At 59.6% G+C, this 56,190-nt stretch carries 52 protein-coding genes and 2 pseudogenes (2 of these 54 only partly in view); 41 read left to right on the top strand and 13 right to left on the bottom strand.

Annotated elements, in window-relative coordinates:
* Positions 1–608: the 3' end of an amino-acid N-acetyltransferase gene (gene argA, locus HGP31_RS29870; RefSeq protein ID WP_020797287.1), read on the top strand. The gene continues 691 nt to the left of window position 1, outside the view; 608 of the gene's 1,299 nt are visible here — the last part of the coding sequence; its start codon lies beyond the left edge, outside the window; the stop codon is at positions 606–608.
* Between the two features lie 148 nt (positions 609–756).
* Here argA and tauA read toward each other — a convergent pair whose 3' ends face one another.
* Positions 757–1,746 carry a taurine ABC transporter substrate-binding protein gene (gene tauA, locus HGP31_RS29865; RefSeq protein WP_168759099.1) on the bottom strand — a complete coding sequence of 330 codons (990 nt, stop codon included), beginning with the start codon at positions 1,744–1,746 and terminating at the stop codon, positions 757–759.
* A 363-nt stretch (positions 1,747–2,109) separates the two neighbouring features.
* Here tauA and HGP31_RS29860 point away from each other — a divergent pair, with 363 nt between their 5' ends.
* The 9 genes from HGP31_RS29860 to HGP31_RS29820 all read left to right on the top strand — a co-directional run bounded on the left by HGP31_RS29860 (position 2,110) and on the right by HGP31_RS29820 (position 11,148).
* A complete protein-coding gene (locus HGP31_RS29860; RefSeq protein ID WP_168759098.1) occupies positions 2,110–3,453 on the top strand; it encodes an OprD family outer membrane porin in 1,344 nt (447 codons plus the stop codon).
* 400 nt (positions 3,454–3,853) lie between these two features.
* Positions 3,854–5,194, top strand: a complete 1,341-nt coding sequence (locus tag HGP31_RS29855) for an OprD family porin (protein WP_168759097.1) — start codon at positions 3,854–3,856, stop codon at positions 5,192–5,194.
* A gap of 320 nt (positions 5,195–5,514) precedes the next feature.
* Complete coding sequence (locus HGP31_RS29850) at positions 5,515–6,153, top strand: peroxiredoxin (RefSeq protein WP_020797291.1); 639 nt, start codon at positions 5,515–5,517, stop codon at positions 6,151–6,153.
* Between the two features lie 312 nt (positions 6,154–6,465).
* Positions 6,466–7,059: an NADPH-dependent FMN reductase gene (gene ssuE, locus HGP31_RS29845; RefSeq protein ID WP_008064947.1), complete on the top strand. Its 594-nt coding sequence runs from the start codon at positions 6,466–6,468 to the stop codon at positions 7,057–7,059.
* A gap of 106 nt (positions 7,060–7,165) precedes the next feature.
* The gene (locus HGP31_RS29840; RefSeq protein ID WP_020797292.1) at positions 7,166–8,131 is read left to right on the top strand and encodes a sulfonate ABC transporter substrate-binding protein; all 966 of its coding nucleotides are present in this window, start codon (positions 7,166–7,168) and stop codon (positions 8,129–8,131) included.
* A 25-nt stretch (positions 8,132–8,156) separates the two neighbouring features.
* Positions 8,157–9,305 (top strand): FMNH2-dependent alkanesulfonate monooxygenase, encoded by a 1,149-nt coding sequence (ssuD, locus tag HGP31_RS29835; RefSeq protein ID WP_083349883.1) that lies wholly within the window; start codon positions 8,157–8,159, stop codon positions 9,303–9,305.
* A gap of 8 nt (positions 9,306–9,313) precedes the next feature.
* Positions 9,314–10,096 carry an aliphatic sulfonate ABC transporter permease SsuC gene (gene ssuC, locus HGP31_RS29830; protein WP_083349882.1) on the top strand — a complete coding sequence of 261 codons (783 nt, stop codon included), beginning with the start codon at positions 9,314–9,316 and terminating at the stop codon, positions 10,094–10,096.
* Positions 10,093–10,899 carry an aliphatic sulfonates ABC transporter ATP-binding protein gene (gene ssuB, locus HGP31_RS29825; protein ID WP_083349881.1) on the top strand — a complete coding sequence of 269 codons (807 nt, stop codon included), beginning with the start codon at positions 10,093–10,095 and terminating at the stop codon, positions 10,897–10,899. The genes ssuC and ssuB overlap by 4 nt, the downstream gene beginning before the upstream one ends.
* Before the next feature lie 33 nt (positions 10,900–10,932).
* Entirely contained in the window at positions 10,933–11,148 is a 216-nt protein-coding gene (locus HGP31_RS29820) for a TOBE domain-containing protein (protein WP_007967989.1), read from the top strand.
* Between the two features lie 118 nt (positions 11,149–11,266).
* On the opposite strand, the gene HGP31_RS29815 is transcribed toward HGP31_RS29820, so the two are convergent.
* Positions 11,267–11,902 carry a TetR/AcrR family transcriptional regulator gene (locus HGP31_RS29815; RefSeq protein WP_020797296.1) on the bottom strand — a complete coding sequence of 212 codons (636 nt, stop codon included), beginning with the start codon at positions 11,900–11,902 and terminating at the stop codon, positions 11,267–11,269.
* A gap of 223 nt (positions 11,903–12,125) precedes the next feature.
* A complete protein-coding gene (locus HGP31_RS29810; RefSeq protein WP_015097275.1) occupies positions 12,126–13,502 on the bottom strand; it encodes a glutamine synthetase family protein in 1,377 nt (458 codons plus the stop codon).
* Between the two features lie 278 nt (positions 13,503–13,780).
* On the opposite strand from HGP31_RS29810, the gene HGP31_RS29805 reads away from it, so the two are divergent.
* From HGP31_RS29805 to HGP31_RS29770, 8 genes are all read left to right on the top strand, one after another.
* Positions 13,781–14,140 carry a gamma-glutamyl-gamma-aminobutyrate hydrolase family protein gene (locus HGP31_RS29805; protein ID WP_020797297.1) on the top strand — a complete coding sequence of 120 codons (360 nt, stop codon included), beginning with the start codon at positions 13,781–13,783 and terminating at the stop codon, positions 14,138–14,140.
* A gap of 37 nt (positions 14,141–14,177) precedes the next feature.
* A complete protein-coding gene (locus tag HGP31_RS29800; protein ID WP_008064954.1) occupies positions 14,178–15,536 on the top strand; it encodes a glutamine synthetase family protein in 1,359 nt (452 codons plus the stop codon).
* 59 nt (positions 15,537–15,595) lie between these two features.
* Positions 15,596–16,960 carry an aspartate aminotransferase family protein gene (locus HGP31_RS29795; RefSeq protein ID WP_168759096.1) on the top strand — a complete coding sequence of 455 codons (1,365 nt, stop codon included), beginning with the start codon at positions 15,596–15,598 and terminating at the stop codon, positions 16,958–16,960.
* A 169-nt stretch (positions 16,961–17,129) separates the two neighbouring features.
* Positions 17,130–18,242, top strand: a complete 1,113-nt coding sequence (locus HGP31_RS29790) for a polyamine ABC transporter substrate-binding protein (RefSeq protein ID WP_020797300.1) — start codon at positions 17,130–17,132, stop codon at positions 18,240–18,242.
* A 188-nt stretch (positions 18,243–18,430) separates the two neighbouring features.
* On the top strand, positions 18,431–19,528 hold the full coding sequence (locus HGP31_RS29785; RefSeq protein ID WP_033041955.1) for a polyamine ABC transporter substrate-binding protein: 1,098 nt from the start codon (positions 18,431–18,433) through the stop codon (positions 19,526–19,528).
* A 72-nt stretch (positions 19,529–19,600) separates the two neighbouring features.
* Positions 19,601–20,743, top strand: coding sequence for an ABC transporter ATP-binding protein (locus HGP31_RS29780; protein ID WP_020797302.1), 1,143 nt, complete (start codon positions 19,601–19,603; stop codon positions 20,741–20,743).
* Positions 20,744–20,778: 35 nt separating this feature from the next.
* Complete coding sequence (locus HGP31_RS29775) at positions 20,779–21,660, top strand: ABC transporter permease subunit (RefSeq protein ID WP_231989931.1); 882 nt, start codon at positions 20,779–20,781, stop codon at positions 21,658–21,660.
* On the top strand, positions 21,657–22,544 hold the full coding sequence (locus HGP31_RS29770; RefSeq protein WP_020797304.1) for an ABC transporter permease subunit: 888 nt from the start codon (positions 21,657–21,659) through the stop codon (positions 22,542–22,544). Before HGP31_RS29775 ends, HGP31_RS29770 begins: the two co-directional genes overlap by 4 nt.
* Positions 22,545–22,685: 141 nt before the next feature.
* On the opposite strand, the pseudogene HGP31_RS29765 reads toward HGP31_RS29770, so the two are convergent.
* Positions 22,686–22,987: pseudogene (locus tag HGP31_RS29765) on the bottom strand (phosphohydrolase); the annotation flags it as partial.
* On the opposite strand from HGP31_RS29765, the pseudogene HGP31_RS29760 reads away from it, so the two are divergent.
* Both HGP31_RS29760 and HGP31_RS29755 read left to right on the top strand, forming a co-directional pair.
* Positions 22,984–23,136 (top strand): annotated as a pseudogene (locus tag HGP31_RS29760) (helix-turn-helix domain-containing protein); the annotation flags it as partial. The pseudogenes HGP31_RS29765 and HGP31_RS29760 overlap by 4 nt on opposite strands.
* Before the next feature lie 253 nt (positions 23,137–23,389).
* Entirely contained in the window at positions 23,390–24,337 is a 948-nt protein-coding gene (locus tag HGP31_RS29755) for an IS110 family RNA-guided transposase (protein WP_168757207.1), read from the top strand.
* Between the two features lie 99 nt (positions 24,338–24,436).
* On the opposite strand, the gene HGP31_RS29750 is transcribed toward HGP31_RS29755, so the two are convergent.
* Both HGP31_RS29750 and HGP31_RS29745 read right to left on the bottom strand, forming a co-directional pair.
* Positions 24,437–26,848: a penicillin acylase family protein gene (locus tag HGP31_RS29750; RefSeq protein ID WP_168759095.1), complete on the bottom strand. Its 2,412-nt coding sequence runs from the start codon at positions 26,846–26,848 to the stop codon at positions 24,437–24,439.
* Positions 26,849–26,957: 109 nt separating this feature from the next.
* Positions 26,958–27,539 (bottom strand): DUF6436 domain-containing protein, encoded by a 582-nt coding sequence (locus HGP31_RS29745; RefSeq protein ID WP_033041952.1) that lies wholly within the window; start codon positions 27,537–27,539, stop codon positions 26,958–26,960.
* A 95-nt stretch (positions 27,540–27,634) separates the two neighbouring features.
* Between HGP31_RS29745 and bipL the strand changes: the two genes are divergently transcribed.
* Complete coding sequence (gene bipL / locus HGP31_RS29740; RefSeq protein ID WP_168759094.1) at positions 27,635–28,582, top strand: phospholipase BipL; 948 nt, start codon at positions 27,635–27,637, stop codon at positions 28,580–28,582.
* Between the two features lie 119 nt (positions 28,583–28,701).
* On the opposite strand, the gene HGP31_RS29735 is transcribed toward bipL, so the two are convergent.
* Complete coding sequence (locus HGP31_RS29735; protein ID WP_033041950.1) at positions 28,702–29,454, bottom strand: DUF2059 domain-containing protein; 753 nt, start codon at positions 29,452–29,454, stop codon at positions 28,702–28,704.
* Between the two features lie 108 nt (positions 29,455–29,562).
* Between HGP31_RS29735 and HGP31_RS29730 the strand changes: the two genes are divergently transcribed.
* Positions 29,563–30,195: a 2OG-Fe(II) oxygenase gene (locus HGP31_RS29730; protein ID WP_020797311.1), complete on the top strand. Its 633-nt coding sequence runs from the start codon at positions 29,563–29,565 to the stop codon at positions 30,193–30,195.
* A gap of 2 nt (positions 30,196–30,197) precedes the next feature.
* The gene (locus HGP31_RS29725) at positions 30,198–30,683 is read left to right on the top strand and encodes a 2-thiouracil desulfurase family protein (protein WP_020797312.1); all 486 of its coding nucleotides are present in this window, start codon (positions 30,198–30,200) and stop codon (positions 30,681–30,683) included.
* Between the two features lie 36 nt (positions 30,684–30,719).
* Here HGP31_RS29725 and HGP31_RS29720 read toward each other — a convergent pair whose 3' ends face one another.
* The gene (locus tag HGP31_RS29720) at positions 30,720–31,304 is read right to left on the bottom strand and encodes a transporter substrate-binding domain-containing protein (RefSeq protein WP_151143699.1); all 585 of its coding nucleotides are present in this window, start codon (positions 31,302–31,304) and stop codon (positions 30,720–30,722) included.
* Positions 31,305–31,440: 136 nt separating this feature from the next.
* On the opposite strand from HGP31_RS29720, the gene HGP31_RS29715 reads away from it, so the two are divergent.
* Positions 31,441–31,866 (top strand): DUF4399 domain-containing protein, encoded by a 426-nt coding sequence (locus HGP31_RS29715; protein WP_020797314.1) that lies wholly within the window; start codon positions 31,441–31,443, stop codon positions 31,864–31,866.
* Positions 31,867–31,917: 51 nt separating this feature from the next.
* Here HGP31_RS29715 and serA read toward each other — a convergent pair whose 3' ends face one another.
* Positions 31,918–33,147, bottom strand: coding sequence for a phosphoglycerate dehydrogenase (gene serA, locus HGP31_RS29710; protein WP_020797315.1), 1,230 nt, complete (start codon positions 33,145–33,147; stop codon positions 31,918–31,920).
* A 206-nt stretch (positions 33,148–33,353) separates the two neighbouring features.
* Between serA and HGP31_RS29705 the strand changes: the two genes are divergently transcribed.
* From HGP31_RS29705 to HGP31_RS29690, 4 genes are all read left to right on the top strand, one after another.
* Positions 33,354–34,748, top strand: coding sequence for an FAD-binding oxidoreductase (locus tag HGP31_RS29705; protein ID WP_033041948.1), 1,395 nt, complete (start codon positions 33,354–33,356; stop codon positions 34,746–34,748).
* Positions 34,749–34,778: 30 nt separating this feature from the next.
* Entirely contained in the window at positions 34,779–35,444 is a 666-nt protein-coding gene (locus HGP31_RS29700) for a fumarylacetoacetate hydrolase family protein (RefSeq protein ID WP_020797317.1), read from the top strand.
* A gap of 255 nt (positions 35,445–35,699) precedes the next feature.
* Positions 35,700–36,626 carry an SdiA-regulated domain-containing protein gene (locus HGP31_RS29695; RefSeq protein WP_168759093.1) on the top strand — a complete coding sequence of 309 codons (927 nt, stop codon included), beginning with the start codon at positions 35,700–35,702 and terminating at the stop codon, positions 36,624–36,626.
* Between the two features lie 118 nt (positions 36,627–36,744).
* Complete coding sequence (locus tag HGP31_RS29690; RefSeq protein WP_020797319.1) at positions 36,745–37,662, top strand: SdiA-regulated domain-containing protein; 918 nt, start codon at positions 36,745–36,747, stop codon at positions 37,660–37,662.
* A 121-nt stretch (positions 37,663–37,783) separates the two neighbouring features.
* Here HGP31_RS29690 and rpiA read toward each other — a convergent pair whose 3' ends face one another.
* Entirely contained in the window at positions 37,784–38,458 is a 675-nt protein-coding gene (rpiA, locus tag HGP31_RS29685) for a ribose-5-phosphate isomerase RpiA (protein ID WP_020797320.1), read from the bottom strand.
* 269 nt (positions 38,459–38,727) lie between these two features.
* Here rpiA and ilvA point away from each other — a divergent pair, with 269 nt between their 5' ends.
* Positions 38,728–40,242: a threonine ammonia-lyase, biosynthetic gene (gene ilvA / locus HGP31_RS29680; RefSeq protein WP_020797322.1), complete on the top strand. Its 1,515-nt coding sequence runs from the start codon at positions 38,728–38,730 to the stop codon at positions 40,240–40,242.
* Between the two features lie 40 nt (positions 40,243–40,282).
* Positions 40,283–40,708, top strand: coding sequence for a DUF2269 domain-containing protein (locus HGP31_RS29675; protein ID WP_020797323.1), 426 nt, complete (start codon positions 40,283–40,285; stop codon positions 40,706–40,708).
* Between the two features lie 104 nt (positions 40,709–40,812).
* Here the strand turns inward: HGP31_RS29675 and HGP31_RS29670 are convergent, their stop codons facing one another.
* The gene (locus tag HGP31_RS29670; RefSeq protein ID WP_020797324.1) at positions 40,813–41,469 is read right to left on the bottom strand and encodes a histidinol-phosphatase; all 657 of its coding nucleotides are present in this window, start codon (positions 41,467–41,469) and stop codon (positions 40,813–40,815) included.
* A gap of 143 nt (positions 41,470–41,612) precedes the next feature.
* Between HGP31_RS29670 and HGP31_RS29665 the strand changes: the two genes are divergently transcribed.
* On the top strand, positions 41,613–42,092 hold the full coding sequence (locus HGP31_RS29665) for an RNA pyrophosphohydrolase (RefSeq protein WP_007897732.1): 480 nt from the start codon (positions 41,613–41,615) through the stop codon (positions 42,090–42,092).
* Between the two features lie 22 nt (positions 42,093–42,114).
* A complete protein-coding gene (gene ptsP / locus HGP31_RS29660; RefSeq protein ID WP_020797325.1) occupies positions 42,115–44,394 on the top strand; it encodes a phosphoenolpyruvate--protein phosphotransferase in 2,280 nt (759 codons plus the stop codon).
* A 104-nt stretch (positions 44,395–44,498) separates the two neighbouring features.
* Here ptsP and HGP31_RS29655 read toward each other — a convergent pair whose 3' ends face one another.
* Positions 44,499–45,245 (bottom strand): NRDE family protein, encoded by a 747-nt coding sequence (locus tag HGP31_RS29655; RefSeq protein WP_168759092.1) that lies wholly within the window; start codon positions 45,243–45,245, stop codon positions 44,499–44,501.
* A gap of 131 nt (positions 45,246–45,376) precedes the next feature.
* On the opposite strand from HGP31_RS29655, the gene HGP31_RS29650 reads away from it, so the two are divergent.
* The 3 genes from HGP31_RS29650 (at position 45,377) to HGP31_RS29640 (ending at position 48,077) form a co-directional block, all read left to right on the top strand.
* Positions 45,377–46,159 (top strand): sulfite exporter TauE/SafE family protein, encoded by a 783-nt coding sequence (locus HGP31_RS29650; protein ID WP_020797327.1) that lies wholly within the window; start codon positions 45,377–45,379, stop codon positions 46,157–46,159.
* A 90-nt stretch (positions 46,160–46,249) separates the two neighbouring features.
* The gene (gene lgt, locus HGP31_RS29645) at positions 46,250–47,056 is read left to right on the top strand and encodes a prolipoprotein diacylglyceryl transferase (RefSeq protein ID WP_033041945.1); all 807 of its coding nucleotides are present in this window, start codon (positions 46,250–46,252) and stop codon (positions 47,054–47,056) included.
* Between the two features lie 49 nt (positions 47,057–47,105).
* Positions 47,106–48,077, top strand: coding sequence for a thymidylate synthase (locus HGP31_RS29640; protein ID WP_020797329.1), 972 nt, complete (start codon positions 47,106–47,108; stop codon positions 48,075–48,077).
* 124 nt (positions 48,078–48,201) lie between these two features.
* Here the strand turns inward: HGP31_RS29640 and cadR are convergent, their stop codons facing one another.
* Complete coding sequence (gene cadR / locus HGP31_RS29635; RefSeq protein WP_020797330.1) at positions 48,202–48,651, bottom strand: Cd(II)/Pb(II)-responsive transcriptional regulator; 450 nt, start codon at positions 48,649–48,651, stop codon at positions 48,202–48,204.
* An 85-nt stretch (positions 48,652–48,736) separates the two neighbouring features.
* On the opposite strand from cadR, the gene HGP31_RS29630 reads away from it, so the two are divergent.
* The 6 genes from HGP31_RS29630 to HGP31_RS29605 all read left to right on the top strand — a co-directional run.
* Positions 48,737–50,998: a heavy metal translocating P-type ATPase gene (locus tag HGP31_RS29630; protein WP_168759091.1), complete on the top strand. Its 2,262-nt coding sequence runs from the start codon at positions 48,737–48,739 to the stop codon at positions 50,996–50,998.
* Between the two features lie 16 nt (positions 50,999–51,014).
* Entirely contained in the window at positions 51,015–51,878 is an 864-nt protein-coding gene (locus HGP31_RS29625; protein ID WP_168759090.1) for a LysR family transcriptional regulator, read from the top strand.
* A gap of 207 nt (positions 51,879–52,085) precedes the next feature.
* A complete protein-coding gene (locus HGP31_RS29620; RefSeq protein ID WP_020797333.1) occupies positions 52,086–53,162 on the top strand; it encodes a putative 2-aminoethylphosphonate ABC transporter ATP-binding protein in 1,077 nt (358 codons plus the stop codon).
* On the top strand, positions 53,162–54,886 hold the full coding sequence (locus HGP31_RS29615) for a putative 2-aminoethylphosphonate ABC transporter permease subunit (protein ID WP_168759089.1): 1,725 nt from the start codon (positions 53,162–53,164) through the stop codon (positions 54,884–54,886). Before HGP31_RS29620 ends, HGP31_RS29615 begins: the two co-directional genes overlap by 1 nt.
* Positions 54,887–54,919: 33 nt before the next feature.
* Positions 54,920–55,945, top strand: a complete 1,026-nt coding sequence (locus HGP31_RS29610; protein ID WP_020797335.1) for a putative 2-aminoethylphosphonate ABC transporter substrate-binding protein — start codon at positions 54,920–54,922, stop codon at positions 55,943–55,945.
* 162 nt (positions 55,946–56,107) lie between these two features.
* A protein-coding gene (locus HGP31_RS29605) for a phosphonate degradation HD-domain oxygenase (RefSeq protein WP_020797336.1) crosses the window boundary here: on the top strand, positions 56,108–56,190 show its beginning. Its footprint extends 481 nt past the window's final position; only the first 83 of its 564 coding nucleotides appear in the window; it begins with the start codon at positions 56,108–56,110; its stop codon lies off the right edge, out of view.

Below are 56,190 nucleotides of genomic sequence, written 5' to 3'. Positions count from 1 at the left end.
GTCTGGGCAGCAATTACCAGGCCGAGCTGCTGGATGCCGCCGCTGAAGCCTGCCGTGGCGGCGTGGCCCGCAGCCATATCGTCAGCTATGCCGAAGACGGTGCGCTGCTGACCGAGCTGTTTACCCGTGACGGTGGCGGTACGCTGGTGGCCCAGGAGCAATTCGAGGTGGTGCGCGAAGCGGCCATCGAAGACGTCGGCGGCTTGCTGGACTTGATCAGCCCGCTGGAAGAGCAGGGCATCCTGGTACGCCGCTCCCGCGAAGTACTCGAGCGTGAGATCGAGCAGTTCAGCGTGGTCGAGCGTGAGGGCATGATCATCGCCTGCGCGGCGCTGTATCAGATCGCCGATTCCGATGCCGGAGAGTTGGCGTGCCTGGCGGTGAACCCGGAGTACCGTCATGGCGGTCGCGGTGATGAGCTTCTCGAGCGCATTGAAACCCGTGCACGGGCCCAGGGGTTGAAAACCTTGTTCGTCCTCACCACGCGCACGGCTCACTGGTTCCGCGAGCGTGGCTTCGTGCCGAGCAGCGTCGATCGTCTGCCGTCGGCACGGGCGTCGCTGTACAACTACCAGCGTAACTCGAAGATCTTCGAAAAAGCCTTGTGATTGTGCGGTCACGGTCGACCGGATCGTTCCCAAGCTCTGCGTGGGAACGCCTCAACGGACGCTCCGCGTTTGGCTTCTGAGTGGGGACGCGGAGCGTCCCGGGCTGCATTCCCACGCGGAGCGTGGGAACGATCAAGTGCAGGGGGGGTTATTGCTGCACGAATTTTGCGCTGACATACGGTGAGTAATCCGGCAGCACCGTTTCAACCTTCCCCTGTTCCTTCAAGAATTTCGCCGTCTCGCCAATCGCTTGCGCCGTTCCGCCGGCCAGCAGGGCGCTGGTCTGTTGTGCCTTGGCATCCGGGAACGCGGACCCGGCCAGCAATTCCGGTACATCGGCTGCATTGGCTCCGGTCAATTTGGCGATTTTCTGCACCGGTACCGAATCCTCGGTCCAGCTGTCCTTATGCGCCGCATAGTCGGCAAATGAGTCGAGGGTGACCTTGGCGAACCGGGCGATGACCTCTGGGTGCTTCTCGGCGTAATCCTTGCGCGCTACCCAGACTTCGAAGGTCGGTGCACCCCATTGGCCGACTTGTGCGGCATCGGTCAAGGTCTTGCCGGTCTTGCGGATTTCCCCCAGGGCTGGCGACCACACAAATGCGCCATCAATGTCTCCACGCTTCCAGGCGGCGGCGATTTCTGCCGGTTGCAGGTTCACCACTTTGACTTTCGACGCGTCCAGGCCCCAGTGCTTAAGCGCGCCCAACAGGCTGTAGTGGGATGTGGAAACGAACGGCGTGGCGATGGTCTTGCCGATCAGATCTTGCGGTTTTGCGATACCACTGCCATTGCGCACCACCAAGGCTTCGGCGGCATTGATCTGTGCGGAAACGAGGAACGCGACGATCGGCAGATTGCGCGAGGCCGCGGCGGCCAGTGGGCTGGAGCCGAGGTTGCCGATTTGCACGTCGCCGGAAGCAATGGCGGTGACCACTTCCGGGCCACTGTTGAAGCGCCGCCAGTCGATTTTCTCGCCAATGGTTTTTTCATAAAGGCCATCGGCCTGGGGGACTTTGCTTGGATCAATGCCGGTCTGGTAGCCAACCGTGAGGTTTGCCGCATGGGTGGAAAAAGAAAATACGAGCGATACACAAACTGTAACAAATGGCTTGGATAGTGCGCGTCTGATCGACATGGCATTGGCCTTTATGAAAGGTTTTGTTTCGGAATTGCTTACAAACCTAATCGATCTAAAAAACGCCTAATAAATACCATTTAGGAATTAGCTTATGAGCCGGAGGCTCTAGCCTGAGGAAAGGCAAAAAATGAGCGAAATTCCTAAACGGTATGAGAAAAGAAACCATCCATTCTTTTCAGGTTTATGACGAAAGCATGACCGGCAAGGACCAAAAAATCGGGGATTAGACTATGGTCGTAGACACATGTAGTTACGATTGACTTGTGGGTCACGCTCTGGCGCTAATCGCGCATCTTAGATTCCAGGCATATGACCCGGAACCAGGACCAATAAGAATTAGAGACGAGAGGAGTTTAAACAATGAACAAGTCGACCTTGACCCTGGCCGTGGCCGTAGGGGTTCTGGCGCAGCAGGCAGGCGCCGTCGGTTTCATCGATGACAGCAAGGCTTCCGTTAGTTCGCGCACCTATTATTTCGACTCGGATAAGCGTGAAGGTGCCAGTACGCCTGCCAACCGGCAGCGTGAAGCGGCGGAAGGCCTGAAGTTCGATTACCAGTCGGGCTTCACCCAAGGCACCGTTGGCTTCGGTATCGACGCCCAGGCACTGGTCGGCATCCATCTGGACGGCGGCAAGGGCCATCACCCGGACAACAACTCCTTCTCCCCTAGCGATTCCGATGGTTCGGCAGAGAGTTCGTGGAGCCGTTTGGCGGGCAACGTCAAGGCACGCGTCTCGAAGACCGAGGCCCACTACGGTGGTGCCTTGCAGCCCAACATGCCTATCCTGATCGCGAACGACAGTCGCGTACTGCCACAAACCTTTGAGGGTGGCACCATCACCTCGAAGGAAATCGACAACGTGACCTTCAACGTCGGTCAACTCGAGCACGCGACGGGTCGCGCCTCCTCGAACAGCACTGGCCTGTCTGTGGCTGGCGCTACCCAGGACAGCAACCAGTTCCGTTACGCCGGTGCTGACTGGAAGGTCACCAAGGACCTGTTGCTGCAGTACTACTACGCGAACCTGGAAGACTTCTACAAGCAGAACTTCCTCGGCCTGGTGCACGTTTACCCGATCGCGCCTAACCAGTCGTTCAAGACTGACATTCGCTACTTCGACAGCAGCTCCGATGGCAAGAACGGCAGCGGCCAGGCGGGCTACCGGTTCAACAACAACAACGGCTTCGCCAAGACGCCGGGCGAGGTCGATAACAAGACCTGGAGCGCCACGTTCACCTATACCCTGGGTGGCAGTGCATTCCTGCTCGGGCATCAGCGTGTCAACGATGACGGCGGCTTTGTTTTCCTGAACCAGGCCAACGTTGTCGATGGTAACGGACGCAACGAAGGTGCTGGCGGCGCCAGCTTCTACTCGTTTACCGATGCCACCGTCGGCAGCTTTATCCGTGCCGGTGAAAACACCACCTACGGTCAGTACTCTTATGACTTCGCTTCGCTGGGTGTTCCAGGTTTGAAAGCGTCGGCTGCTTACCTGTACGGCCAGGACATCAAGGCCACCAACGGCGTGGGCAAGGACCTGAACGAGCGCGAGACCGACCTGCGTGTGGATTACGTGATTCAAACCGGTCCGCTTAAAGGCTTCGGTACGACGCTGCGTCACGGTATGTATCGTGGTAACACCAGTACCCTTGATGAAGACCAGACCCGTGTGATCTTCAACTACACCTACGCCTTCAAGTAAGCCGTAGCAGAAAGCCTCGTCGGCGGACGAGGCTTTTTTTTTGTCTCCAGTTTTATATTCCATAAACAATGCATATGATTATTTTTTATTCTTTTTAGATTTTTACTCAAGCGCTTAAAGTTAGGCCATCCGATACGCACCGTAAGCTTCGGATCGAGTTCCAAATTCCCGGACACCCAAAAATTCAAGGCATCGGCTTGTCGTCGATACCTCGGGCTGTACTGTCGGGGTATATTCCTAAATGCGATTAAAATATATTTTTCAATTCTTTTTAGGATTATGAAGGGGTATTCTGCGCGGCCCAAAAAAGACCGATCCAGACGGTCTGGCGCTAATGGCGCCGGCGGATCCAGGGCATTCGACCCAGGACCAAGAATTAGAAAACGATAGGAGCGAAACAATGAACAAGTCCAACCTGGCCGTGGCAGTGGCCGTAGGGGTTTTGGCGCAGCAAGCAAGCGCCGCCGGTTTCATCGAAGACAGCAAGGCAACGTTGGGGCTGCGCAACTTCTACATCAACACCGATTACCGTGATGGTACCGGTCCGAACAAAAACGAAGAGTGGGGCCAAGGCTTCGACCTGCGTTTCACTTCCGGTTATACCCAAGGCACCGTTGGTTTTGGTGTTGATGCGATCGGCCTTCTGGGCGTGCGCCTGGATTCGGGCGGCGGTACAAACGGCGCCACTGCGACGTCCTATGGCGGTACGGTGTTCCCAAGCAAGTCCAACGGCGAAGCGGTTGATAACTTCTCCAGCCTGGGCCTGACTGCCAAGGCCAAGGTTTCCCAGACTGAATTGAAACTGGGCACCCTGCAGCCAAAACTGCCGGTTATCGTGACCAACGATGGTCGCCTGCTTCCACAAACCTGGCAGGGTGGCCAACTCAGCTCGGGCGATATCAAGGACCTGACCTTGATCGGTGGCCAGATCGAGCAGGTAAAAGGTCGTAACTCGAGCAACAACGAACAGTTGTCGATCTCGGGCGCCAACAGCCGTGCCTCAACAGGTCGAGACAGCAATAAGTTCATCTACGCCGGTGGTGACTACAAGCTCACCAAGGACCTGACAGCCCAGTACTACTACGGCAACCTCGAAGAGTTCTACAAGCAACACTTCCTGGGCCTGGTGCACAACTGGGCAATCGGCCCCGGTGTGTTGAAGTCGGACTTGCGCTACTTCAACAGTTCCGATGACGGTGCCAACGGTCACGATCCGCTGTACTTCACCACTGGCAACTACAACGCTCCAAACGGTAAAGGCAAGGTCGACAACAACCTGTACAGCGGCCTGTTCCTGTACTCCGTTGCCGGTCACACCTTTGGTGGTGGTTACCAGGTCAGCAACGGCAGCAGCGATTTCCCGTGGCTGAACCAGGGCGACGGATCGTCGGCCTACATCATCACCGACTCGCAAATCCAGAAATTCGCCCGTGCCGGCGAACGCACCTGGCAGGCACGCTACTCGTATGACTTCGCCAAAGTCGGCGTGCCTGGCCTGACGGCGGGCGTGGTGTACCTGCATGGCGACGATATCGATACCGTCAACTCTGCCGGTCGCGAAGCGGCCAGCGGCGCTTCCGAGTGGGAACGCGACCTGACCGTGGGTTACGTCGTTCAGTCCGGTGCGTTGAAAAACCTCGGCGTGATGTGGAAAAACGCCACCTGGCGTACCGATCTGCCGAACACTCGCTCCCAGGACGAGAATCGCCTGATCGTCAGCTACTCGATCCCGCTGTTGTAATAGCGTGTGGGAGCGAGCCTGCTCGCTCCTACAGGGTAACCGACGCAAAAAAAAGCCCCGCCCGGCATCACGCCGGGCGGGGCTTTTGCGTTTTCTAGGCGGGCTCACCCCCGTAAACCGGCCTCGTATTTCCCCTCTTTTACAGCAACTCAAGGCCTTCTCGAACCTTGTGGCCGATGTTGGGGGCGATGGGTTCGGGCGTCCAGTGAAGAGATGTTTAATATTCCGTTGTGATCTAAATAAATCGATATTTATTCTTTTTAATGAATAAAAAATGCAGGCACAGTTGAACTCAACCAGCACTCACCAGGAGCAGCACCATGAGTATCAGACTGGGCGATATTGCCCCGGATTTCGAACAGGATTCCAGCGCCGGTACCATCCGGTTTCACCAGTGGCTGGGCGATAGTTGGGGTGTGCTGTTTTCCCACCCGGCCGACTTCACGCCGGTGTGCACCACCGAGCTGGGCTTTACGGCGAAGTTGAAAGACGAATTCGCCAAGCGTGGGGTCAAGGCCATCGCGCTGTCCGTCGACCCGGTGGAATCGCACCACAGGTGGATCGAAGACATCAACGAAACCCAGGGCACCGTGGTCAACTTCCCGATTCTCGACGACGCCGACCGCAAGGTTTCGGACCTGTACGACTTGATCCATCCGAACGCCAACGACACCTTGACGGTGCGCTCGCTGTTCGTGATCGACCCGAACAAAAAGGTACGGTTGACCATCACCTACCCGGCGAGCACCGGTCGCAACTTCCATGAAATCCTGCGGGTGATCGACTCGCTGCAACTGACCGACAACTTCAAGGTGGCCACCCCGGCCAACTGGCAGGACGGTGATGAGGTGGTGATCGTGCCATCGCTCAAGGATGAAGATGAAATCAGGCAGCGCTTTCCCAAAGGCTATCGAGCCATTAAGCCGTACTTGCGCCTGACACCGCAGCCGAATCGCTGAAGTCTGCGCGTTCCCACGCGCAGCAAAGGAACGCCTCAACGGACGCTCTGCGTTCGGCTTTCGAGGGGACGCGGAGCGTCCCGGGCTGCATTCCCACGCAGAGCGTGGGAACGATCAAGAACACAAAGCAGGGGGTTTTCAGGCCGTTTCGACGGCCTTTTTTTTGTCAGGAAGAAACTGAAGTTATATCGCTAAAACGAATAACCAAATGAATAAATATGATTTATAGATATATAAATCACCTGTTAAGGTCACTCTATCCAAGCGAGATCGCAAACCGCGAATCGCAACGCCGCTCAAGGAATCGTCTGAATGTTGGTCGTCTCACTCGGTGGCAGCCCCAGCCAGCGCTCCCGTTCCGGGGTGTTGCTGGAGCGCTCCCAGCGTTGGTTGCAAGGGCAGGGTGTGGAAGTGGTGAGCTATCAGGTGCGGGACTTCCCGGCCGAAGACTTGCTGCATGCACGCTTCGACAGTCCGAAGGTGATCAACCTGCTTCAACAGATTGAAAACGCCGATGGCCTGCTGATTGCCACGCCGGTCTACAAGGCTTCTTTCTCAGGTGCGTTGAAAACCGTGCTGGATCTGCTGCCCGAGCGCGCCCTGGCGCATAAAGTGGTGCTGCCCATGGCAACCGGGGGCAGCATTGCCCACATGCTGGCGGTGGATTACGCACTCAAGCCGGTATTGTCGGCATTGAAGGCCCAGGAGCTGCTCCAGGGGATTTTCGCCGTCGACAGCCAGATCGCTTACGGCGAAGGCAGTGCGCAGGCACAGTTGGCGCCGGAGCTGGAGCAAAGATTGAACGAGTCGCTGGAGTTGTTTTTCAGCGCCATGGCGCGACGGCCCAAGCCGCTCGACCCGCAGCTATTGAATGATCGTTTGTTGAGTGCTCGCTGGAGCATCTGAGCTCCACTGAACATAAGCCCCATTCCAAATTGATGTACTGGCCTTACTCGCCCGCTAACGGGCAAGCAGGTGCAGCCAAAAACCCAACTGCAAAAAGGAGAGCGCCATGCGCCCTGTCATTTTGCGTCGTGGTCTGGTCGCTCTGTTTGCTGCGGCTGTCACCTTCGGCGCCATTACTCAAGCTCAGGCCGAGACGCTTCGTATCGGTTACCAGAAATATGGCACCCTGGTGCTGCTCAAAGCCAAGGGGACTCTGGAAAAACGCCTTGCCGCCCAAGGCGTGGACGTGCAATGGACTGAATTCCCCGGTGGTCCGCAACTGCTCGAAGGCCTGAACGTCGGCTCCATCGACTTCGGCGTTACTGGCGAAACCCCGCCAGTGTTCGCCCAGGCCGCGGGCGCGGATCTGCTTTACGTCGCCTACGAACCGCCAGCGCCGCACAGTGAAGCGATCCTGGTGCCGAAGGACTCGCCGATCAAATCGGTGAAGGACCTCAAGGGCAAGAAAGTCGTCCTGAACAAAGGCTCCAATGTGCATTACTTGCTGGTCCGCGCCCTGGAAGACGCCGGCCTCAAGTACAGCGATATCCAGACCGTATTCCTGCCGCCGGCTGATGCCCGCGCCGCGTTCGAGCGTGGCAGCGTCGATGCCTGGGTCATCTGGGACCCGTACCAGGCCGCCGCCGAACAGCAGCTGCAGGCCCATACCCTGCGCGATGGCCAAGGCATCGTCGATAACCACCAGTTCTACCTCGCCACCAAGCCCTATGCGCAGAAAAACCCTGAGGTGATCAAGACCCTCGTGGAAGAAGTGCGCGCAGTCGGTGAATGGTCCAAGGCCAATCCGGACGATGTGACCCAACAGGTTTCGCCACTGCTTGGCCTGCCAGCGGACATCACCCTGACGTCCGTGAAACGCCAGGGCTACGGCGCGCTGTTCCTGACCCCGGAAGTGGTCGCCGCCCAACAGAAAATCGCCGACAGCTTCTACCAGCTCAAGCTGATTCCCAAGCCTTTGAGCATCAAAGACGTGATCTGGACGCCGCCGGCAGCCGTTGCCAAAGCACAGTAATCGATTCCTTAAGGAGACCACTCCAATGAGCCTCAACATCTTCTGGTTCCTGCCTACCCACGGCGACGGCCATTACCTTGGCACCGCCGAAGGCGCTCGCGCCGTCGACCACGGTTACCTGCAACAAGTCGCGCAAGCGGCGGATCGCCTGGGTTTCGGCGGCGTGCTGATTCCCACCGGTCGTTCCTGCGAAGACTCGTGGCTGGTGGCCGCGTCGCTGATTCCAGTGACCCAGCGTTTGAAATTCCTCGTCGCGCTGCGCCCCGGGATCATTTCCCCGACGGTGGCGGCGCGTCAGGCGGCGACCCTGGATCGTTTGTCCGGTGGGCGTGCGCTGTTCAACCTGGTGACAGGCGGTGATCCGGAAGAGTTGGCCGGCGACGGTCTGTTCCTGACCCACGAAGAGCGCTATCAGGCCTCGGTGGAGTTCACCCGCATCTGGCGTCGGGTGCTGGAAGGCGAAACCGTCGATTACGACGGTCAGCACATCAGCGTGAAGGGCGCCAAGCTGCTCTATCCTCCGATCCAGCAACCGCGTCCGCCGCTGTACTTCGGCGGTTCGTCGGAAGCGGCCCAGGATTTGGCGGCAGAGCAGGTCGAAATGGTCCTGACCTGGGGCGAGCCGCCGGCCGCCGTTGCCGAAAAAATCGCCCAGGTGCGCGCCAAGGCCGCCAAGCTCGGGCGCACTGTGCGCTTCGGTATTCGCCTGCATGTGATCGTGCGCGAAACCAATGCCCAGGCGTGGCAAGCGGCGGACCGACTGATCTCGCACCTGGACGACGACACCATCGCACGTGCCCAGGCTTCGCTGGCGCGTTTCGACTCGGTTGGCCAGCAACGTATGGCGGCTCTGCACGGCGGCAGTCGCGATAACCTGGAAGTCAGTCCCAACCTGTGGGCCGGTGTCGGCCTGGTGCGCGGCGGTGCCGGCACGGCGCTGGTGGGTGATGGTCCAACCGTGGCTGCCCGTGTAAAGGAGTACGCGGACCTGGGTATCGATACCTTTATCTTTTCCGGTTATCCACACCTGGAAGAGTCGTATCGCGTTGCCGAACTGCTGTTCCCGCACTTGGATATCGAGCGTCCCGAGTTGCCGAAAAGCGCCGGTTACGTCAGCCCGTTTGGCGAGATGGTTGCTAACGACATTCTCCCTAAAGCTGCGTCCCAGAGCTGAGGCGCACCATGAAGAAAGTCATTCACAGCCTTGCGCCATGGGCATTACCGGTCTTGCTGTTAGCGGTGTGGCAGTTGTCGGTGTCGGCGGGCTGGTTGTCGACGCGGATTCTGCCGGCGCCCATTGCCGTGATCGAAGCCGGGGTGAGCCTGGTTCGCAGTGGTGAAATCTGGACGCACCTGGCTATCAGCGGTTGGCGCGCGGCGCTGGGTTTTGCCATTGGTGGCGGCATCGGCCTGACCCTGGGCTTTATCACCGGCCTGTCGAAATGGGGCGAGCGCCTGCTCGACAGCTCGGTGCAGATGATCCGCAACGTGCCGCACCTGGCGCTGATTCCCTTGGTGATCCTGTGGTTCGGCATCGACGAATCGGCGAAGATTTTCCTGGTGGCCTTGGGCACCTTGTTCCCGATCTACCTCAACACGTATCACGGCATCCGCAACGTCGACCCGGCGTTGGTGGAAATGTCGCGCAGCTACGGTCTGTCGGGTTTCAGCCTGTTTCGCCAAGTGATTCTGCCGGGGGCCTTGCCTTCGATCCTGGTCGGTGTGCGCTTTGCCCTGGGCTTCATGTGGCTGACGCTGATCGTCGCCGAAACCATCTCCGCCAGCTCCGGCATTGGCTACCTGGCGATGAACGCCCGGGAGTTCCTGCAGACCGACGTGGTGGTGCTGGCGATTCTGCTATACGCGGTGCTCGGCAAACTGGCCGACCTCGCGGCCCGTGGACTTGAACGCGTATGGCTGCGCTGGCATCCGGCCTATCAGGTCGTCAAGGGAGGTGCCGCATGACTGCTCAACAACCTCCACGCCTGTTGCGCGGAATCCCGCTGGCGGTGCGCAAGCTGCAAAAAACCTTCGGCTCGCGGCAGGTGCTGCGTGAGATCGACCTGCACGTTCCGGCCGGTCAGTTCGTAGCAGTGGTCGGCCGTAGCGGCTGTGGCAAAAGTACCCTGCTGCGCTTGCTTGCTGGCCTCGACAAACCTACGGCTGGTGAATTGCTCGCCGGCACCGCTCCGCTGAGCGAGGCGCGGGAAGACACCCGGCTGATGTTCCAGGAAGCGCGTCTGCTGCCGTGGAAAAAGATCATCGACAACGTTGGCCTCGGCCTCAAGGGCAACTGGCGTCCGCAAGCGCTGAAAGCCCTGGAAGCGGTCGGCCTGGCGGATCGCGCCAACGAGTGGCCGGCGGCGTTGTCCGGAGGGCAGAAGCAACGTGTGGCGCTGGCTCGCGCACTGATCCATCAACCGCGCCTGCTGTTGCTCGACGAGCCGTTGGGTGCGCTGGATGCGCTGACCCGAATTGAAATGCAGCAGCTGATCGAGCGGCTCTGGCAACAACACGGCTTTACGGTGTTGCTGGTCACCCACGACGTCAGCGAAGCGGTGGCGATCGCCGATCGGGTGATCCTGATCGAAGACGGTGAGGTCGGCCTCGACCTGCACGTGGAACTGCCGCGCCCTCGGGTCCGCGGCTCCCATCGGCTGGCGGCGCTGGAAACCGAAGTGCTCAACCGCGTGCTGTCACTGCCGGGGCAACCACCGGAGCCGGAACCTGTTTCACCCTTGCCTACGCAGTTGCGTTGGGCTCAATAACTCAAGCCTCAATCAACGACAGGAATCAACATCATGACTATCAAGGCCATCAACGTTCGCAACCAGTTCAAAGGCTCCATCAAGGAAATCGTACTCGGTGACGTGCTGTCGGAAATCGATGTGCAGACCGCTTCCGGCATCGTCACGTCGGTGATCACCACGCGTTCGGTGAAAGAGCTGGAACTGGCGGTGGGCAGCGAAGTGATCGCGTTCGTGAAATCCACCGAGGTGTCGATCGCCAAATTGTGAGTCGTACGTGTGATCGTTCCCACGCTCTGCGTGGGAATGCCTCAACGGACGCTCCGCGTTCGGCCTTTGGGGACGCAGAGCGTCCCGGGCTGCATTCCCACGCAGAGCGTGGGAACGATCAGCGTGCGGAGCGCTTGGGCAGGTACGGCGGCAAGTACAGCCCCAGATACGCATCGAACACCCGCATCCCTTCCTCAGCCATGCGCGGCGTGATCTGCCCGTGTTGCTGCACCGAGCGCGCATAAACCCGGTCCCCGAGCTCCATGGCCAAGGCAAACACATCGACATCGTCCGGCAACCTTGGCAGCTCGAAATGGTGATCGAACAACTTGTGCATCAGGTCGCCCAACTCAATGTCGTGCTGGCGGTCGGCCTGGGTGACTTCGGTCAGGCCGTGCTGGGCCAGAATCAATTGGCGGGCCGCGGCGTCTTCGCTGTAGATCTCAAGCATCCGTTGCTCGACCAGTCGCGACAGGTCACGCCAACCACTTAAAGCGTCATGGTCGATAGGTGCCTGCAGGCAGGCGCGGAAGGCCGCGTGGACGTCGGCCGTCAGCGCCTCCAGCAGGGACGGGACGCTGGCGAAGAAGTGGTAGACGGAGGAGGGCGGGATTTGTGCGCGTTCGGCGACACTGTAGATCGACAGACTGGCCACGCCCTCGGCGGCCAGCAGCGTGCGGGCGGCATCGAGTATCGAATCGATCCGGGCCTGGCTGCGTGCACGGGGTTTGCGAACGGTGGCGGTGCGCGTCATTGGAGTCTCCTGCGGGGCAGGGGGCATTGTACGAGCAGGGTTTGATGTTGTCTGCCTGGACGCCTTCGCGAGCAAGTCGCTCCCACAAGGATTGCCTGTGTTCACGAAAATGATGTTCACTGAAATTTACTGTGGGAGCGAGCCTGCTCGCGAACCGCCGCAGGGCCATAAAAAAACGCCGCTGGCTGTGAGGCCGGCGGCGCTTCTTGTTCACTGCAACCACTTACACGGTATGCAGGTACCAGTTGTACTCGAGGTCGGAGATGGAGTGTTCGAACTCCTCCAGCTCGCTCTCTTTACAGGCCACGAAGATATCGATGTATTTCGGATCGATGTACTTGGCCATGACTTCGCTGTCGTCCAGCTCGCGCAACGCATCACGCAAGTTGTTTGGCAGGCTCTGCTCGTTCTGCTCGTAGCTGTTGCCTTCCACCGGGGCACCTGGCTCGATCTTGTTGACCAGGCCGTGGTGCACGCCTGCCAGGACCGAAGCCATCAGCAGGTACGGGTTGGCATCGGCACCGGCCACGCGGTGTTCGATACGTACGGCATCGGCGGAGCCGGTCGGTACGCGAATCGCTACGGTGCGGTTGTCCAGGCCCCAGCACGGCGAGTTCGGCACATAGAACTGCGCGCCGAAACGACGGTAGGAGTTGACGTTCGGGCAGAGGAAAGCCATCTGCGCCGGTAGGGTCTCGAGCACACCGCCGATCGCGTGACGCAGCGCGGCGTTCTGCTCGGGATCCTCACTGGCAAAAATATTCTTGCCGTCTTTGTCGAGAATCGAAATGTGCACGTGCAGACCGTTGCCCGCCTGGCCCGGGTAAGGCTTGGCCATGAAGGTGGTGTCCATTTCATGGTCGTAGGCGATGTTCTTGATCAGGCGCTTGAGCAGCACTGCGTAGTCGCAGGCCTTGATCGGGTCGGCCACGTGGTGCAGGTTCACTTCGAACTGCGCCGGGGCACTTTCCTTGACGATGGCGTCGGCAGGGATGCCTTGCTCTTTGGCGCCTTCCAGAATGTCCTGGAGACAGTCGACGTATTCGTCGAGGTCGTCGATCAGGTAGACCTGTGTCGAGTGCGGGCGTTTACCGGAAACCGGCGAGCGAGGCGGTTGCGGACGGCCGTTCACGTTCTCCTGGTCGATCAGGTAGAACTCCAGTTCGAACGCGGCGCAGATGGTCAGGCCCATTTCGTCGAACTTGCGCACGACGTTGGCCAGCACTTCGCGCGGGTCGGCGAAGAATGGCTCGCCTTCGAGTTCGTGCATGGTCATCAGCAGTTGCGCGGTCGGGCGCTTCTGCCATGGCTCGTTGCACAGGGTATCGGGGATTGGATAGCAGATTCGGTCAGCATCACCGATGTCCAGGCCCAGGCCGGTGCTTTCCACCGTAGAGCCATTGATATCCAGAGCAAATAGGGAGGCCGGCAGGTTGATGCCTTTCTCGTAAACCTTGTGGAGGCTGGTGCGTTCGATGCGCTTGCCGCGCACCACACCATTCATATCCGCAATCAGAAGGTCAACGTACAGAACCTCAGGATGTTCCTTAAGGAACGCGTTCGCTTCGTTAAGCTGAACGGCACGCGGGGGTACCGACATGATGCAACACCTTTGTTGTTAAAAATATCAATCATTGATCTTTTCGGATTCCAGTCAACCCGAACGGCATGCCGAAGTCAAGCGAGGCCTTTTTTGCCCTAAAAAAGCGCTCACATGGCTTTTTTGAGGCTCTTTGGGGCGTTTTCATCCCCCGTGGCCGTTTGACGCCCGCAGGCTTGAGCGGGCCGTGTTGTATTTTTTACGGGGGTGTTGTGTAAAAAAATGAACAAGGCTAAGCTCGAATCAAACCCATAACAGCAATAATACCGGGGTGCTTCATGTATCGCCTGCCGATAATCGGCGTCACCGCCTGCTCTTCGCAGACCGGTCTGAATGCTTATCACATCAGTGGCGACATCTGCGTCAGCGCCAAGGCCGCACCGGCTCCTGGCCTGTCGGTGATCTTCCCGTCCCTGGCGGATCAACCGTCTCTGTCCGATATTCTGGACGGTCTCGACGGCACACCCATTACGGTTACTCCATTCAATATAGAACCGATTCACAATAGCGGCTCGGCCTTTGTGCAGGGCACCGCTCGTGATTCTGCACGCCTGGTATGTGCAGAAGTACACACAAGCACGATAGCCTGGCGCAAACTTGCATTTCAACGCGACGCCGATGCGTCAACTATCGCCTGACCTCAAGCGTCAGGAAACTCAAAGCCTAGAGGCATTTATGAGTAACAACCTCGACCAGCTCACCGATTGGTTGAAAGACCACAAGATCACAGAAGTCGAATGCATGATCGCCGACTTGACCGGGATTACCCGGGGCAAGATTTCGCCGACCAACAAATTCATCGCCGAAAAAGGCATGCGTCTGCCAGAAAGTGTGCTGCTGCAGACCGTGACCGGCGATTACGTCGAAGACGACATCTATTACGAGCTGCTCGACCCGGCCGACATCGACATGATCTGCCGTCCCGACCAGAACGCGGTGTTTCCGGTGCCATGGGCCATCGAACCGACCGCCATCGTCATCCACGATACCTATGACAAGCAGGGCAACCCGATTGAGCTGTCGCCGCGCAACGTGCTCAAGAAGGTCCTGAAACTCTATGCCGACAAAGGCTGGCAGCCGATCGTGGCGCCGGAAATGGAGTTCTACCTGACCAAGCGCAGCGACGACCCGGATTATCCGTTGCAGCCGCCGATCGGCCGCTCCGGGCGTCCGGAAATCGGTCGCCAGTCGTTCTCCATCGAGGCGGCGAACGAATTCGATCCATTGTTCGAGGACGTCTATGACTGGTGCGAATTGCAGGAACTGGACCTCGACACGCTGATCCACGAAGACGGCACGGCGCAGATGGAAATCAACTTCCGTCATGGCGATGCCCTGTCCCTGGCCGACCAGATCCTGGTGTTCAAGCGCACCATGCGCGAAGCCGCCCTCAAGCACGACGTGGCAGCTACCTTCATGGCCAAGCCGATGACCGGCGAGCCTGGCAGTGCCATGCACTTGCACCAGAGCATCATCGACATCGAGACCGGCAAGAACATCTTCTCCAATGAAGACGGGACCATGAGCGAGCTGTTCCTGCAGCACATCGGTGGCCTGCAGAAACTGATTCCCGAGTTGCTGCCGCTGTTCGCCCCCAACGTCAACTCGTTCCGCCGCTTCCTGCCGGACACCTCGGCACCGGTAAACGTGGAATGGGGCGAAGAGAACCGCACCGTGGGCCTGCGTGTACCGGATGCCGGGCCGCAAAACCGGCGTGTGGAAAACCGCCTGCCGGGTGCCGATGCCAACCCGTACCTGGCCATTGCCGCGAGCCTGCTGTGTGGCTACATCGGCATGGTCGAAGGCCTGAACCCGAGCGCACCGGTGGTGGGTCGTGGTTATGAGCGCCGCAACCTGCGCCTGCCACTGACCATCGAAGACGCGCTCGAGCGTATGGAAAACAGCGCAACCATCGAGCGCTACCTGGGCAAAACTTTCATCACTGGCTACGTCGCGGTCAAGCGGGCCGAGCATGAAAACTTCAAGCGCGTGATCAGTTCGTGGGAACGGGAATTCCTGCTTTTTGCCGTCTGACGCGCCGTGCGCCGCCGTTGTCGGGTGGCGCTCTCACCTGGAATTTTTAGGAGATTGGTATGACCAGCAACAACCCGCAAACCCGTGAATGGCAAACCCTGAGCAGCGATCACCACCTGGCCCCGTTCAGCGACTTCAAGCAGCTGAAAGAGAAAGGCCCGCGGATCATCACCAACGCCAAGGGCGTCTACCTGTGGGACAGCGAAGGCAACAAGATCCTCGACGGCATGGCCGGCCTATGGTGCGTAGCCATTGGTTACGGTCGCGATGAACTGGCGGACGCCGCCAGCAAGCAGATGCGCGAGCTGCCCTACTACAACCTGTTCTTCCAGACCGCTCACCCGCCGGTGCTGGAGCTGGCCAAGGCCATCGCCGATGTCGCGCCAGAAGGCATGAACCACGTGTTCTTCACCGGTTCCGGCTCTGAAGGCAACGACACCATGCTGCGAATGGTTCGTCACTATTGGGCAATCAAGGGCCAGCCGAAGAAAAAGGTCATCATCAGCCGCAAGAATGGCTATCACGGTTCCACCGTGGCCGGCGCGAGCCTGGGCGGCATGACCTACATGCACGAACAGGGCGACTTGCCGATTCCGGGCATCGTCCACATCGCCCAGCCATACTGGTTCGCCGAAGGCGGCGACATGACCCCGGAAGAGTTCGGGATCTGGGCTGCCAATCAGTTGGAAGAGAAGATTCTGGAAGTCGGCGTGGACAACGTCGGTGCATTTATTGCCGAGCCAATCCAGGGCGCCGGCGGCGTGATCATTCCGCCAGACACCTACTGGCCGCGCATCAAGGAAATCCTCGCCAAGTACGACATCCTGTTCGTGGCCGACGAAGTGATCTGCGGCTTCGGCCGTACCGGTGAGTGGTTCGGCAGCGACTTCTACGACCTCAAGCCGGACATGATGACCATCGCCAAAGGCCTGACCTCCGGCTATATCCCCATGGGTGGCCTGATCGTGCGCGATGAAGTGGTCGAAGTGCTCAACGAAGGCGGCGATTTCAACCACGGTTTCACCTACTCCGGGCACCCGGTGGCGGCGGCTGTAGGCCTGGAAAACATCCGTATCCTGCGCGACGAAAAAATTGTCGAGCGCGTCAAGGCAGAAACGGCACCGTATTTGCAGAAACGTCTGCGCGAACTGAACGATCACCCATTGGTGGGCGAAGTTCGTGGGGTAGGCCTGTTGGGGGCAATCGAACTGGTTCAGGACAAAGCTACTCGCAAGCGTTATGAAGGCAAGGGCGCCGGCATGATCTGCCGGCAGTTCTGCTTCGATAACGGGCTGATCATGCGTGCCGTGGGGGACACCATGATCATCGCGCCACCGCTGGTGATCTCGCCTGCGGAAATCGATGAGTTGGTGACCAAGGCACGCAAGTGCCTTGACCTGACCCTGAGTGCGTTGCAGGCCTAAGTGCTAGGCTCTGAGCGGGAGTCATGAAACTTTCGCTCAGAGCTGTCAGAAACGTTGGCCTTTCCTTGAAAGACCGCCTCGGATCTTGCCAGACTAGCCGCGGTTCCAGTTGTCCGGGTTCGGCCGCTGAACAAAGTGGTTCAAAAAAGAAAAATTTGGAGCATTACGCATGAAGGCATTAGGAAAAAAGCTTGCTGGCAAGACTCTCCTCGCCATGTCCCTGATGGGCATTATGGCGGGTGCGGTCCAGGCGGACGACAAGGTGTTGCACGTCTATAACTGGTCCGACTACATCGCTCCGGACACGATCAAGAAGTTTGAAGACGAGTCTGGGATCAAAGTGGTCTACGACGTCTTCGACAGTAATGAAACCCTCGAAGCCAAGTTGCTGGCAGGCAAGTCCGGTTATGACATCGTCGTACCGTCGAACAACTTCCTGGCCAAGCAGATCAAGGCTGGCGTCTACCAGAAGCTGGACAAGTCCAAGCTGCCAAACTGGAAAAACCTGAACACCGACTTGCTCAAGGCGGTATCGGTGAGCGACCCGGGTAACGAGCACGCCTTCCCTTACATGTGGGGTTCGATCGGCATCGGCTTCAACGCCGAGAAGGTCAAGGCTGCACTGGGCGCCGACGCGCCGACCAATTCCTGGGATCTGCTGTTCAAACCGGAAAACGCCGCCAAGTTGAAGTCGTGCGGTATCAGTTTCCTCGATTCGCCTACCGAGATGATTCCGGTGGCGTTGCATTACCTGGGCTATCCAACCGACAGCCAGGACAAGAAACAACTGGCCGAAGCCGAAGCACTGTTCCTGAAAATTCGTCCTTCGGTAGGCTACTTCCACTCGTCCAAGTACATTTCCGACCTGGCCAACGGCAACATCTGCGTGGCCGTGGGTTACTCGGGCGACATCTACCAGGCCAAGGCGCGTGCCGCTGAAGCCGGTGACAAAGTGAAAGTCAGCTACAACATTCCAAAAGAAGGTGCTGGCAGCTTCTACGACATGGTCGCCATCCCTAAAGATGCCGAAAACGTCGAAGGCGCCTACAAGTTCATGACCTTCCTGCAGAAGCCGGAAATCATGGCTGAAATCACCAACGCCGTGCGTTTCCCGAACGGTAACGCGGCCGCCACGCCATTGGTTGATAAAGAAATCACCGCCGACCCAGGCATCTACCCGCCAGCGGACGTGCTGGCCAAGCTGTACGCGATTGCCGACTTGCCGGCCGCGACCCAGCGGATCCTGACTCGCAGCTGGACCAAGATCAAATCCGGTAAATAAGCCGGTTTGATGCAACAACCTGTTGTTGCCACCTGCGCGGCGGCAACAACAGGATCAATTAAATGACAGAAAGTTTTGCTGGAACGGTTTTTCGAGGGTAAGTTGCGCGCCGGTTTTGTTGTAAGGCAGCCATGGCTGTCATGTAACGCGGGGCAACTTGAGCCCAACTCATTTTAGAGGACCTCCACTTGCCTATTTTTTCTTTGTTGCGCAATGCCATGCTGGTCGCTGCCGGGTTGACGCTTGCCGTCAATGTTCAGGCTGCCGGCACCGTGCATATTTATAACTGGTCGGATTACATCGGCGAGACCACCCTGGCCGACTTCCAGAAAGAGACCGGTATCAAACCGGTTTATGACGTATTCGATTCCAACGAAACCCTGGAAGGCAAGTTGCTGGCCGGGCGTACCGGTTATGACGTGGTCGTGCCGTCCAACCACTTCCTCGGCAAACAGATCAAGGCAGGTGCTTTCCAGAAGCTCGACAAATCGAAGTTGCCGAACTATTCGAACCTCGATCCGGTGCTGCTCAAGCGCCTGGAGCAAAACGATCCGGGTAACCTGTACGCCGTGCCGTACCTGTGGGGTACCAACGGCATCGGTTACAACCCCGAAAAGGTCAAGGCTGCGCTGGGCGTCGACAAGATCGATTCCTGGGCGGCGGTCTTTGAGCCGGAGAACATCAAGAAGCTGCAAAGCTGCGGCGTGGCGTTCCTCGATTCCGCCGATGAAATGATGCCGACGGTCCTCAACTACATGGGCCTGGATGCTAATAGCACCAACCCCGAAGACTACAAAAAAGCCGAAGCCAAGTTGCTGGCGGTTCGGCCTTACGTGACTTACTTCCACTCCTCCAAATACATCGCGGACCTGGCCAACGGCGATATCTGCGTGGCCATCGGTTTCTCCGGTGACATGTTCCAGGCCCGCAACCGCGCGGCCGAAGCGAAGAAGGGCGTGGACATCGCCTATTCGATTCCCAAGGAAGGCGGTGCGCTGTGGTTCGACATGCTGGCGATTCCGAAGGATTCGGCCAACGTCAAGGAAGCGCACGCGTTCATCAACTATTTGCTGAAACCTGAGGTGATTGCCCAGGTCAGTGATTACGTCGGCTACGCCAACCCTAACCCCGGGTCGGACAAACTGATGGAACAGTCCATTCGCACCGACGAAGCGGTTTATCCACCGCAAGCGGTACTCGACAAGACCTACGTGTCCATCGAGTTACCACCAAACATACAACGTTTGATGACCCGCAGCTGGACCAAGGTCAAGTCGGGTAAATAGCTTCAAGGCTCAAACTATCCAAGGTTGGCTCACCTTGAGCGAACTGCACTCTTTTTGTTGGGAGTTTCGTAAATGGCAGTTGCCTCCGGCGCCTATAAGAAAGCCCTCGAGGGCGACCAGACACCTAAACAGGTGCTGGTCAAAATCGACCGGGTCACGAAGAAGTTCGACGAGACGATTGCCGTGGACGACGTGTCCCTGGAAATCAAGAAAGGCGAGATTTTCGCCCTGCTCGGCGGTTCGGGATCGGGCAAATCCACCCTGCTGCGCATGCTCGCCGGCTTCGAACGACCGACTGAAGGGCGGATTTTCCTCGACGGCGTGGACATCACTGACATGCCGCCGTACGAGCGGCCGATCAACATGATGTTCCAGTCTTACGCCCTGTTCCCGCACATGACCGTGGCGCAGAACATCGCCTTCGGCCTCAAGCAGGACAAACTGCCCGCCGCTGAGATCGATGCGCGCGTGGCCGATATGCTCAAGCTGGTTCAGATGACCCAGTACGCCAAGCGCAAGCCGCATCAGTTGTCCGGTGGCCAGCGCCAGCGTGTGGCCCTGGCCCGTTCGCTGGCCAAGCGTCCAAAGCTGCTGCTGCTCGACGAACCGATGGGCGCGCTGGATAAAAAACTGCGTTCGCAAATGCAGCTGGAGCTGGTCGAGATCATCGAGCGCGTTGGCGTGACCTGCGTGATGGTGACCCACGACCAGGAAGAGGCCATGACCATGGCCGAGCGCATCGCGATCATGCACCTGGGCTGGATCGCCCAGATCGGCAGCCCGATCGACATCTACGAAACCCCGACCAGCCGCCTGGTCTGCGAATTCATCGGCAACGTCAACATCTTCGACGGTGAAGTGATCGACGACGCCGAGGGCCACGCGATCATCACCTGCAAGGACCTCGACCGGAAGATCTATGTGGGCCATGGCATCAGCACCTCGGTGCAGGACAAATCCGTGACCTATGCGATCCGTCCGGAAAAGCTGCTCGTGACCCCGACCATGCCGACCTGTGAATACAACTGGTCCAGCGGCAAAGTGCACGACATCGCCTATCTCGGTGGTCACTCGGTGTTCTACGTCGAACTGCCGAGCGGCAAGATCGTCCAGTCGTTCGTCGCCAACGCCGAGCGCCGTGGCCAGCGACCAACCTGGGGTGACCAGGTGTACGTGTATTGGGAAGACGATAGCGGCGTGGTACTTCGCTCATGAACATGCGCAAATTCAAACGCCGCCTCAATCGAATAATTCCCGGTGGCCGCCAGCTGGTCATCGGGGTTCCCTTCATCTGGCTGTTCCTGTTCTTCATGTTGCCGTTCTTCATCGTCCTGAAGATCAGCTTCGCCGAAGCCGACGTGGCCATCCCGCCGTACACCGAGATCTACAGCTACGCCGAACAGAAACTGCAGGTGCTGCTGAACCTGGGCAACTACGTGATGCTCGGCGACGACGAGTTGTACATCGCCGCTTACCTCGGCTCGTTGAAGATGGCACTCTTCAGCACCATCCTCTGCCTGCTGATCGGCTACCCGATGGCCTACGCCATCGCCAGTGCCCGCAAAGAGCTGCAAACGGTGCTGGTTCTGCTGATCATGATGCCGACCTGGACCGCGATCCTGATCCGCGTCTATGCGTGGATGGGCATCCTCAGCAACAACGGCCTGCTCAACGGTTTCCTGATGACCATGGGCTGGATCAGTGAGCCGCTGCAGATCCTCAACACCAACCTCGCCGTGTACATCGGTGTGGTGTATTCGTACCTGCCGTTCATGATCCTGCCGCTGTACGCCAACCTGGTGAAACACGACACCAGCCTGCTGGAAGCCGCGTCGGACCTCGGTTCGAGCACCTTCAACAGCTTCTGGAAGATCACCGTGCCGCTGTCGAAAAACGGCATCATCGCTGGCTGCATGCTGGTGTTCATCCCGGTGGTGGGCGAGTTCGTGATCCCGGAACTGCTTGGCGGTCCGGAGACCCTGATGATCGGTAAAGTGCTCTGGCAAGAGTTCTTCAACAACCGTGACTGGCCGGTGGCATCCGCCCTGGCAGTGGTGATGCTGGCGATCCTGATTGTGCCGATCATCCTGTTCAACCGCAGTCAGGCCAAGGAAATGGAGGGTAAAGAATGAAACGCTTCCGTTTCTCCAGCCTGATGCTGGTACTGGGTCTGTTGTTCATCTATCTGCCGATGCTGATCCTGGTGATCTACTCCTTCAACGCCTCGAAGCTGGTGACGGTGTGGGGCGGCTGGTCGATCAAGTGGTACGTCGGCCTGATGGACAACACCCAACTGATGGGCTCGGTGGTGCGTTCGCTGGAAATCGCCTGCTACACGGCGGTGGCGGCAGTCGCACTGGGAACGCTAGCCGCGTTCGTCCTGACCCGCATCACCCACTTCAAGGGCCGTACGCTGTTCGGCGGCCTGGTCACCGCGCCGCTGGTGATGCCGGAAGTGATCACCGGTCTGTCGCTGTTGCTGCTGTTCGTGGCCATGGCACAGATGATCGGCTGGCCGCAGGAGCGTGGCATCGTGACGATCTGGATCGCCCACACCACGTTCTGTGCGGCGTATGTGGCGGTGGTGGTGTCGGCGCGCTTGCGTGAACTGGACCTGTCCATCGAAGAAGCGGCCATGGACCTCGGTGCGCGGCCATGGAAGGTGTTCTTCCTGATCACCATCCCGATGATCGCGCCATCCCTGGGCGCCGGCGGCATGATGTCGTTTGCCCTGTCGCTGGATGACCTGGTGTTGGCGAGCTTCGTGTCGGGCCCGGGTTCCACGACCTTGCCGATGGAAGTGTTCTCGGCGGTGCGCCTGGGCGTGAAGCCCGAGATCAACGCCGTGGCCAGCCTGATCCTGCTGGCAGTGTCGCTGATGACGTTCCTGGTCTGGTTCTTCAGCCGTCGCGCCGAAGAAGCGCGCAAGCGTGCGATCCAGCAAGCCATCGAAGAAAGCGCTGCCGATTCGTGGAAGCAACCGGACGTGCGTCGCGCGCAGCCGGAAGCGGCGTGAGTCTTAAATCGGGTTGACCACAATCCTGTGACCAACCCAAATCTAATGTGGGAGCGGGCTTGCTCGCGAAAGCGGAGTGTCAGTCACGAATATGTGGACTGACACTCCCTCTTCGCGAGCAAGCCCGCTCCCACATTTGCTTTAGGCAACCCAAGGGGATTGGCGAATGACTTCGACAAAATTCATCGGCTTGAACCCCGGTTCCTGATCTATCAAGACATCGGTCTTCACATTGCCGAACGTGGTCTGCGGACGATGGCGCAAGCCGTCGGCAAAGGCGCAGATGATGCACTCCTTGAACCCTTCGCCCCGTGGATGCGCATGCACCACCGCTTCACGCTGCACGGTGGAAACGCTGCGTAGTCCATGCCCAGCACATCCATTTCAACGCCAGCGGTCACCAGCGCCACGGTCGGCCGCAGGTGTTGCGGCACGCCCGGCGTGGGTGATGCTGGAAAGCACCCGCGCGCCGCTCAAGACCGTGGCTTACCAGTGCGGTTTCCGCGATGCCCAGCACATGCGCAGCGTGTTCAACCGCAGGCTGGGGGTGACGCCACAGCAGTACCGGCAGAACTTTGCAGCGATGGTTTGAGGCATTTATTTGTGTTGTTCTTGAGGACGTCTTCGCGAGCAGGCTCGCTTGTATGGTAGGACTTGAAGGGAGGAGGAGGGACAAGGCTCGATTCTGACTGTTGACGCAGTACAGACTGTGGGAGAGTTCGCCCCTCCTCCTTTCACCCAAGCGCCGATAAAGAATGCATCTGGCCTAGACCGACGATAGGAACAAGCCTGCGCCTCTGGGTGAGCCCTTCAAGTGCTTAAAACCTTATCCCGGAGGAAAACCTATGGCAATGCCGGTTTCTGTTTCAAAGCCGATCGTGGGCGTGGATGTCGCCAAGAAAGAATTGGTGATTTATCACGCCGAACTGGACCTGCTTGAAGAGATTCCCAACAACAAAACCAGCATCAACAAGTGGTTAAAGGACTTGCCGGGGAGTGTGGCTATTGCTATTGAAGCCACCAACATCTACCACCTGGAGTTCGCTGACCTGGCCTTTGAGGCCGGCTGCGTGATTTACATGGTGGGCGGCTATGAGCTCAAACATTACCGAGAAGGTGTGAAGGTCCGTGCCAAAACCGATGCACTGGATGCCAAACTGCTTGCTCGCTATCTGAAGAACGAGCATGAAGAACTTCACCCATGGACGCCGCCGACACCGCTGTATCGCCAACTCCTGAGTCTTTTTCGCCGCCGGGCGGCCTTGGTCCAGGCCAGGGTCGGCCTAGTGCAAAGCTGGTCGAATGAGCCCTTGCTGAAGGCTGCTTTTTCCGAGCAAATAAAGTCCATGCAGCAGCTTGAGACGCTGATCGAAAAGACGATCAACGATCAGCTGAAAGAAGCCGGTTTGCTGGGGCAGTTGAAGCGTTGCTTGAAAGTTGAAGGGGTTGGATTTTTGACTGGCGCGCGCTTGCTCACGGCGTTCCAGCGCGGAGACTTCCGAAACGCAGATGCCTTTATCGCCTTTCTTGGAATGGACTTGCGGGTGTCAAAATCAGGGCAAAAAGATGGTCGCCGGAGTTTGACCAAGCGAGGCGATCCAGAAGCCCGCCGCCTTCTGCACAATGCGGCTATGTCGGCGAGTCGAACCGAAGCCTGGAAAGGGTTTTACCAAGAACAAAGAAATCGGGGTTTCAGCACCACTCAAGCCCTGGTGATGCTGGCTCGCAAGCTCGCTCGTATCGTATTCGCCCTGCTGAAGGGGCAGAGTGAATACCAACCGAAAACCAGTTGAGGGCTTCCCCTCAACCATAGAATCTCCCACAGGTGACCGAGTGTCCTCTAATGTGGGAGCGAGCCTGCTCGCGAAGACGTCAGCCCGACCAATGAAAATCTATTGCCCGGACCGCGCTGGCAGCAACTTCAACGTACTGCGCGTATTCGCCGTCACCTCTTCATCATTGAGATGCGCCTGAAAGTAAATCCCCTCGATATACGCCTCAGCCTGATCGTCAAAGTGTTTGTCGAACGGCACGCCACTCTGGCCGACCGGGTTGACCGTCAAACTGTGCGCCGGATCGGCGAAGTCGATCAGGCGCCGGGTCGATGGGCCGTACGTCACCGGCCACGGTGCCGGGCCGATCTTGGCCGACAGGTTGTTCGGCACTTCATGGGTGCCCGGAGCCGCGAACGGACCGATATTGAAGATCCGGTCCAATGGCTTTTGCTGCCCCAGCGGGTGGCCATGGGTCAGCGTGTGCGCCTTGCCCCATTGCCATTGCGAGGAATCGGCACCCAGGGTGGCCTTGAGGTGGGCGATGCTGGCAAGCCACGCGACCTTGACGGTGTCGGCGCGGGTTTCCTTGCCGAGGGTATTACGGTTGTCCCACCACGGTGAATCCGCCGTCGCTGCCAGGCGCGGCAGGGCGGCATCGATCACCCGGGTCGAGAGCAGCGTTTCGAAGAAGTCATTGCCCAGTTCGTCATGCATCGCCGCGTCAGCCAGGTTGAACAGGAGCTGGTTGAACAGCGTCGCGCTGGTGGACTCCAGCGGGTAGTCGCCTTGCCACTGGGCCAGTTGCTCCACCAGCTTGAGCTCTGCAGGGTCGCTGACCACTTCGCGCAGGGTCGGTAGGAGTGGCGCCAGCAGGCGCGTGCCGTAGGCGGTGGTGGTGCCCAGTTGCAGCTTCTGGCTACTGTCCAGATCCCACTTGACGTTCTTGTCGCTGAGCTGGCGATTGAGCTGCTGGCCTCGATCGGCGAGGTTGTAATAACCGGGGATCTCCATTCCCGTCGGCGACAGCGGCTGGAAGTTGGCCGAGACGATATAGCCCCGTGCCGGGTTCTCTTCCTGCGGGTTGGCGCTGAACGGATAGAAGCCGTCCTTGTCGGCATCGCTGGTACTGCCATCGAGGATAAACCACGGCAGCACCCCGGCCGGGCGCTTGGGCAATTGCGCTGCAGCCCACCAGCCGATATCACCCTTGGCATTGGCCCAGACGATGTTCAGGCCGGGAGCCTGGACCTTGGCGGCAGCGCCACGGGCCTTGGCCAGGGTGTCAGCACGGTTGAGTTGGTAGAAGCCTTCGATGATCGGGTTCTGGCTTTCGAGAAAGCCCCACCACATGGCGATCGGCGTTTTGCCGACGCTCTTGCCCAGCGCGTCGTTGACGATCGGGCCATGGGGTGACTGGCGCAGCGTCAGGGTGACCGGTGCCTGGCCCTTGACCGCGATCTGTTGTTCGCTGCTGACCATGTCCACCCACTTGCCGCGATACCAGACCTGATTCGGATTGTCCGGATTGACCTTTTCGGCAATCAGGTCGAGATCGTCGTTCTGGAACATGGTGATGCTCCAGCCGAAGTCCCGGTTCATGCCCAGTGAAGCGAACGGCATCAAGGCCTGGTAATGGCCATAGAGCTCGAAGCCCGGTGCCGAGAGCTGCGCTTCGTACCATACCGACGGTGCGGAAAAACGGATGTGGGGGTCTCCGGCCAGCAGCGGCTTGCCGCTTTTGGTGCGGTTGCCGGCAACCGCCCACGCATTGCTGCCCTCGAACTGCGGCAAGCCATTGTCGGCCAGGGCCTGTTCGCTCAGGCGGGCGAGGGCGTTGAGGTCTTTCCAGTCGGTGCTGGCGAGGGGCGACGGGGCCGCGCTGGGTCGGGGCGCCAACACGCCCTTGGCCTGCCAGTCGAGATCGAAGACGCTCAGATAGCCGGCACCCAATTGATCACGCACGTAGGTCAGCAGTGGTTCGGTGCGAAACGCCGCAGCAAAACTGTAGGCCATGTAGCCGGCGATGCTGATGGTGTCCTGCGCCGTGAACGGGCGCTTGGTTATGCCCAGCACATCGAACTCGACGGGTTTGGCGTGACCGTCCTGGTACTGGTTGATGCCGTCCAGGTAAGCCTGCAGGGCAAGGAAGGCGGGCGATTGCTTGTCCATGTTCGCCAGATAGGTTTCGGCGCGTTCGCGAATGCGCAGGCTTCGCATCAACTTGTCGGTGTCGAGCAGTTTCGGTCCGAGCACCTCGGCCAGTTCGCCCCGGGCAAGGCGACGCAAAACCTCCATCTGGAACAACCGATCCTGGGCATGGACATAGCCGAGGGCACGGTACAGGTCGGTTTCGTTGTCGGCACGGATGTGCGGGATACCGCGCTCGTCATAGCGCACGGTGACCGAACCTTGCAGGTGCTGCAGCTCCACCATGCCCTGGCGTGATGGCTGCTTGCTGTAGACGTACCAACCGGCGCCGACGGCGAGCGCGACGATCAGCAAACCGAGCGCGGTCAGGCTACGTTTCATGGTGACTCCTTATTGTTATGTGCGACAGCAATTCCCTGGCGAGACTGTTTAACACGACAAGCCGGTTTGGCCCATCGCCCGTAGGAGGGATTCTCGTTTGCTGCCTGCGTTAACTCGTCGGGACGACGGGCCACGGGCAGTAACACCCCACGGCCAGTGTGTGCGTGGCACTCACTTCGCGGCCTTCGTTCAGCGCCTGCAGGATCGGCTCGATAAAGCTGTTGCTGGAATTGCAGGTCAGGCCTTCACTGTAGGGCCCGAAGTACGCCAGCCTGCCATTGCGATCCCAGATCGCCACGGCGGGGCTGGCGGGAATCTGTTCGGAGCCCGGCAGGACGTCGATGGTTTCCAGGCTGCTGAGCGTGGCGGGTAGTTGGCCGTGGCTGCCAGGCCTTTGCACTGCATAGAACTCCACACCGTGCGGGACATAGCGCTCGACCAGTTCGGTCAGGTGCTGTTGATTGCCCACGTTGCACGGGCAGGCCGGGTCCCAGAAATGCACGAGTCGGATGGCGCCGGGGCCGGCGAGATGGTCGGGCAGGCGTAGCGGATCACCGGAGAATAACGCCGTGTGCTCGCTGAATGCCCGCAGATAGCGCCCCTGAAACCAATCGTAGGCCGCCCACAGCACCCCGGCGCACACGAGGGCGAGCAAGCTGGCGAGCAGGGTGGCGCGATAGTGCGAGCGCATGGTGTCACTCCTTGTGGGTCGGTTAGCTTGCCATGCTTGCCGCGACAGATGAATATCGCAGGTCTATAAAGTCCGCTTCGCGCTCTGGAATGCCCATGTCAGTGACCTTCGATCCCGATCATCTGCGTGCCAGCCTGCGGCCGCTGGCGCAAGGGCAGCCGTTGTCAGCGGAGGCCCAGGCTTATCAACGGTTTTATGGACTGGATTTTTCCTCGCGTAAGGTTCGCAGCGCCCTCGGTTGTTTTCAGGTCGATGGTTACGAAGTGGTCAGCCAGGTCTGGTGGCCAGAGCAGGTGAAGGCGACGCTGTTTGTCTTTCACGGGTTCTACGACCACACCGGCCTCTATCGGCATGTGATCGAATGGGCGCTGGAGCAAGGCTTCGCGGTGATTGCCTGCGACTTGCCGGGCCATGGGCTTTCCAGTGGCGAGCGGGCGAGCATCAAGGACTTCGCCGAGTATCAGGACACCCTGCAAGGCTTGTTTGCCGAGGCCCGATCGCTCGAGCTGCCACAACCCTGGCATCTATGTGGCCAGAGCACTGGTGGCGCCATCGTGATCGATCATGTGCTCAACGCGGGGGCGGGCAGTCCGGCCCAGGGCCAGGTGATCCTGTTGGCGCCGCTGGTGCGGCCACGGGCGTGGGGCTGGTCGCAACTGAGCTATTACCTGCTCAGGCCTTTCGTCAAAGCCATTGCCCGGCGCTTCAGCGAGAACTCCAACGACCCTGAGTTCTTGCCGTTCTTGCAAGCCGATCCGCTGCAGCCGCTGCGATTGCCGACGGCATGGGTCGGGGCGTTGGCGCGCTGGATCAAGCGTGTCGAAGCGGCGCCCGCCAGCCCTCGGCGACCGCTGATTGTGCAGGGGCAAGCGGACATGACGGTGGATTGGCAGCACAACCTTGAGGTGCTGCGGGGCAAGTTCGATCGGCCGCAGGTATTGATGCTGCCTGAGGCACGGCATCATCTGGCGAATGAAACGTTGGTGCTGCGCGGGGAGTATTTCGGGTTTTTGACCAAGCGGATCAAGGGCCGGAATCTTTAGTGACCCTGCCGGCCTCTTCGCGAGCAGGCTCGCTCCCACATTAGACCGCGTCTATCTGAAAGCTCGATCCACTGTGGGAGCGAGCCTGCTCGCGAAAGCGGTCTAGCGGACGCTGAAAACTATTGGGTCAGATTCGAAGTACTCTGCCCCACCGCCAACCCGGCCCGAATCGCCGCCAGCGCCGCCTGGTAATAGGCTTTGCCTTCAGATGACTCGGCAAATGTGGCGAATTCTTCGAGCTCCTCATCCGACAGGTCGCGGTAGACGTACAGCAGCGTGTTGTTCAGGTCGTTGCCGATCTGTTCCATCAAGCGCTGGCGCTGCCCATTCAGCATGCTTTGGGTCTGGCCGGCGCCGAGCAGGCCGGGGATCATCGAACTGAGACTGTCGGCCGCAACACCGGCAATCGCCAGGCTGACTTCCGCGCCGGCCTCGCGAGCAGGCAGGGCCTGGGCCAGGTGGCCGATGATCAGCAGCCGGCTGTCGCTGGCCTGCATCTTGGGCAGGCCCTTGGCATTTTTCGCCAGTTGATCGCGGCGGGTCGCGAGCAATTCGGCGGCGACGATTTTCTTGCCCAGTGGCGATTGAAAGAACGCCAGCGCCGGCTTCGGATCGGCGAGGCTCTTGCGCAGCTGTGCTTCGGCACGCTGGTCCACGGCCTTGGGTGCGAAACGCTGATTGCTGTTGTCGACCAGCGCCTGGAAAACCGCCGGTGGCAGGCTGCTTTGGTAGCGCTGTTGCGCGGCCGTGAGGGCGTCGTTGAAATGCGCGCGTTGTTCTGGCCAGCCGGCGACCTTGTACAGTTGGGCGTGGCCGTCTGCCCAGGCGGGCATAACACAGAGCATCAGCAGGGAGAAAAGCAAACGGCGCATAGGGACTCCTGTCAGCAGGCGACTATTCTCCGTGTGGCATCCAGTCTTGTCGAGAATTCGTATCAACCCGCTGCATGGCTCTGTCGGATTTTCAGGCGCAGGAATACTATGCGCGCCATGCAAATACCTTCTGATCACCCACTGCTGTTACAAATCGTCGACGACCTGGCTACCCACGGTTGGTCGCAGCAGAATATTTTCCTGCCTCAGGATCTGACCCGAGCCTTGGCGGCTGAGTGCCGTAAACGTGCGGCCGAAGGTGAGTTGGCCCCGGCTGCCGTGGGTCGAGGGCCGTCGTCGGAGATTCGCGAGGGGATTCGCGGCGATCATATCCAGTGGATCGAGCCCGGCCAGGCCGAGGTCTGCGACAGCTATCTGGCGTTGATGGACAGCCTGCGCGAGGCGCTCAACCGTGGCCTGTTCCTGGGGCTGGAGGACTTTGAGAGTCATTTCGCGATGTACCCGCCTGGCGCTTTCTACCTCAAGCATGTCGACCGGTTCCGTGACGACGACCGGCGCATGGTGTCGGCGGTGGTCTACCTCAACGATGCCTGGCTGCCTGAGCAGGGTGGTCAGTTGCGCATGTACCTGGAAGAAGGTGCGCAATACGATGTAGTACCCATCGGTGGATGCCTGGTGGTATTCCTGTCGGGGGAGGTCCCCCATGAAGTCCTGCCTGCGAGCCGTGAGCGCCTGTCGTTGACCGGCTGGTTCCGGCGTCGAGGCAATGAGCCGTTCTGATCATGCAAAAGATACTGGTAAGCCGCTGCCTGCTGGGTCACCGCGTACGTTATGACGGCGGGGCCAGCGGGCCCTTCGATCAGTTGCAGCGGTGGATCGACGAAGGTCGGGTGGTGCCGTTGTGTCCGGAAGTTGCCGGTGGCCTGCCGACGCCACGGGCGGCGGCGGAAATTCCCGGTGGGCAGGGCGGCGAAGTACTCGATGGCCAGGCCGCGGTGATCACCACGGAAGGCGAGGATGTCAGTGCGCAGTTTCTGTCAGGGGCTTATCAAGCCCTTGAACTGGTGCAACAACACGACATACGCATTGCCGTGCTCAAGGCCAATAGCCCGTCGTGCGGCAATCTGCTGACCTATGACGGGACGTTCAGTGGAGTGAAAGTCACGGGCGAAGGGGTCACGGCGGCGCTGCTCAGGCGCCATGGGGTGCGGGTCTTCAGTGAGCTGGAACTCGCGAATGCGGCTCAGGCACTGGCAGCACTCGATTAACGACCCACACAAAACCACACAGGTTTGGCTTGCGACTCAGGGGTTCGGTGCCACTCCGGTATCCGGCCCCAGCCACTTCTTCTCCAGCGCCTCCAGCCGCCCATCCGCCTTGATCCGTTGCAGCGCGCTTTCCAGGCTGGCGTGAAACGCCGGGTTACCCTTCTGGAATGGAATCGACAAGTTCACTGCCTGGATGGCTTTCGGCTTTTGGTCTGTCAACGACTGCACCAGCAATATCGAGCGTGGCTCTTCTTTCTGCGCGATCAATTGCGCATTGGCCTTGATGTAAGGCTCGGTGAAATCGAAACGATCCGAAAGCGCCGGGGTCTGTGCAATGTGGTTGATGGCGATGTCGTATTTGCCACTTTCCACGCCGGCCAGCAAATCACTGGCATCTGTCACGACAAAGTCGGCGCGAACCTCCAGTTCGTTGGCCAGCAGTTGGCCCAACTCGACTTCGAAGCCCTTTAGATTGCCATCCTCCTTGAAACTGAAGGGGGGGGTATTAGCCTCAAGGGCAATGCGCAATTCACCGCGATCGTTCACGTCGTCAATCAGTTCGGCATGAGCCAACGGGCTCAAAAGGGGTAGCAGGCAGATCAGGCCAGGCAGAAAACGCATGGTCACTCCTTTGAAATCATTATCGCGACGCTCTGGATCAGGCTCGCTTTGCTATGGTTGTCGAGTGCCTTTCGACAACGATTGACCATGAAGTTGTGATGGTCACGCGAATTTTACGTAAAAACTGGAGAAGAGAATGAAAACCTTTATGTCACGTGCTGCACTGGCTGGTCTGCTGATGGGTGTTTCAGTGTTGGCCAGTGCAGCAACGCCAGCCCCGAAAGGTGCTGAAGTGTCCATTGTTTCTCCCAAAGATGATGCCACGGTCCCGCAGACGTTCGTGGTGAAGTTCGCTGTCGAGAACATCGCGTTGGCGCCAGCTGGCGATGCCACCAAAAACACGGGCCACCATCACCTGCTGATTGACGTGGACAAACTGCCGGCGGCTGGCCAGCCGATCCCGAACGATGCCAACCACCTGCACTTCGGCAAGGCGCAGACCCAGGCTGAAGTAACGCTGCCGCCGGGCAAGCATACCTTGCAGCTGGAGTTGGGCGACAGCGGTCACATGCCGTTCGACCCACCGATCGTCTCCGAGAAGATCACTGTAAACGTCAAATAAAAAAAGGGAGCCCCTTCGCAGGGGCTCCCTTTTTAATGCCGCACGCTGCTCTTAGAACAGAACGCGGCTACGAATGGTGCCGTTGACGTGTTGCAGTTTCTGTTGCGCCAGGTCCGAGTACTCGGCATCTACGTCGATCACCACGTAGCCGACTTTCTCGTTGGTCTGCAGGAACTGACCGGAAATGTTGATGCCGTTTTCGGCGAAGACCTTGTTGATCTCGCTCATTACGCCCGGGATGTTCTCGTGGATGTGCAGCAGGCGATGCTTGCCAGGGTGAGCCGGCAGGGCTACTTCCGGGAAGTTCACGGACGATACCGAAGTACCGTTGTCGCTGTACTTGACCAGTTTTTCTGCCACTTCCAGGCCGATGTTGGCCTGCGCTTCGGCGGTGGAACCACCGATGTGCGGCGTCAGGATCACGTTGTCCAGGCCACGCAGCGGGCTTTCGAACTCTTCGTCGTTGGAGCGTGGCTCCACCGGGAACACGTCGATGGCCGCGCCGATCAGGTGCTTGTCCTTGATCGCGTCCGCCAGGGCGTCCAGCTCGACCACGGTGCCGCGCGCGGCGTTGATCAGGATGCCGCCCTTCTTGATGGCGCGGATTTCCTTCTCGCCGATCATCCACTGGGTGGCAGCGGTTTCCGGTACGTGCAGGGTCACGATGTCGGACATGCCCAGCAGTTCGTGCAGGTTGCCGACCTGGGTGGCGTTACCCAGTGGCAGCTTGGTCACGGTGTCATAGAAGTACACCTGCATGCCCAGGCCTTCGGCCAGGACCGACAGCTGAGTACCGATCGAGCCGTAACCGACGATGCCCAGCTTCTTGCCGCGGATCTCGAAGGAGTTGGCCGCACTCTTGATCCAGCCACCACGGTGGCAGGAAGCGTTCTTCTCAGGGATACCGCGCAGCAACAGGATCGCTTCGGCCAGCACCAGCTCGGCAACGGAGCGGGTGTTGGAGTACGGCGCGTTGAACACCGCGATACCGCGTTCGCGGGCAGCGCTCAGGTCGACCTGGTTGGTGCCGATGCAGAAACACCCTACAGCTACGAGCTTCTTCGCGTGATCGAAGATCTCTTCGGTCAGTTGAGTGCGCGAGCGAATGCCGATGAAGTGAGCATCAGCGATCTTTTCCTTGAGCTGGGCTTCCGGCAGAGAACCTGTGAGGTACTCGATGCTGGTGTAGCCCGCCGCCTTGAGGACGTCGACAGCCGATTGGTGGACGCCTTCGAGAAGAAGGAACTTGATCTTGCTCTTATCGAGAGAAGTCTTGCTCATCTGCGTAAACCTGTATCCCGGAGAAAAATGGCAGGGAAGGGAGCAGCCCGGAGCTGACCCGCACGGCAAGAAAGCCGTCACCGCAGAACAGCCGTTGGGCACTATGCTGCGGGGTCGGTATGCTAGCATATGCACCCCGCTAAACACTCATTCCTGCGACGTGAAGCGTTCTCAGGATGACCATGAATTGTTCGAGAGTTCTGTCGATGACCAATCCTGCCCTGATTGATGAGCTGAAGACCCTGGTTGAGCCTGGCAAGGTGCTGACCGATGCCGACTCCCTGAATGCTTACGGTAAGGATTGGACCAAGCATTTCGCTCCGGCTCCGACCGCCATCGTGTTCCCCAAGACCACCGAACAGGTCCAGGCCATCGTCCTGTGGGCCAACAAACACAAGGTGGCGCTGGTGCCTTCCGGTGGCCGCACCGGCCTTTCCGCCGCCGCAGTGGCAGCCAATGGCGAAGTGGTCGTGTCCTTCGACTACATGAACCAGATCCTCGACGTGAACCTCACCGACCGCACTGCCGTTTGCCAGCCGGGCGTGGTCACCGAACATCTGCAGAACGTGGCCGAAGAAAAGGGCCTGTACTACCCGGTGGACTTCGCTTCGGCAGGTTCGAGCCAGATTGGCGGCAATATCGGCACCAATGCCGGCGGGATCAAGGTGATTCGCTACGGCATGACCCGTAACTGGGTGGCCGGCATGAAAGTCGTCACCGGCAAGGGCGACGTGCTGGAGCTGAACCGAGACCTGATCAAGAACGCCACCGGCTACGACATGCGCCAGCTCTTCATCGGCGCCGAAGGCACCCTGGGCTTCGTGGTGGAAGCGACCATGCGCCTGGATCGCGCGCCGAAAAATCTTACTGCCATGGTCCTCGGCACCGCCGATTTCGACTCGATCATGCCGGTGCTGCATGCCTTCCAAGGCAAGCTCGACCTGACCGCTTTCGAATTCTTCTCCGACAAGGCCCTGGCCAAGGTCATGGGCCGTGGTGATGTGCCGGCTCCGTTCGAAACCGATTGCCCGTTCTACGCGCTGCTGGAATTCGAAGCGACCACCGAAGAAGTGGCCAACCACGCCCTGGAAACGTTCGAGCACTGTGTCGAGCAGGGCTGGGTCCTGGACGGTGTGATGAGCCAGAGCGAAACCCAGTTGCAGAACCTGTGGAAACTGCGCGAATACATTTCCGAAACCATTTCCCACTGGACGCCGTACAAGAACGACATTTCGGTGACCGTGTCGAAAGTGCCGGCATTCCTCAAGGAAATCGACGCGATCGTCGGCGAACACTACCCAGACTTCGAAATCGTCTGGTTTGGTCACATCGGCGACGGCAACCTGCACTTGAATATTCTCAAGCCGGATAACTTGAGCAAGGACGAGTTCTTCGCCAAGTGCGCAACCGTCAACAAGTGGGTGTTCGAAACCGTCGAGAAGTACAACGGCTCGATTTCCGCCGAACACGGCGTGGGCATGACCAAGCGTGATTACCTGACCTACAGCCGCTCCCCGGTTGAGATCGAGTACATGAAAGCGGTCAAGGCGGTGTTCGACCCGAACGGGATCATGAACCCGGGCAAGATTTTCGCTGTTTGACTTTAAGAGCTACGAACCAGGAGTCGGTCCATGAGCTATCAGCACCAGTATGTCGACGGTACGCGTATTCACTTCCCGCTGGGGAAAGTGGTGTGCATCGGCCGTAACTACGCCGAACACGCCAAGGAACTGGACAACCCGGTGCCGACCGAGCCGCTGCTGTTCATCAAGCCGGGCAGTTGTGTGGTGCCGCTGGAAGGCGGTTTCAGCATTCCGACCGAGCGTGGCTCGGTGCATTACGAAGCGGAAATCGCCGTACTGATTGGCAAGCCGTTGTCGACCAAGCCCAGCGTTGAAGAAGTGCTGGACGCCATCTCCGGCTTCGCCCCGGCCCTGGACCTGACCCTGCGCGACAAGCAGGCCGAGCTGAAATCCAAGGGCCTGCCCTGGGAAATCGCCAAGTCCTTCGACGGCGCAGCAGTGATTGCCCCGTTCGTTTCCGGCAGCACCTTCGCCGACCTGACCGACATCGGCATCCGCCTGACCATCAACGGCGAAGTGCGCCAGGATGGCAACAGCAGTGCGATGCTCAACCCGATCGTGCCGATGATCCAGCACATGGCCGGTTGCTTTTCGCTACAGGCCGGTGACGTGATCCTCACTGGCACACCGGTGGGCGTGGGTCCGCTGAATGTCGGCGACGAGATCGTCCTGGAACTGCCGGGCGCAAGCAGCTTCACCAGCAGCGTTCGCTAAGCAACGCAAACCCTTTGTAGGAGCGAGCATGCTCGCGATGTACCTGAGATCGACGCGGGATGCCTGGTATCCAGCGTTATCGTTGGCGACCATCGCGAGCATGCTCGCTCCTACATTAGGGTGTGCGACTGCTCCTATCCCGCCATTTCCCGTTTTTTTCACATGATGTCTGGATAATTTCCACGGCTTTCGGCATCTGAGCCGGGCCCAATTGTGCTATTACCCCTAGCCTGAATTTCTGGAACGCATGCCCTGATGGCCACTCAACCAATCTCGTCGCTCAAACCTGCCCGTCGCTCGCGCTTTGCCCTGCGTTGGTATTCCTGGCTGTTGCTGCTGGTCGCCGCTGCCTACGGTTTGGCGTTTGCCATGCATTGGGATGACCGCGGCGTGCTCTGGGTGCTGGAGCGTTTTGAAAGCCCGGCCGAACGTCAGGGCAGCGTCTGGCTGCCGGACTATCATGCGGTGATCGACGCCAAGCCACTTCCGGGCATGGAAAAGGACGAGGCATCGGACGTCTCCTACGATGCCCAGACCAAAACCCTGTTTTCGGTAATGGGTAAGAACCCGTTCCTGGTCGAGTTGTCGCTGCAAGGCGATGTGCTGCGCAAAATGCCCTTGGTAGGCTGGAGCAATCCTGAAGGGGTAACAGCGCTGGGCAATGGAATGCTGGCCATTGTCGATGAGCGTGACCACCAGATCTCCCTCGTCAAGGTCGATGCCGGCACTCGCGAGCTGAACTTCGCTGATTTCCCGAAGTTCGACCTTGGCCCTTCGAAAGACCAGAACAAGGCGTTTGAGGCGGTCGTATGGGATGCGCGCAATCAGCAAATGCTGCTCGGCGAAGAGCGTCCGCCCGCGCTGTTCACCTGGAAAGGCGACGGCACGACGCTCAGCGGCGACAAGCAAAAGCTGGCCAGTGACGAGCTGGACATCCGCAACCTGTCTGCCCTTGCCATCGATCCGCGCACGGGCCACACCCTGGTGTTGTCCGCTGACTCCCACCTGTTGCTGGAGCTGGACGAGAAAGGCGAACAGGTCAGCTTCATGACCTTGCTGGGTGGCTTCAACGGCTTGAAAAAAACCATCCCACGGGCTGAAGGCGTGACCATGGATGAGGCCGGCACGATGTACATCGTGAGTGAGCCAAATCTGTTTTACCGTTTCGAAAAGCAGAAATAATCAACTTTTCGTGTAGGCTTTTTCGCCTCTGGTTGTAGGATCAGGCCAATGGCCATTAAGCTTCAGTTCAGGCAGGCGTGATATTTCATCCGCCTGTCCTGAAGCCGAGCCCGCCTGAATGCGCCGATTAGCCCGCCCCAAACCTCTGCTGTTGCTCCTGTCGGTGATTGCCCTGAGCGTATTGATCGCGTTCGGGCAGCATTTACGCCTGTTCGAGCGCACCTGGTTCAACCTGCGTACGCTCTGGCAGCCGATGAGCACCCAGTCCATCGGCCTGGATCAGTATCGGGTGGTGCTGGAGGGGCAGGTCATTGAAGGGCTGGACGATGATGTTTCAGCCTTGACCTACGACCCGGTGCGCAAAAGCCTGTTCACGGTCACCAATCAAAACTCCGAATTGATCGAGCTGTCGCTCGACGGCAGGATCTTGCGGCGCATCGCGTTGGTCGGTTTTGGTGATCCTGAAGCTGTCGAGTTCATCAGCGCCGACACCTACGTGATCACGGACGAGCGCCAGCAGCGCCTGATCAAGATCCATCTGGAGCATGACACCAGCTTTCTCGACGCTGCGGACGCGGAACAGATGACCCTCGGTGTGCACATGAGCGGCAACAAGGGGTTCGAAGGCTTGGCTTACGATTCGGTAGGCAAGCGCTTGTTTGTCGCCAAGGAGCGCGACCCGATGCTGATCTACGAAGTGCACGGCTTTCCGCATTTCAATCCGGAAAAGTCCTACGCGGTACATGTGGTCAACAATCCCAAGCGCGACGCCGGGATGTTTGTGCGGGATTTGTCGAGCCTGCAATACGACGAGCGCAGCGGGCACTTGCTGGCGCTGTCCGACGAGTCGCGGCTGATTCTGGAGCTGGATGTGGATGGTCGACCGCTGAGCACCATGTCACTGAACAAGGGTCGGCAAGGTCTGCAAAAGACCGTACCGCAAGCGGAAGGTATCGCCATGGACGACGACGGTACGATGTACCTGGTGAGTGAACCGAATCTGTTCTACGTCTTCAAGAAACCACCGCAGAACTAACAAACACCGCAAATCAACTGTGGGAGCGGGCTTGCTCGCGAATGCGGTGTGTCAGTGATATCTCTGTTGACTGGCACACCGCATTCGCGAGCAAGCCCGCTCCCACAAGGGGGCGTATGTTTTACTCGGCGCGCAGGGTCTTCACACCTTCGCTCGTGCCCAGCAACAACAGGTCTGCCGGGCGCGCCGCGAACAAGCCGTTGGTGACCACGCCGACGATCGCATTGATCTGCGACTCCAGTTCCACCGGATTGGTGATCTCCAGATTGAACACATCGAGGATGATGTTGCCGTTGTCGGTGACTACACCTTCACGGTAGACCGGATCACCGCCGAGTTTCACCAGCTGGCGGGCCACGTGGCTGCGGGCCATCGGGATCACTTCCACGGGCAGCGGGAAGGCGCCGAGGACGGGCACCAGTTTGCTGGCGTCGGCGATGCAGATGAAGGTCTTGGCCACGGCCGCGACGATTTTCTCACGGGTCAGGGCTGCGCCGCCGCCCTTGATCAGGTTCAGGTGCTCGTCGCTCTCGTCGGCGCCGTCGACGTAGAACTCCAGGTCGCTGACCGTATTGAGCTCATAGACCGGGATCCCGTGGCCCTTGAGGCGTGCGGCGGTGGCTTCGGAGCTGGCGACGGCGCCATCGAACGCGCCCTTGTGCTTGGCCAGGGCATCGATGAAGCAGTTGGCGGTGGAGCCGGTGCCGACCCCAACGATGCTCTTGTCGTCGAGTTTCGGGAGGATGAAGTCGACGGCGGCCTGGGCTACTGCCTGTTTGAGTTGATCCTGGGTCATGCGGGCTCCGAAGTGCCGAAGAGAGAACGAAAGGCTGGCATTATAGGCCTCGGGGCAGGGAAGGTCATTGTCCGATTGGCGGTCCGTGACTGTTCCCTGTAGGAGCGAGCATGCTCGCGATAGCCGTGAACGATAACGCATGAAACCAGGCACCCCGCAGCGCCTTTGGGTTTCTCGCGAGCATGCTCGCTCCTACAACAGGTGGTCGTGCGGCTAAAAGCCGGGTTAGACTCCTTGATCCTGCCCAACCCGCTCAGTGATGCTTTCCGATGCTTGAACAGTACGTCAAAAAGATCCTCACCTCGCGCGTTTATGACGTTGCCGTAGAAACCCCATTGCAGACTGCTCGCCAGCTCTCCGAGCGGCTGGGCAACGAGATTTTGCTCAAGCGTGAAGACTTGCAGCCCGTGTTCTCGTTCAAGATTCGCGGCGCCTACAACAAGCTGACGCAGCTGAGCGATGAAGAGCGCGCTCGCGGCGTGGTTACCGCTTCGGCGGGTAATCACGCGCAAGGCCTGGCCCTGGCGGCCAAGGTCCTGGGCGTGAAAGCCACCATCGTCATGCCCAAGACCACGCCCGAGATCAAGGTCGAAGGCGTGCGTTCGCGCGGTGGCAAAGTGGTGCTGCACGGCGATTCGTTTCCGGAGGCCCTGGCCTACTCGTTGAAACTGGTCGACGAAAAAGGCTACGTCTACATTCACCCCTACGACGATCCCCACACCATTGCCGGGCAGGGCACAGTGGCGATGGAAATCTTGCGCCAACACCCGGCGCCCCTGGATGCGATCTTCGTTCCAGTCGGTGGCGGCGGCCTGATCGCCGGTATCGCGGCGTACGTGAAGTATCTGCGGCCGGACATCAAGGTCATCGGTGTCGAGCCGGACGACTCCAATTGCCTGCAAGCCGCCATGGCGGCGGGTGAGCGTGTGGTATTGCCGACCGTGGGCATCTTCGCCGATGGCGTCGCGGTGGCCCAGATCGGCCAGCACACTTTTGATATCTGCAAAGACTACGTCGACGAAGTCATCACCGTCAGTACCGACGAAATCTGTGCGGCGATCAAGGACATCTACGACGATACCCGTTCGATCACCGAACCTGCCGGCGCCTTGGGCGTGGCCGGGATCAAGAAGTACGTCGAGTCCCGCGGCGTCACCGGACAGACCTTCGTGGCCATTGACTCCGGGGCCAACGTCAATTTTGACCGCCTGCGCCATGTCGCCGAGCGCGCTGAACTGGGCGAAGGCCGTGAAGCCATCATCGCCGTGACCATCCCTGAGCAGCCGGGGAGTTTCAAGGCGTTCTGCGAAGCCATCGGCAAGCGTCAGATCACCGAATTCAACTACCGCTACAACACTGGCAGCGAAGCGCACATCTTTGTCGGGGTACAGACTCATCCGGAAACCGACCCGCGTCGCGCGCTGATCGCCAGCCTGGGCGAGCAGGGCTTTCCGGTCGTCGACCTGACCGACAACGAACTGGCCAAGTTGCACATCCGCCACATGGTCGGCGGTCGCGCGGCGCATGTGGTCGATGAAGTGATCCTGCGCTTCGAATTCCCGGAGCGTCCGGGCGCGCTGTTCAACTTCCTCAACAAGCTCGGCGGGCGCTGGAACATTTCCATGTTCCACTATCGTAACCACGGTGCGGCCGATGGTCGTGTGGTCGCGGGCCTGCAGGTGCCCCATGAGGAGCGTCACCTGGTGCCGGCAGCACTGGAAGAAATTGGCTACCCGTTCTGGGACGAAACCGACAACCCGGCCTATCAGTTGTTTCTTGGCTGAGCGGCTACGCTGATGGGCAGGCCCTTAAGGAAATCGAACCATGGAAACGTTGACGGCCCTGAAAGCGGCGCACACGGTGGCGACGGTGGTGTTGCTGGTATGTGCGCTGGGCCTGGGGATTTGGGTCTGGCGAACCCGGCGTAACGGCGACGCGACAGCGGGCAGCCGTACGCTGCAACGGCCACGGGTGTTCGTCTGGCTGTTGATGGGGCTGGCATTGCTGAGCATGCCGTTTACCGGTTGGTGGATGGTGCACCTGGTGGGCTGGCCGTTGGGGCAGACCTGGTTGCTGGCTTCCAGTGTGCTTTACACCGTGGCGGCGCTGGCGTGGTTCTGGTTGTTGGTAAGGCTGAACAAGGTGCGCAAGACGCCGGGTGGGGTGGGCAGATTTACCTTTGCCTTGGCGTTGTTCAGTTTTGTCTGCTTTGTGGCGATTGCCGGGTTGATGGGCGCCAAACCGGTTTAACCCTTTAAACCGTATTGCCCCATTCGCGAGCAGGCTCGCTCCCACAAGGGAATTGTGTCGTTCACACATCCACTGTGGGAGCGAGCCTGCTCGCGAAGGCAATATCAGCCGCGCAGACTGATTACTGGCCAGCCCCGCTTCTCGGCCTCGGCGCGCAAGTTCGGATCCGGATCGACCGCCACCGGGTTCGCCACCTGCTCCAGCAACGCCAGGTCATTCATCGAGTCGCTATAAAAGTAGCTGTCCTCGAGGTTGTGCCCGGTTTCTTCCAGCCAGCGATTGAGCCTTGTCACCTTGCCTTCACGGAAGCACGGTACATCGGTACTGCGCCCGGTGTACCGGCCGTCCTGCATTTCGCATTCGGTGGCGATCAGGGTCTCGACGCCCAGGCGCGCGGCAATCGGGCCGGTCACGAAGCGGTTGGTGGCGGTGATGATCACCAGTTTGTCGCCGGCATCGCGGTGTTGGGCCAGCAACTCGATCGCCTTGGGCAGCAGGATCGGTTCGATGCAGTCGCGCATGTAGTCGCTGTGCCATAGATCCAGTGTGGCCATCTCGGTACGGCCGAGCACTTCCAGGCAGAAGTTCAGGTAGGCGTCGTTATCGAGCTTGCCAGCCAGGTAGTCCTGGTAGAACTCATCGTTACGGGCCTTGTAGGCGACGGCGTCGAGGAAGCCGCGTTCACAAAGGTAATCGCCCCAGGCATGGTCACTGTCGCCGCCCAGAAGCGTGTTGTCCAAGTCGAATAAAGCCAGCCGCATTGCAGTTACTCGCTGAAAAGTCTGTAGAAAGGCGTCCAGAATACGGACTTTTCACAAGAGTGCACATAACGTAGGCCGGCGCGTTGCTGCCTTAACAACCTTTGTGGAACAATGCGATGACATGCGTTTGCGAGGTTGTTGCCGTGATCGACCCCGATGGTTTCCGTCCTAATGTCGGGATCATTCTCACGAATGATGCCGGCCAGGTGCTATGGGCTCGCCGTATCAATCAAGATGCCTGGCAGTTTCCTCAAGGCGGGATCAACCCCCAGGAGACGCCGGAAGACGCCTTGTACCGCGAGCTGAACGAAGAAGTGGGCCTGGAGCGCGAAGATGTTGAAATACTCGCCTGCACTCGGGGCTGGTTGCGCTATCGTTTGCCGCAACGTCTGGTCAGGACGCACAGCCAACCGCTGTGCATCGGCCAGAAGCAGAAATGGTTTCTCCTGCGCCTGATCTCCAATGAGCAGCGGGTGCGGATGGATTTGACCGGTAAACCGGAATTCGATGGCTGGCGCTGGGTCAGTTATTGGTATCCGTTGGGCCAGGTGGTGACATTCAAGCGCGAGGTGTATCGACGCGCCCTCAAAGAGCTTGCCCCGCGCCTTTTAGCGCGCGACTGACGACGGAGTTCGACCCCGAGCCATGCTCAATACGCTGCGCAAGATCGTCCAGGAAGTTAACTCCGCCAAGGATCTCAAGGCGGCGTTGGGGATTATTGTGTTGCGCGTCAAAGAGGCCATGGGCAGCCAGGTCTGCTCGGTCTACCTGCTTGATCCCGAGACCAACCGCTTTGTGTTGATGGCTACCGAGGGCTTGAACAAGCGCTCGATTGGCAAGGTCAGCATGGCGCCCAATGAAGGTCTGGTGGGTTTGGTCGGCACGCGTGAAGAACCCCTGAACCTCGAAAACGCCGCGGATCACCCGCGCTACCGCTACTTCGCCGAAACTGGTGAAGAGCGCTACGCTTCGTTCCTCGGGGCGCCAATCATCCACCACCGCCGTGTCGTCGGTGTGTTGGTTATCCAGCAAAAAGAGCGCCGCCAGTTCGATGAAGGCGAAGAAGCCTTCCTCGTGACCATGAGCGCGCAACTCGCCGGGGTTATCGCCCACGCCGAGGCCACCGGTTCGATCCGTGGCCTGGGCCGGCAGGGCAAGGGTATCCAGGAAGCCAAGTTCATCGGCGTGCCGGGCTCGCCCGGCGCGGCGGTCGGTACGGCGGTGGTCATGCTGCCGCCGGCCGACCTGGACGTGGTGCCCGACAAGACCATCACCGACATCGAAGCGGAACTGGGTCTGTTCAAGACCGCCATCGAAGGTGTGCGCGCTGACATGCGTGCGTTGTCCGCCAAGCTCGCCACGCAATTGCGCCCGGAAGAGCGCGCGTTGTTCGACGTCTACCTGATGATGCTCGACGATGCGGCGCTTGGCAGCGAAGTGACCACCGTGATCAAGACCGGGCAGTGGGCCCAGGGCGCGTTGCGCCAAGTGGTCACCGATCACGTCAACCGCTTCGAATTGATGGACGACGCTTACTTGCGTGAGCGTGCGTCGGACGTCAAGGACCTCGGTCGTCGCCTGCTCGCTTATTTGCAGGAAGAGCGCCAGCAAACCCTGGTCTATCCCGACAACACCATCCTGGTCAGCGAGGAACTGACGCCGGCCATGCTCGGCGAGGTTCCGGAAAACAAGCTGGTGGGCCTGGTTTCGGTGCTTGGCTCCGGTAACTCCCACGTTGCGATCCTTGCCCGGGCCATGGGCATTCCAACGGTGATGGGCCTGGTGGACCTGCCGTATTCCAAGGTCGACGGCATAGGCATGATCGTCGACGGTCACCGCGGCGAGGTCTACACCAACCCCAGCGACGTGCTGCGCAAGCAGTTCGCCGAGGTGGTCGAAGAAGAAAAGCAACTGGCCCTCGGGCTGGATGCGCTGCGCGATCTGCCGTGCATCACGGTCGATGGCCACCGCATGCCGCTCTGGGTCAACACCGGCCTGTTGGCGGATGTGGCGCGCGCGCAAAAGCGCGGGGCCGAAGGCGTAGGTCTGTACCGCACCGAAGTGCCGTTCATGATCAACCAGCGCTTCCCGAGTGAAAAGGAACAGCTGGCGATCTACCGCGAACAGCTGGCCGCTTTTCACCCACAGCCAGTGACCATGCGTACCTTGGACATCGGCGGCGACAAGTCGCTGTCGTACTTCCCGATCAAGGAAGACAACCCGTTCCTCGGCTGGCGCGGCATTCGTGTCACCCTCGACCACCCGGAAATCTTCCTGGTGCAGACCCGCGCCATGCTCAAGGCCAGTGAAGGCTTGAACAACCTGCGGATTCTGCTGCCGATGATCTCCGGTACCCATGAGCTGGAAGAAGCCCTGCACCTGATCCACCGGGCCTGGGGCGAGGTTCGCGACGAAGGTTGCGACGTGCCGATGCCACCGATTGGCGTGATGATCGAGATTCCGGCAGCGGTGTACCAGACCAAGGAGCTGGCGCGACAGGTGGACTTCCTGTCGGTGGGTTCCAACGACCTGACCCAGTATCTGTTGGCCGTGGACCGTAACAACCCGCGAGTAGCCGACCTGTACGACTACCTGCACCCGGCGGTGCTGCAAGCCCTGCAAACCGTAGTGCGTGACGCCCATGCCGAAGGCAAGCCAGTGAGTATCTGCGGCGAGATGGCCGGTGACCCGGCGGCGGCGGTGCTATTGATGGCGATGGGTTTCGACAGCTTGTCGATGAACGCCACCAACTTGCCGAAGGTGAAGTGGATGCTGCGCCAGATCAACTTGAGCAAGGCCAAGCAGCTGCTCGCCGAACTGATGACCATCGACAACCCGCAAGTTATCCACAGCTCGCTGCAATTGGCGCTGAAGAACCTGGGGTTGGCACGGATGATCAATCCGGCGGCGATCAAGCCTCTCTGAATTGGCGACACCCCCTTCGCGAGCAAGCCCGCTCCCACATTTAACCGTATTTCAAATGTGGGAGCGGGCTTGCTCGCGAAGAGGGTCGCACGAATAACGCAACACTAAAGCCGAATATCCACTTCCCCAAGATGCCCGCCAAACGGCCCAAAACTCCGTTCGACCAAATGCCGCGAGCCATCCGCCCGCACAATCAACGCCGTACTCGCCCGCGTCCCATAACTCTGGCTGGCAATAAACACACTCGACAGCAGCGTCTCGGTGGCCAACCCCACTCCGGTGTCCGGCAGGTCTGCAAACGGCGCTTGCTGTGAATCGCCGAGCAAGGCCAGCAAAGAGTGCGGTTGCGGATCATCCAGTACCTCGCCTAGTGCCGCCTTGGCCCTGAGCAGTTTCGGCCACGGCGTATCCAGCCCGGCGTTCGACAGGCCGTAGATCCCCGGCGGTAGCATCACCGCTTCCGATTCCCGCGCATTGAAATGCCACAACTCATTGGCGTTGCCGATCAGTAAGTTAAATCCGCCATATTCAGGCGAACGGGCGACAACGTCGGCTAAATAGTCATCAATTGGCACATCTTTGGTGAGGAATCCCGCCACTAACTCACCGCGAGACCGGCGCCCTGGCGGTCGATGCGGATCGCGGATGTTGGTCAGCGCCGCAAAGCGCCCGTTGACGCCGACACCGAGCCAGGTTCCTCCCGCCTCCAGGTCTCGCCCGGCGTGCACCTGGGGGGCCTCGGGCCATTGCGCCAGTGGCAGGCTGGGGCGGGCATAAAATTCGTCGCGGTTAGCCGCCACGATCAGCGGTTGGGCGTGGCCCGGTCGCCAAGCAAAAACAATCAGGCACATAAGGTGATCCTTGTGTGTTTTTTTCCCACTCTACGCAGTCATCGTGCGGGTATCCATCGCCATCCAGTGGAGCCCGAGGCCATGCATCCGTTACCATGCCGCTCCGATTTTGGGGTTGGGAGGGGAAAAGCATGGAATTTCTGCTCTATCTGGCGCTCGGCGCCTGTGCCGGAGTGCTGGCCGGGCTGTTCGGCGTGGGGGGCGGAATCATCATTGTCCCGGTGCTGGTATTCAGCTTCAAGGCGCAGGGGTTTGATCCGTCGATCCTCACGCACCTGGCCGTAGGCACCTCGCTGGCGACGATTATCTTTACCTCGGTCAACGCCATTCGGGAGCACCATCGCCGTGGAGCGGTACGCTGGCCAATTTTTGCGTGGATGACCCTGGGCATTCTGATCGGTGCGGGTTTTGGCGCGCTGACTGCCGAAGCGATCTCCGGGCCCAACCTGCAAAAGATCATCGGCGTGTTTGCCTTGGTCATTGCTGCGCAGCTGGCGTTGGAACTCAAGCCCAAGGCCAGTCGAACGGTGCCGGGTAAACTCGGTCTGACCGTAGCCGGCAGCGTAATTGGCTGGGCTTCTGCGATTTTCGGGATTGGCGGCGGGTCACTGACCGTGCCGTTCCTGACCTGGCGCAGCGTGCCGATGCAGCAAGCGGTCGCTACGTCCTCTGCCTGCGGCCTGCCGATTGCGCTGTCCAGTGCATTATTTTTCATGATTCTGGGCTGGCACGATCCGTTGCTTCCGGCCCATAGTCTCGGTTTCATTTATTTGCCGGCGCTGTTGGGCATTGCCCTGACCAGCATGGTCTTCGCCCGCTTCGGCGCGCGACTGGCGCACAATCTGTCGCCAAGGTTGCTGAAAAGACTGTTTGCCGCTTTGCTGTTTGGCGTTGGCCTGAAGTTTCTAGTCTGAAGCATCTGCTCTGACGCACGACACAATCCTGGCTTAATCCTGAGGTGACAGCGTCGCCCGGGAATTGATTTGAACTCATGAGGAGTCGCAATGCTGCCTTACCCGCAGATCGACCCGGTGGCCTTGGCCATCGGTCCGCTGAAAATCCACTGGTACGGGTTGATGTACCTGATCGGCATCGGCGGCGCCTGGCTGCTGGCGTCGCGCCGGCTGAACCGTTTCGACCCGACCTGGAACAAGGAGAAGCTCTCCGACATGGTGTTCTGGATGTCGATGGGGGTGATTGTCGGTGGTCGCCTGGGTTATGTGCTGTTCTACGATTTGAGTGCTTATATCGCCAACCCGCTGTTGATCTTTGAAGTGTGGAAGGGCGGGATGTCGTTCCACGGCGGGTTCATCGGCGTGATGTTGGCAGCCTTGTGGTTCGGTAAAAAGAACAACAAGTCGTTTTTCCAGCTGATGGACTTCGTCGCGCCGATGGTGCCGATCGGCCTGGGCGCCGGGCGGATCGGCAATTTCATCAATGCCGAGCTGTGGGGCAAGGCTACCGATGTGCCGTGGGCGATGGTCTTCCCGACTGATCCGGCACAATTGGCACGTCACCCGTCGCAGCTGTATCAGTTTGCGCTCGAAGGCGTCGCGCTGTTCCTGATCCTGTGGCTGTTCTCGCGCAAACCACGGCCGACCATGGCGGTATCGGGGATGTTCGCGCTGTTCTATGGCATCTTCCGTTTCATTGTCGAGTTCGTCCGCGTACCGGATGCGCAACTGGGCTATCTGGCCTGGAACTGGCTGACCATGGGCCAGGTGCTCTGCGTGCCGATGATCGTTGGCGGGCTGTTCCTGATCTGGCTGGCGTATCACCGCGCCCCGGCGACTCCAGCGGCTGCCGTATAAAATTCGAACCCCGTAGCGATGCTGCGGGTTTCAAGGACACAGGTAATTCATGAAGCAATATCTCGAACTGGTCGCCCACGTCATCAAGAACGGCACCAAACAGGCCAACCGCACTGGCGTGAACACCATCAGTTTTCCGGGCGCCATGCTGCGTTACGACCTGCAGGAAGGTTTCCCGGCGATCACCACGCGCAAGATGGCCTTCAAATCCGCCATCGGCGAGATGTGCGGGTTTCTGCGTGGCGTGAACAATGCCGCGCAATTCCGTGCGTTGGGCTGCAAGGTCTGGGACCAGAACGCCAATGAAAACGCCCAGTGGCTGGCCAACCCGTTCCGCCAGGGTGAAGACGACCTCGGCGAGATCTACGGCGTGCAATGGCGTAAATGGCCGGCGTACAAGCAGATCCCGGTCAGCAACCCGGCCGCCATCGAACAAACCCTGAAGCAGGGTTATCGCCAGATTGCCGAAGGTGAAGAAGATGGACAGGCCTATGTGGTGTTGTACAAGGCCATCGATCAGGTTCGCCAGTGCGTCGACACCATCATCAAGGACCCGGGCAGCCGCCGTATCCTGTTTCACGGCTGGAACGTCGCGCAGCTCGATGAAATGGCCCTGCCGCCTTGCCACCTGCTGTACCAGTTCCACCCGAATGTCGAGACCAGGGAGATTTCCCTGACGCTCTACATTCGTTCGAACGACTTGGGCCTGGGCACGCCTTTCAACCTCACCGAAGGCGCCGCGCTGCTAAGCCTGATCGGTCGCCTGACCGGCTACACGCCGCGCTGGTTCACCTATTTCATCGGCGACGCCCACGTCTATGAAAACCACCTGGACATGCTCAACGAACAGCTCAAGCGCGAGCCGTTCCCGATGCCCAAACTGGTGATTTCCGACCGCGTACCGGAGTTTGCCAAGACGGGTGTTTACCAGCCGGAGTGGCTGGAACTGGTGGAACCGAGTGATTTCTCGCTGGAAGGCTATGAACACCATGCGCCGATGACCGCGCCAATGGCGGTCTGAAGCCTGCCGTCAGATCGTTCCCACGCTCTGCGTGGGAATGCCGCCATGGACGCTCCGCGTCCACTGTGACGCGGAGCGTCACGGGATGCATTCCCACGCGGAGCATGGGAACGATCCTCTACTACTAATGGCCGTGGCTACGGCCGACATGTGAATGCTCAACTTCGGTCGCCACAACCCCGCCACTCACTTCCAGCCTCTGCAAAATCCCGCATTGATCAACATCCGGCCCTTCGCCACAGCGTTGGCGCAGGTCGAGCAGTTGTGTCTGCAACGCCAGCAAACCATCGATCCGCGCCTTGACGTGATGGATATGCTCGTCGATCAGCGCATTCACGCTTTCACATTGATCCTGCGGACTGTCGCGAAAGGCCAGCAGGCTGCGAATTTCTTCAAGGGTCATGTCGAGGGTGCGGCAGTTGCGGATGAAGGTCAGGCGTTCAGCGTGGGCCTGGGTATAGACCCGGTAGTTGCCGTCGCTGCGGGCCGGCTCCGGCAGCAGGTTCTCGCGTTCGTAGTAGCGAATGGTTTCCACGGCGCAGTCAGTGAGTTTGGCCAGCTCTCCAATCTTCATCACGGCAATCTCCAAATAGGTGCTTGACCCTATAGTGGCTACAGGGTCTTTACTTGGCAACAGGCACCTTCAAGGACGCGACCCGATGAGCGACTCCCTTCACACCCACAAACCCGAGGCTGATCACGATCACAGCCATAAATTTCAGCCTGCGCACAAACATGAGCATGGCGGCCCCGGGGATTCCTGCTGTTCCGCCAAAGTGGCGGCGCCGTCGCTGATCAAGTTGAACGAAACGCCGACCGCCAACTCGCGGCTTAGCAGCTTCCGCATCGAGGCCATGGATTGCCCGACCGAGCAAACGCTGATCCAGAACAAACTCGGCAAACTGGCGGGTGTGCAGCAGCTGGAATTCAACCTGATCAACCGTGTGCTCGGCGTAACCCACGACTTGCCAGGCACTGCACCGATCATCGACGCCATCAAGTCCCTCGGCATGCAAGCCGAGCCGCTGGAGCAGGGTGTTGAAGCGCCCGCCCCGGCGCCGGTGAAAAAGCCCTGGTGGCCATTGGCGTTATCGGGTCTGGGTGCGCTGGTGGCCGAAGTGATTCACTTCACCAGTGCTGCACCGAACTGGGTGGTGGCGGTCATCGCTCTGGTCTCGATCCTCAGTGGCGGCCTCGCAACCTACAAGAAGGGCTGGATTGCCCTGAAGAACCTCAACCTGAACATCAACGCCTTGATGAGCATTGCGGTGACCGGTGCAATCCTGATCGGGCAATGGCCGGAAGCAGCGATGGTGATGTTCCTGTTTACCGTGGCCGAGCTGATCGAAGCCAAGTCGCTGGACCGGGCGCGCAATGCAATCAGCGGCCTGATGCAGATGGCGCCGGAGCAGGCCACGGTGTTGCAAGCCGATGGCCGCTGGATTGCGCAAAACGTCAAGTCCATCGAACTCGGCGCACGGGTGCGGGTACGCCCCGGTGAGCGGATTGGCCTGGACGGTGAAGTGGTGTCGGGCAGTTCGACCATCAACCAGGCACCGATCACGGGTGAAAGCCTGCCGGTGGAGAAAACCGTTGGCGACAAGGTATTCGCAGGCACCATCAATCAGGCCGGTTCCCTGGAATATGCCGTGACTGCTGAAGCGAACCATTCGACGCTGGCGCGGATCATTCACGCCGTCGAACAGGCTCAAGGCGCGCGGGCGCCGACCCAGCGCTTCGTTGACCGCTTCTCGAAAATATACACCCCGGCGGTGTTTGTCCTGGCCCTGGCGGTGGCGGTGATTCCACCGCTGTTCATGAATGCGCTTTGGTTTGACTGGATCTACCGCGCGCTGGTCCTGCTGGTTGTCGCCTGTCCTTGTGCCTTGGTGATTTCCACGCCGGTGACCATCGTCAGCGGCCTCGCGGCGGCGGCGCGCAAAGGTATTCTGGTGAAGGGCGGTGTTTATCTGGAGGGTGGCTACAAGCTCGACTATCTGGCGCTGGACAAGACCGGCACGATTACCCACGGCAAGCCGGTGCAGACTGATTATCTGGAGCTTGATCCCAAGGCCGATGCCTCGGTGCCGGCAATTGCCGCAGCACTGGCCGGTCGATCGGATCACCCGGTGTCGTTGGCCATCGCCAATGCCGCTGTGGATAAACAACACCCGCTGTTGATTGTGGATAACTTCGAGGCGCTGGCCGGGCGTGGAGTGCGCGGTGACATCAACGGCCAAACCTATCACTTGGGCAACCATCGGCTGGTCGAAGACCTGAACCTGTGCTCACCGGAGCTGGAAGAGACGCTGTTCGCGCTGGAAAAACAGGGTAAATCCGTAGTGCTGCTACTCGATTCATCCGGCCCATTGGCGCTGTTTGCCGTGGCCGACACAGTGAAGGAGTCCAGTCGCGAAGCGATCCAGCAACTACATGACCTGGGCATCAAGACCCTGATGCTGACCGGCGACAATTTCTACACCGCCGAGGCGATTGCCGCGCAGGTTGGCATCGACCAGGCACAAGGGGATCTGCTGCCCTCTGATAAATTGCAAGCCATCGAAGCACTGTATGCTCAGGGCCATAACGTTGGCATGGTCGGTGACGGCATCAACGATGCGCCCGCACTGGCGCGCGCCGAAATTGGTTTCGCCATGGCTGCCGCTGGCACAGACACGGCAATCGAAACCGCCGATGTCGCCCTGATGGACGACGATCTGCGCAAAATTCCGACTTTCATTCGTCTGTCGCGACAAACCTCGAGCATCCTCAAGCAGAACATTGCCCTGGCATTGGTCATCAAGGCGATCTTTCTTGGGGTAACCTTCGCCGGGCTCGCCACCATGTGGATGGCGGTGTTCGCTGACATGGGTGTGAGCCTGTTGGTGGTGTTCAATGGCTTGCGCCTGCTGCGCAAATAAACGATGAGGGACAGTTGTGCTGAGTGCCGAGCTGAAGGCGTTTTACATGGTCGCCCGCCTGGGCAGCATCACCCTGGCAGCGAAAAAGCTCGGTTTGAGCCAACCCACGGTGACCACCCAGATTCGCAACCTGGAAAGCCAGTACTCAGTTGAGTTGTTCTACCGGGGCGGCCGTCGCCTGAGCGTCAGCGATGAGGGCGCGCGGCTGTTGCCGATGGTCAAGGGACTGCTGCAACAGGAAGCCGACATCGAGTTCTTCCTGCGTAACAGCGGGCAGGTCCAGGGCATGTTGCGCATCGCCGCTACGGCGCCGTACTACATCCTCGACTTGGTGAAAACCTTCCGCGAACGCCTGCCGCAGGTGGAGGTGTCGGTGGAAATCGGCAACTCCCAGCAGGTGCTCGAAGCTTTGGAGGAGTACCGGGTGGATGTTGCGGCATCTTCGCAGTTGCTGGAGGATGCGCGGCTGATTCGACGGGTGCTGGGCAGCGATCCGCTGGTGCTGGCGGTGCATCGCAATCATCCACTGGCGGTCCACGATCACGTGCCGCTGGGCGCATTGGCAGGGCACACATTGTTGATGCGAGAACCGGGTTCGACCACCCGGCGTTTGACCGAAGAGTTGCTCGCCAGCGCCGGTGTCGGTTTCGGGCCGCTGCTGGAGATTGGCAGCCGCGAATCGATCCGTGAGGCGGTGTTGCGCAATATCGGCATCAGCATTATTGCCCGCCAGGAAGTGCCGCATGATCCGCAACTGCGCGTGCTGACCATCGAGAATGCGCCGCAGATTCCGGAGTACCTGTACTGCCTCAAGGAGCGAAAAAACGCGCGGTTGCCAGCGGCGTTTCTGGGGGTGGCGCAGGAAATGTCCCCTGCCTGAATCTCTGGTGTCTATGCCGACCTCTTCGCGAGCAGGCTCGCTCCCACAGGGGCGTGCGGTCAACTGTGGGAGCGAGCCTGCTCGCGAAGAGGTCAGTCCAGGCAACCAAAATCCTTGAATACCACTATCGGCGGTTTTTGCCTCACTGCCACATGACGGACGCATTACAACCCTAGGATGGCCCCATCTGCCAGATGAGGTCCGTCCATGAACAACTCGATCGCAACTGCCCTGACCAACCCTGGCGCACCGATGAAGGTGCGCGGTGTACAGAAGCGCTTTGGCGCGTTTACTGCGCTGGATAACGTTTCCCTCGACGTGGCGGCCGGTGAGCTGGTGTGTTTGTTGGGCCCATCGGGCTGCGGCAAGACCACCTTGCTGCGTTGCATCGCCGGGCTGGAAAAGCAGGACAGCGGCGAGCTGTACCTGGGCGATCGCGACGTTTCCCACCTGGCGCCCCAAGCGCGGGACTACGGCATTCTGTTTCAGTCCTACGCACTGTTTCCCAATCTCACCGTCGAAGCGAACATTGCCTACGGTCTGGCCGGCAGTGGCCGCGAACAGGTGCGTCAGCGTGTCGGTCAGATGCTGGAACTGGTCGGCCTGAGCGGCAGTGAGAAAAAGTACCCGGGCCAGTTGTCCGGTGGACAGCAGCAACGCGTAGCGCTGGCTCGCGCCTTGGCCCCGGCACCTTCGTTGTTGCTGCTGGACGAACCGATGTCGGCACTCGATGCCCGCGTCCGTGAGCACCTGTGCACCGAACTGCGTCAGTTGCAGCGCAGCCTCGGCATCACCACCCTGATGGTTACCCACAACCAGGACGAGGCCATGCTGATGGCCGACCGCATTGCCGTGATGAACAACGGCCAAGTCGAGCAGTACGCCACGCCGCAGGAAATCTACAACCGTCCGGCCACGCCGTTCGTGGCGGAGTTCGTCGGCCAGGGCAACTGGCTGCCTTTCAGCCGCAACAGCGACAGCCACGCCCAAGTCGGCGGGATGAACCTGCGCCTGGCCGACGGCAGCGCAAAAAATGCCTCGGGTCGTTTGTTCTGTCGCCCGGAAGCGATCAACGTCAATCCGCCGGTGCATGAAGAAAACCTGTTTCCGGCCAGGGTTCGCGAAATCACCTTCCTGGGTAATCGCTGTCGGATGAGCTTCGAGCTCGACCATTTGCCTGGCCACGCACTGTTGGCCGAGCTGGCACCCGAAGCCATGCCGCGTCTTGGCGCGCAGCAGATCATGGTGGCTTTGCCGCCACAGAGCCTGCAGGTGTTTGCCTGATGAATTCGAACATCGCGCTGCCGCTGACGCACAAGCAGGTGCGGAAGTATTCCCGTGCCGAACTTGGCGACCGGCTGTTCGTGGTCGGCGGCAAAGTCCTCTTGCTGGTGCTGCTTGGCGTCGCGGTACTGATGCCGTTGCTGGCCATCTTCTGGCGCGGCTTCAGTGCCGAAGCCGGGCAGGGCGGAGGCTGGTTGGCTGCTCAAGAATTGATCAGCAGTGCCAATTTCCATTGGTTGCTGGGTAATAGCCTGAAGGTATCTCTCAGCGTCGCCGTCATTGTCGTACCACTGGCCTACCTGTTTGCCTACGCCCTGCAACGCACCCTGATTCCCGGCAAGGGCATCTGGCGGGGGATTTCATTATTGCCGCTGATGGCGCCTTCGATGCTGCCGGGGATTGCCCTGGTTTATCTGTTCGGCAACCAGGGCCTATTACGCGGCTTGCTCTCGGATAACATCTACGGCTTCTGGGGCATCGTTCTGGGTGAGGTCATCTACACCTTCCCACACGCCTTGATGATTTTGCTGTCAGCGCTTTCCCTGGCGGATGCGCGCCTGTTCGATGCCGCCTCGAGTATGGGCGCCAGTCCGGCAAAAGCCTTTCGCAGCATCACCTGGCCAGCGACCCGTCAGGCGGTATTTGCTGCGTTCTGTCTGGTGTTCACTCTGACCATTACTGACTTCGGTGTACCCGTGGTGGTCGGAGGCGACTATCAAGTGCTGGCACTGGAAGCCTACAAGGCGGTGGTCGGCCAGCAACAGTTCGGTCGCGGCGCGTTGATCGGCATGGTGCTGTTGCTGCCGGCGCTGTTCAGTTTCGGGGTCGATGCCTGGTTGCGCCGGCGTCATGGCGATTCCATGAGCGGTCGGGCGCAAGTCTTTAAACCGGCACCGTCGAAGCTGCGCGACGGCTGCTACCTGGTCGTGGTTCTGCTGATCTGCGCCGCGTTGCTAATGGTGTTCGGCATGGCGGTGTTCTCATCGCTGGTGAAATTCTGGCCGTACAACCTGTCGCTGTCACTCAACCACTACCAGTTCAACGACACCGCGGGTGGCGGCTGGCTGGCCTATGGCAACAGCGTGAAGATGGCGTTATGCACGGCGCTGATCGGCAGCCTGTTGATCTTCACCGGCGCCTACTTGATGGAGAAAACCAAGGGCCAGCGCGGGCTGAACCTGACCCTGCGCATGCTCAGTTTCGTACCGATGGCGGTGCCGGGCCTGGTGCTGGGCTTGGGTTACGTCTTCTTCTTCAACCTCACCGGCAACCCGCTGCATGTGCTCTACGGGACCATGACCCTGCTGGTTGTCTGCACCATTGCGCATTATTTGACCACTGCGCAAATGACCGCCACCACCGCGCTGCGCCAACTCGATGCCGAGTTCGAAGCCGCCGCGCTGTCACTCAAGGCGCCGCTTTATCGGCATTACTTGCGGGTCACCGTGCCGATTTGCCTGCCAGCGCTGCTGGATATTGTGCGCTACCTGTTCGTCTCGGCCATGACCACCGTCTCGGCAGCGATCTTCCTCTATAGCCCCGACACCATTCTCGCGGCGGTCGCGGTGCTGAACATGGACGACGCCGGCAATGTCGGTGGTGCGGCGGCGATGTCGACCCTGATTCTGTTCACCTCGGCGGGTGTGTCCTTGCTGCTGGCCTGGGCTTCGCGCGGTTTGCTGCGTCGCTCGCAAGCCTGGCGGCAGACCGCGCCTGGTCACTGATTCACCCTCTCAACTCAACTACAGGAAAAGATCATGTTCAAGCCTATGGCCCTGGCCGCTGCTGTCCTCACCGCTTTCAGCCTGAACGCCTTTGCGGCGAAAACCGAGTTGACGGTGTACACCGCCCTCGAAGCCGAGCAACTCAAGACCTACAAGCAGGCGTTCGAAAAAGCCAACCCGGACGTCGAGATCAAATGGGTGCGCGACTCCACCGGCATCATCACCGCCAAATTGCTCGCCGAAAAAGACCGCCCACAAGCTGACGCCGTATGGGGCTTGGCCGCATCGAGCCTGGCAATCCTCGACCAGCAAGGCATGCTGCAAAGCTACGCGCCCAAAGACCTTGGCAAGATTGGCGGCAACTACCGCGACGCCGCCAACCCGCCAGCCTGGGTCGGCATGGACGTGTGGGCCGCGACCATTTGCTTCAACACCGTCGAAGCCGAAAAGCAGGGCCTGAGCAAGCCCGTGAGCTGGCAAGACCTGACCAAGCCAGAGTACAAAGGCAAGATCGTCATGCCCAACCCGGCGTCTTCCGGCACCGGTTTCCTTGACGTCAGCGCCTGGCTGCAAACCTTCGGCGAGAAGCAGGGCTGGGCCTACATGGACGGCCTGCACCAGAACATCGGCCAGTACGTTCACTCCGGTTCCAAGCCTTGCAAACTGGCGGCGGCGGGGGAGTTCCCGATCGGTATTTCCTTTGAATACCCGGCTGTCCAGCTCAAGCGCCAGGGCGCGCCGCTGGACATCATCCTGCCGAAGGAAGGCCTGGGCTGGGAGATCGAAGCCACGGCCGTGATCAAGGGTACCCAACATGAAGACGCCGCGAAGAAACTCGCGGACTTCTCGGCCAGCCCCGAGGCGATGGAGCTTTATAAAGAAAACTTCGCCGTACTCGCACAGCCGGGAATCGCCAAGCCGCAGACCGAGTTGCCAGCTGACTATGAACAGCGCTTGATCAAGAACGACTTTGCCTGGGCTTCGAAGAATCGCGACGAGATTTTGACCGAATGGCGCAAGCGTTATGACGGCAAGTCCGAGAAGGTGGCGGCCAAGTAAATCTCCGCCGCCTGAAAGGGCATCTTCGCGAGCAGGCTCGCTCCCACAGGGATCGTTGGTGTGCACACAATTTGTCCATCACCTTGTCCACTGTGGGAGCGGGCTTGCCCGCGAAGGCGGTCTACAATTCAGCACTCATCCCACTTCATCGCGAGACTTCTGATGAGCCCCAACGAACAAGCAGTCGCCAAGGTTTTCGCCCTCTACGAACGCTTCGGCGATGCCGACTACATCGGCGAGCCGGT

This window comes from Pseudomonas umsongensis (assembly GCF_012647205.1).
In the GTDB taxonomy this organism is placed as follows: Bacteria; Pseudomonadota; Gammaproteobacteria; order Pseudomonadales; family Pseudomonadaceae; genus Aquipseudomonas; species Aquipseudomonas umsongensis.
The sequence above is the reverse complement of the archived record's forward strand: the minus strand, read 5'-3'. Positions and strand labels throughout refer to the sequence as shown.

What these genes read in the sequence shown, in the direction of transcription:
- HGP31_RS29650 (WP_020797327.1), top strand. Translation starts at nt 45,377, where the DNA reads ATGGAATTTCTGCTCTATCTGGCGCTCGGCGCCTGTGCCGGAGTGCTG.
- HGP31_RS29850 (WP_020797291.1), top strand. Translation starts at nt 5,515, where the DNA reads ATGAGTATCAGACTGGGCGATATTGCCCCGGATTTCGAACAGGATTCC.
- HGP31_RS29815 (WP_020797296.1), bottom strand. Translation starts at nt 11,902, where the DNA reads ATGACGCGCACCGCCACCGTTCGCAAACCCCGTGCACGCAGCCAGGCC.
- HGP31_RS29860 (WP_168759098.1), top strand. Translation starts at nt 2,110, where the DNA reads ATGAACAAGTCGACCTTGACCCTGGCCGTGGCCGTAGGGGTTCTGGCG.
- HGP31_RS29675 (WP_020797323.1), top strand. Translation starts at nt 40,283, where the DNA reads ATGGAAACGTTGACGGCCCTGAAAGCGGCGCACACGGTGGCGACGGTG.
- bipL (WP_168759094.1), top strand. Translation starts at nt 27,635, where the DNA reads ATGTCAGTGACCTTCGATCCCGATCATCTGCGTGCCAGCCTGCGGCCG.
- rpiA (WP_020797320.1), bottom strand. Translation starts at nt 38,458, where the DNA reads ATGACCCAGGATCAACTCAAACAGGCAGTAGCCCAGGCCGCCGTCGAC.
- HGP31_RS29795 (WP_168759096.1), top strand. Translation starts at nt 15,596, where the DNA reads ATGACCAGCAACAACCCGCAAACCCGTGAATGGCAAACCCTGAGCAGC.
- HGP31_RS29620 (WP_020797333.1), top strand. Translation starts at nt 52,086, where the DNA reads ATGAACAACTCGATCGCAACTGCCCTGACCAACCCTGGCGCACCGATG.
- ilvA (WP_020797322.1), top strand. Translation starts at nt 38,728, where the DNA reads ATGCTTGAACAGTACGTCAAAAAGATCCTCACCTCGCGCGTTTATGAC.
- HGP31_RS29800 (WP_008064954.1), top strand. Translation starts at nt 14,178, where the DNA reads ATGAGTAACAACCTCGACCAGCTCACCGATTGGTTGAAAGACCACAAG.
- HGP31_RS29700 (WP_020797317.1), top strand. Translation starts at nt 34,779, where the DNA reads ATGAGCTATCAGCACCAGTATGTCGACGGTACGCGTATTCACTTCCCG.
- HGP31_RS29720 (WP_151143699.1), bottom strand. Translation starts at nt 31,304, where the DNA reads ATGCGTTTTCTGCCTGGCCTGATCTGCCTGCTACCCCTTTTGAGCCCG.
- HGP31_RS29855 (WP_168759097.1), top strand. Translation starts at nt 3,854, where the DNA reads ATGAACAAGTCCAACCTGGCCGTGGCAGTGGCCGTAGGGGTTTTGGCG.
- cadR (WP_020797330.1), bottom strand. Translation starts at nt 48,651, where the DNA reads ATGAAGATTGGAGAGCTGGCCAAACTCACTGACTGCGCCGTGGAAACC.
- ssuD (WP_083349883.1), top strand. Translation starts at nt 8,157, where the DNA reads ATGAGCCTCAACATCTTCTGGTTCCTGCCTACCCACGGCGACGGCCAT.
- HGP31_RS29810 (WP_015097275.1), bottom strand. Translation starts at nt 13,502, where the DNA reads ATGTCGGTACCCCCGCGTGCCGTTCAGCTTAACGAAGCGAACGCGTTC.
- HGP31_RS29735 (WP_033041950.1), bottom strand. Translation starts at nt 29,454, where the DNA reads ATGCGCCGTTTGCTTTTCTCCCTGCTGATGCTCTGTGTTATGCCCGCC.
- HGP31_RS29730 (WP_020797311.1), top strand. Translation starts at nt 29,563, where the DNA reads ATGCGCGCCATGCAAATACCTTCTGATCACCCACTGCTGTTACAAATC.
- lgt (WP_033041945.1), top strand. Translation starts at nt 46,250, where the DNA reads ATGCTGCCTTACCCGCAGATCGACCCGGTGGCCTTGGCCATCGGTCCG.
- tauA (WP_168759099.1), bottom strand. Translation starts at nt 1,746, where the DNA reads ATGTCGATCAGACGCGCACTATCCAAGCCATTTGTTACAGTTTGTGTA.
- HGP31_RS29745 (WP_033041952.1), bottom strand. Translation starts at nt 27,539, where the DNA reads ATGCGCTCGCACTATCGCGCCACCCTGCTCGCCAGCTTGCTCGCCCTC.
- HGP31_RS29695 (WP_168759093.1), top strand. Translation starts at nt 35,700, where the DNA reads ATGGCCACTCAACCAATCTCGTCGCTCAAACCTGCCCGTCGCTCGCGC.
- HGP31_RS29715 (WP_020797314.1), top strand. Translation starts at nt 31,441, where the DNA reads ATGAAAACCTTTATGTCACGTGCTGCACTGGCTGGTCTGCTGATGGGT.
- ssuC (WP_083349882.1), top strand. Translation starts at nt 9,314, where the DNA reads ATGAAGAAAGTCATTCACAGCCTTGCGCCATGGGCATTACCGGTCTTG.
- HGP31_RS29630 (WP_168759091.1), top strand. Translation starts at nt 48,737, where the DNA reads ATGAGCGACTCCCTTCACACCCACAAACCCGAGGCTGATCACGATCAC.
- HGP31_RS29655 (WP_168759092.1), bottom strand. Translation starts at nt 45,245, where the DNA reads ATGTGCCTGATTGTTTTTGCTTGGCGACCGGGCCACGCCCAACCGCTG.
- HGP31_RS29780 (WP_020797302.1), top strand. Translation starts at nt 19,601, where the DNA reads ATGGCAGTTGCCTCCGGCGCCTATAAGAAAGCCCTCGAGGGCGACCAG.
- serA (WP_020797315.1), bottom strand. Translation starts at nt 33,147, where the DNA reads ATGAGCAAGACTTCTCTCGATAAGAGCAAGATCAAGTTCCTTCTTCTC.
- HGP31_RS29755 (WP_168757207.1), top strand. Translation starts at nt 23,390, where the DNA reads ATGGCAATGCCGGTTTCTGTTTCAAAGCCGATCGTGGGCGTGGATGTC.
- ssuB (WP_083349881.1), top strand. Translation starts at nt 10,093, where the DNA reads ATGACTGCTCAACAACCTCCACGCCTGTTGCGCGGAATCCCGCTGGCG.
- HGP31_RS29610 (WP_020797335.1), top strand. Translation starts at nt 54,920, where the DNA reads ATGTTCAAGCCTATGGCCCTGGCCGCTGCTGTCCTCACCGCTTTCAGC.
- HGP31_RS29670 (WP_020797324.1), bottom strand. Translation starts at nt 41,469, where the DNA reads ATGCGGCTGGCTTTATTCGACTTGGACAACACGCTTCTGGGCGGCGAC.
- HGP31_RS29770 (WP_020797304.1), top strand. Translation starts at nt 21,657, where the DNA reads ATGAAACGCTTCCGTTTCTCCAGCCTGATGCTGGTACTGGGTCTGTTG.
- HGP31_RS29840 (WP_020797292.1), top strand. Translation starts at nt 7,166, where the DNA reads ATGCGCCCTGTCATTTTGCGTCGTGGTCTGGTCGCTCTGTTTGCTGCG.
- ptsP (WP_020797325.1), top strand. Translation starts at nt 42,115, where the DNA reads ATGCTCAATACGCTGCGCAAGATCGTCCAGGAAGTTAACTCCGCCAAG.
- ssuE (WP_008064947.1), top strand. Translation starts at nt 6,466, where the DNA reads ATGTTGGTCGTCTCACTCGGTGGCAGCCCCAGCCAGCGCTCCCGTTCC.
- HGP31_RS29690 (WP_020797319.1), top strand. Translation starts at nt 36,745, where the DNA reads ATGCGCCGATTAGCCCGCCCCAAACCTCTGCTGTTGCTCCTGTCGGTG.
- HGP31_RS29725 (WP_020797312.1), top strand. Translation starts at nt 30,198, where the DNA reads ATGCAAAAGATACTGGTAAGCCGCTGCCTGCTGGGTCACCGCGTACGT.
- HGP31_RS29750 (WP_168759095.1), bottom strand. Translation starts at nt 26,848, where the DNA reads ATGAAACGTAGCCTGACCGCGCTCGGTTTGCTGATCGTCGCGCTCGCC.
- HGP31_RS29820 (WP_007967989.1), top strand. Translation starts at nt 10,933, where the DNA reads ATGACTATCAAGGCCATCAACGTTCGCAACCAGTTCAAAGGCTCCATC.
- HGP31_RS29790 (WP_020797300.1), top strand. Translation starts at nt 17,130, where the DNA reads ATGAAGGCATTAGGAAAAAAGCTTGCTGGCAAGACTCTCCTCGCCATG.
- HGP31_RS29705 (WP_033041948.1), top strand. Translation starts at nt 33,354, where the DNA reads ATGACCAATCCTGCCCTGATTGATGAGCTGAAGACCCTGGTTGAGCCT.
- HGP31_RS29640 (WP_020797329.1), top strand. Translation starts at nt 47,106, where the DNA reads ATGAAGCAATATCTCGAACTGGTCGCCCACGTCATCAAGAACGGCACC.
- HGP31_RS29805 (WP_020797297.1), top strand. Translation starts at nt 13,781, where the DNA reads ATGTATCGCCTGCCGATAATCGGCGTCACCGCCTGCTCTTCGCAGACC.
- HGP31_RS29615 (WP_168759089.1), top strand. Translation starts at nt 53,162, where the DNA reads ATGAATTCGAACATCGCGCTGCCGCTGACGCACAAGCAGGTGCGGAAG.